At 60.8% G+C, this 57,426-nt stretch carries 49 protein-coding genes, 8 tRNA genes and 1 pseudogene (1 of these 58 only partly in view); 22 read left to right on the top strand and 36 right to left on the bottom strand.

Features of this window, described 5'->3' with window-relative positions; translation table 11 throughout:
• On the top strand, positions 1–545 hold the 3' portion of the coding sequence (locus OP494_RS00290) for a PAS domain-containing methyl-accepting chemotaxis protein (protein ID WP_280538751.1). 790 nt of this gene lie to the left of the window's left edge; 545 of the gene's 1,335 nt are visible here — the last part of the coding sequence; its start codon lies off the left edge, out of view; it ends in the stop codon at positions 543–545.
• A gap of 207 nt (positions 546–752) precedes the next feature.
• Positions 753–2,111, top strand: a complete 1,359-nt coding sequence (locus OP494_RS00285; protein WP_280538750.1) for a methyl-accepting chemotaxis protein — start codon at positions 753–755, stop codon at positions 2,109–2,111.
• 9 nt (positions 2,112–2,120) lie between these two features.
• Here the strand turns inward: OP494_RS00285 and OP494_RS00280 are convergent, their stop codons facing one another.
• Positions 2,121–3,413: a lytic murein transglycosylase gene (locus tag OP494_RS00280; RefSeq protein WP_280538749.1), complete on the bottom strand. Its 1,293-nt coding sequence runs from the start codon at positions 3,411–3,413 to the stop codon at positions 2,121–2,123.
• Between the two features lie 310 nt (positions 3,414–3,723).
• Between OP494_RS00280 and OP494_RS00275 the strand changes: the two genes are divergently transcribed.
• From OP494_RS00275 to OP494_RS00245, 7 genes are all read left to right on the top strand, one after another.
• A complete protein-coding gene (locus tag OP494_RS00275; protein WP_175575915.1) occupies positions 3,724–3,900 on the top strand; it encodes a hypothetical protein in 177 nt (58 codons plus the stop codon).
• A gap of 91 nt (positions 3,901–3,991) precedes the next feature.
• Complete coding sequence (locus tag OP494_RS00270; RefSeq protein ID WP_280538748.1) at positions 3,992–6,793, top strand: monovalent cation/H+ antiporter subunit A; 2,802 nt, start codon at positions 3,992–3,994, stop codon at positions 6,791–6,793.
• A complete protein-coding gene (locus tag OP494_RS00265) occupies positions 6,793–7,143 on the top strand; it encodes a Na+/H+ antiporter subunit C (RefSeq protein WP_178997732.1) in 351 nt (116 codons plus the stop codon). Before OP494_RS00270 ends, OP494_RS00265 begins: the two co-directional genes overlap by 1 nt.
• Positions 7,140–8,654, top strand: a complete 1,515-nt coding sequence (locus OP494_RS00260) for a monovalent cation/H+ antiporter subunit D (protein ID WP_280539170.1) — start codon at positions 7,140–7,142, stop codon at positions 8,652–8,654. The genes OP494_RS00265 and OP494_RS00260 overlap by 4 nt, the downstream gene beginning before the upstream one ends.
• Positions 8,651–9,148: a Na+/H+ antiporter subunit E gene (locus OP494_RS00255; RefSeq protein ID WP_280538747.1), complete on the top strand. Its 498-nt coding sequence runs from the start codon at positions 8,651–8,653 to the stop codon at positions 9,146–9,148. The genes OP494_RS00260 and OP494_RS00255 overlap by 4 nt, the downstream gene beginning before the upstream one ends.
• Entirely contained in the window at positions 9,142–9,411 is a 270-nt protein-coding gene (locus tag OP494_RS00250) for a K+/H+ antiporter subunit F (protein WP_280538746.1), read from the top strand. Before OP494_RS00255 ends, OP494_RS00250 begins: the two co-directional genes overlap by 7 nt.
• A gap of 10 nt (positions 9,412–9,421) precedes the next feature.
• Positions 9,422–9,823, top strand: coding sequence for a Na+/H+ antiporter subunit G (locus tag OP494_RS00245; protein ID WP_280538745.1), 402 nt, complete (start codon positions 9,422–9,424; stop codon positions 9,821–9,823).
• 90 nt (positions 9,824–9,913) lie between these two features.
• Here OP494_RS00245 and hemH read toward each other — a convergent pair whose 3' ends face one another.
• The 10 genes from hemH to rnr form a co-directional block, all read right to left on the bottom strand.
• A complete protein-coding gene (hemH, locus tag OP494_RS00240; protein WP_280538744.1) occupies positions 9,914–10,900 on the bottom strand; it encodes a ferrochelatase in 987 nt (328 codons plus the stop codon).
• Positions 10,901–11,214: 314 nt separating this feature from the next.
• Positions 11,215–11,517 (bottom strand): DUF6482 family protein, encoded by a 303-nt coding sequence (locus OP494_RS00235; RefSeq protein WP_280538742.1) that lies wholly within the window; start codon positions 11,515–11,517, stop codon positions 11,215–11,217.
• A gap of 342 nt (positions 11,518–11,859) precedes the next feature.
• Complete coding sequence (locus OP494_RS00230) at positions 11,860–12,159, bottom strand: hypothetical protein (RefSeq protein WP_040244516.1); 300 nt, start codon at positions 12,157–12,159, stop codon at positions 11,860–11,862.
• 65 nt (positions 12,160–12,224) lie between these two features.
• Positions 12,225–13,613 carry a replicative DNA helicase gene (dnaB, locus tag OP494_RS00225; RefSeq protein WP_280538740.1) on the bottom strand — a complete coding sequence of 463 codons (1,389 nt, stop codon included), beginning with the start codon at positions 13,611–13,613 and terminating at the stop codon, positions 12,225–12,227.
• Positions 13,614–13,817: 204 nt separating this feature from the next.
• Complete coding sequence (rplI, locus tag OP494_RS00220; RefSeq protein ID WP_040244521.1) at positions 13,818–14,264, bottom strand: 50S ribosomal protein L9; 447 nt, start codon at positions 14,262–14,264, stop codon at positions 13,818–13,820.
• Between the two features lie 15 nt (positions 14,265–14,279).
• Entirely contained in the window at positions 14,280–15,131 is an 852-nt protein-coding gene (locus OP494_RS00215; protein ID WP_280539169.1) for a hypothetical protein, read from the bottom strand.
• Positions 15,132–15,149: 18 nt separating this feature from the next.
• The gene (rpsR, locus tag OP494_RS00210) at positions 15,150–15,377 is read right to left on the bottom strand and encodes a 30S ribosomal protein S18 (RefSeq protein WP_040244525.1); all 228 of its coding nucleotides are present in this window, start codon (positions 15,375–15,377) and stop codon (positions 15,150–15,152) included.
• Between the two features lie 23 nt (positions 15,378–15,400).
• Complete coding sequence (gene rpsF / locus OP494_RS00205) at positions 15,401–15,823, bottom strand: 30S ribosomal protein S6 (RefSeq protein WP_280538739.1); 423 nt, start codon at positions 15,821–15,823, stop codon at positions 15,401–15,403.
• 175 nt (positions 15,824–15,998) lie between these two features.
• Positions 15,999–16,784, bottom strand: a complete 786-nt coding sequence (gene rlmB, locus OP494_RS00200; protein ID WP_280538737.1) for a 23S rRNA (guanosine(2251)-2'-O)-methyltransferase RlmB — start codon at positions 16,782–16,784, stop codon at positions 15,999–16,001.
• Between the two features lie 31 nt (positions 16,785–16,815).
• Positions 16,816–19,230: a ribonuclease R gene (rnr, locus tag OP494_RS00195; protein ID WP_280538736.1), complete on the bottom strand. Its 2,415-nt coding sequence runs from the start codon at positions 19,228–19,230 to the stop codon at positions 16,816–16,818.
• Between the two features lie 203 nt (positions 19,231–19,433).
• Between rnr and OP494_RS00190 the strand changes: the two genes are divergently transcribed.
• The 3 genes from OP494_RS00190 to OP494_RS00180 all read left to right on the top strand — a co-directional run bounded on the left by OP494_RS00190 (position 19,434) and on the right by OP494_RS00180 (position 19,755).
• Positions 19,434–19,520 (top strand) — tRNA-Leu (locus OP494_RS00190).
• A gap of 31 nt (positions 19,521–19,551) precedes the next feature.
• Positions 19,552–19,638, top strand: a tRNA-Leu gene (locus tag OP494_RS00185).
• 30 nt (positions 19,639–19,668) lie between these two features.
• Positions 19,669–19,755: transfer RNA gene (locus OP494_RS00180), tRNA-Leu, on the top strand.
• Between the two features lie 58 nt (positions 19,756–19,813).
• Here OP494_RS00180 and OP494_RS00175 read toward each other — a convergent pair.
• The 7 genes from OP494_RS00175 to OP494_RS00145 all read right to left on the bottom strand — a co-directional run bounded on the left by OP494_RS00175 (position 19,814) and on the right by OP494_RS00145 (position 29,474).
• Positions 19,814–20,665, bottom strand: coding sequence for a DNA/RNA non-specific endonuclease (locus OP494_RS00175; RefSeq protein WP_280538735.1), 852 nt, complete (start codon positions 20,663–20,665; stop codon positions 19,814–19,816).
• A 72-nt stretch (positions 20,666–20,737) separates the two neighbouring features.
• Entirely contained in the window at positions 20,738–21,013 is a 276-nt protein-coding gene (locus OP494_RS00170) for an Lrp/AsnC ligand binding domain-containing protein (protein WP_280538734.1), read from the bottom strand.
• A gap of 142 nt (positions 21,014–21,155) precedes the next feature.
• A complete protein-coding gene (locus OP494_RS00165) occupies positions 21,156–22,715 on the bottom strand; it encodes a SpoVR family protein (protein ID WP_280538733.1) in 1,560 nt (519 codons plus the stop codon).
• Between the two features lie 22 nt (positions 22,716–22,737).
• Positions 22,738–24,018, bottom strand: a complete 1,281-nt coding sequence (locus tag OP494_RS00160) for a YeaH/YhbH family protein (protein ID WP_280538732.1) — start codon at positions 24,016–24,018, stop codon at positions 22,738–22,740.
• A gap of 77 nt (positions 24,019–24,095) precedes the next feature.
• Positions 24,096–26,018: a PrkA family serine protein kinase gene (locus OP494_RS00155; RefSeq protein ID WP_280538730.1), complete on the bottom strand. Its 1,923-nt coding sequence runs from the start codon at positions 26,016–26,018 to the stop codon at positions 24,096–24,098.
• 222 nt (positions 26,019–26,240) lie between these two features.
• The gene (locus OP494_RS00150; protein WP_040244544.1) at positions 26,241–27,290 is read right to left on the bottom strand and encodes a low specificity L-threonine aldolase; all 1,050 of its coding nucleotides are present in this window, start codon (positions 27,288–27,290) and stop codon (positions 26,241–26,243) included.
• A gap of 171 nt (positions 27,291–27,461) precedes the next feature.
• Positions 27,462–29,474 carry an NADPH-dependent 2,4-dienoyl-CoA reductase gene (locus tag OP494_RS00145; protein WP_280538729.1) on the bottom strand — a complete coding sequence of 671 codons (2,013 nt, stop codon included), beginning with the start codon at positions 29,472–29,474 and terminating at the stop codon, positions 27,462–27,464.
• 145 nt (positions 29,475–29,619) lie between these two features.
• Here OP494_RS00145 and OP494_RS00140 point away from each other — a divergent pair, with 145 nt between their 5' ends.
• Positions 29,620–30,621, top strand: a complete 1,002-nt coding sequence (locus OP494_RS00140; protein WP_280538728.1) for an alpha/beta fold hydrolase — start codon at positions 29,620–29,622, stop codon at positions 30,619–30,621.
• A 24-nt stretch (positions 30,622–30,645) separates the two neighbouring features.
• Here OP494_RS00140 and OP494_RS00135 read toward each other — a convergent pair.
• From OP494_RS00135 to OP494_RS00110, 6 genes are all read right to left on the bottom strand, one after another.
• Positions 30,646–30,722 (bottom strand) — tRNA-Asp (locus tag OP494_RS00135).
• 23 nt (positions 30,723–30,745) lie between these two features.
• Positions 30,746–30,822: transfer RNA gene (locus OP494_RS00130), tRNA-Val, on the bottom strand.
• A 74-nt stretch (positions 30,823–30,896) separates the two neighbouring features.
• Positions 30,897–30,973: transfer RNA gene (locus OP494_RS00125), tRNA-Asp, on the bottom strand.
• A 47-nt stretch (positions 30,974–31,020) separates the two neighbouring features.
• Positions 31,021–31,097 (bottom strand) — tRNA-Asp (locus tag OP494_RS00120).
• Positions 31,098–31,147: 50 nt separating this feature from the next.
• A tRNA-Val gene (locus tag OP494_RS00115) sits at positions 31,148–31,223 on the bottom strand.
• A 65-nt stretch (positions 31,224–31,288) separates the two neighbouring features.
• Complete coding sequence (locus tag OP494_RS00110) at positions 31,289–32,026, bottom strand: alpha/beta family hydrolase (RefSeq protein ID WP_280538727.1); 738 nt, start codon at positions 32,024–32,026, stop codon at positions 31,289–31,291.
• A gap of 98 nt (positions 32,027–32,124) precedes the next feature.
• Here OP494_RS00110 and fnr point away from each other — a divergent pair, with 98 nt between their 5' ends.
• Positions 32,125–32,868, top strand: coding sequence for a fumarate/nitrate reduction transcriptional regulator Fnr (fnr, locus tag OP494_RS00105; RefSeq protein WP_280538726.1), 744 nt, complete (start codon positions 32,125–32,127; stop codon positions 32,866–32,868).
• 3 nt (positions 32,869–32,871) lie between these two features.
• On the opposite strand, the gene ttcA is transcribed toward fnr, so the two are convergent.
• From ttcA to OP494_RS00090, 3 genes are all read right to left on the bottom strand, one after another.
• The gene (gene ttcA / locus OP494_RS00100; protein WP_280538725.1) at positions 32,872–33,726 is read right to left on the bottom strand and encodes a tRNA 2-thiocytidine(32) synthetase TtcA; all 855 of its coding nucleotides are present in this window, start codon (positions 33,724–33,726) and stop codon (positions 32,872–32,874) included.
• A gap of 87 nt (positions 33,727–33,813) precedes the next feature.
• A complete protein-coding gene (locus OP494_RS00095) occupies positions 33,814–34,431 on the bottom strand; it encodes a 3'-5' exonuclease (protein ID WP_280538724.1) in 618 nt (205 codons plus the stop codon).
• 77 nt (positions 34,432–34,508) lie between these two features.
• Positions 34,509–36,326 (bottom strand): DUF294 nucleotidyltransferase-like domain-containing protein, encoded by a 1,818-nt coding sequence (locus OP494_RS00090; protein ID WP_280538722.1) that lies wholly within the window; start codon positions 36,324–36,326, stop codon positions 34,509–34,511.
• A 556-nt stretch (positions 36,327–36,882) separates the two neighbouring features.
• Between OP494_RS00090 and OP494_RS00085 the strand changes: the two genes are divergently transcribed.
• The 6 genes and pseudogenes from OP494_RS00085 to mntR form a co-directional block, all read left to right on the top strand.
• A complete protein-coding gene (locus tag OP494_RS00085; RefSeq protein ID WP_178997694.1) occupies positions 36,883–37,143 on the top strand; it encodes a DUF4212 domain-containing protein in 261 nt (86 codons plus the stop codon).
• A 6-nt stretch (positions 37,144–37,149) separates the two neighbouring features.
• The gene (locus tag OP494_RS00080) at positions 37,150–38,931 is read left to right on the top strand and encodes a cation acetate symporter (RefSeq protein WP_280538721.1); all 1,782 of its coding nucleotides are present in this window, start codon (positions 37,150–37,152) and stop codon (positions 38,929–38,931) included.
• A 93-nt stretch (positions 38,932–39,024) separates the two neighbouring features.
• A complete protein-coding gene (locus tag OP494_RS00075; protein ID WP_280538720.1) occupies positions 39,025–39,540 on the top strand; it encodes a hypothetical protein in 516 nt (171 codons plus the stop codon).
• Positions 39,541–39,606: 66 nt separating this feature from the next.
• Positions 39,607–43,557: a NahK/ErcS family hybrid sensor histidine kinase/response regulator gene (locus tag OP494_RS00070; RefSeq protein ID WP_280538719.1), complete on the top strand. Its 3,951-nt coding sequence runs from the start codon at positions 39,607–39,609 to the stop codon at positions 43,555–43,557.
• 136 nt (positions 43,558–43,693) lie between these two features.
• Entirely contained in the window at positions 43,694–44,974 is a 1,281-nt protein-coding gene (locus OP494_RS00065; protein WP_280538718.1) for an Nramp family divalent metal transporter, read from the top strand.
• 10 nt (positions 44,975–44,984) lie between these two features.
• Positions 44,985–45,407, top strand: a pseudogene (gene mntR, locus OP494_RS00060) (manganese-binding transcriptional regulator MntR); the annotation flags it as partial.
• A 127-nt stretch (positions 45,408–45,534) separates the two neighbouring features.
• Here mntR and OP494_RS00055 read toward each other — a convergent pair.
• The 3 genes from OP494_RS00055 to OP494_RS00045 form a co-directional block, all read right to left on the bottom strand.
• Positions 45,535–46,197 (bottom strand): response regulator transcription factor, encoded by a 663-nt coding sequence (locus OP494_RS00055; RefSeq protein WP_040244569.1) that lies wholly within the window; start codon positions 46,195–46,197, stop codon positions 45,535–45,537.
• Between the two features lie 259 nt (positions 46,198–46,456).
• Complete coding sequence (acs, locus tag OP494_RS00050; protein ID WP_280539168.1) at positions 46,457–48,406, bottom strand: acetate--CoA ligase; 1,950 nt, start codon at positions 48,404–48,406, stop codon at positions 46,457–46,459.
• Positions 48,407–48,559: 153 nt separating this feature from the next.
• A complete protein-coding gene (locus tag OP494_RS00045) occupies positions 48,560–49,102 on the bottom strand; it encodes a SprT-like domain-containing protein (protein ID WP_280538716.1) in 543 nt (180 codons plus the stop codon).
• 72 nt (positions 49,103–49,174) lie between these two features.
• On the opposite strand from OP494_RS00045, the gene OP494_RS00040 reads away from it, so the two are divergent.
• Entirely contained in the window at positions 49,175–49,825 is a 651-nt protein-coding gene (locus OP494_RS00040; RefSeq protein ID WP_247619539.1) for a UPF0149 family protein, read from the top strand.
• Positions 49,826–49,833: 8 nt separating this feature from the next.
• Here the strand turns inward: OP494_RS00040 and OP494_RS00035 are convergent, their stop codons facing one another.
• Complete coding sequence (locus tag OP494_RS00035) at positions 49,834–50,946, bottom strand: phospholipase D-like domain-containing protein (RefSeq protein ID WP_280538715.1); 1,113 nt, start codon at positions 50,944–50,946, stop codon at positions 49,834–49,836.
• A gap of 145 nt (positions 50,947–51,091) precedes the next feature.
• Here OP494_RS00035 and plsB point away from each other — a divergent pair, with 145 nt between their 5' ends.
• Entirely contained in the window at positions 51,092–53,527 is a 2,436-nt protein-coding gene (gene plsB, locus OP494_RS00030) for a glycerol-3-phosphate 1-O-acyltransferase PlsB (protein WP_280538714.1), read from the top strand.
• A gap of 14 nt (positions 53,528–53,541) precedes the next feature.
• Here plsB and OP494_RS00025 read toward each other — a convergent pair whose 3' ends face one another.
• The 5 genes from OP494_RS00025 to OP494_RS00005 form a co-directional block, all read right to left on the bottom strand.
• Positions 53,542–54,312, bottom strand: coding sequence for a class I SAM-dependent methyltransferase (locus OP494_RS00025; RefSeq protein ID WP_280538713.1), 771 nt, complete (start codon positions 54,310–54,312; stop codon positions 53,542–53,544).
• Positions 54,309–55,106 (bottom strand): undecaprenyl-diphosphate phosphatase, encoded by a 798-nt coding sequence (locus OP494_RS00020; RefSeq protein WP_280538712.1) that lies wholly within the window; start codon positions 55,104–55,106, stop codon positions 54,309–54,311. Before OP494_RS00020 ends, OP494_RS00025 begins: the two co-directional genes overlap by 4 nt.
• A gap of 86 nt (positions 55,107–55,192) precedes the next feature.
• Positions 55,193–55,879, bottom strand: a complete 687-nt coding sequence (gene tsaB, locus OP494_RS00015) for a tRNA (adenosine(37)-N6)-threonylcarbamoyltransferase complex dimerization subunit type 1 TsaB (RefSeq protein ID WP_280538711.1) — start codon at positions 55,877–55,879, stop codon at positions 55,193–55,195.
• 312 nt (positions 55,880–56,191) lie between these two features.
• A complete protein-coding gene (gene adk / locus OP494_RS00010; RefSeq protein ID WP_280538709.1) occupies positions 56,192–56,848 on the bottom strand; it encodes an adenylate kinase in 657 nt (218 codons plus the stop codon).
• 289 nt (positions 56,849–57,137) lie between these two features.
• Positions 57,138–57,426 (bottom strand): 2-oxo acid dehydrogenase subunit E2 (locus OP494_RS00005; protein ID WP_280538708.1); only part of this gene is annotated, 289 nt, incomplete at its 5' end.

Here is a 57,426-nt window from a genome sequence, read left to right as displayed (position 1 = left end):
CGACCGAAGCGTCGGCGAACGACGGCTCACGCATCATCAACGACACCGTCGAGGAAATCCGTCGTATTGCCGAGCAGGTCGCCAGCACCTCACAACAACTCGCCACGCTGGAACAACGCTCTACCGACATCAACAAAGTGGTCGAGAGCATCCACGACATCGCCGAACAAACCAACCTATTGGCACTCAATGCCGCTATCGAAGCGGCACGCGCCGGCGAACACGGTCGCGGCTTCGCGGTCGTGTCTCATGAGGTCCGCCAGCTCTCGCTACGCACCTCGCAAGCCACTCAGGATATCACCGCGACCATCGCCAGCCTGCGCGACCTTACCCAGGAAGTGAGCAGCGGCATGCAGGCCTGCATAGGCAGTGTCGACAACGGCGTACGCATGGCTGGCGAGGCCGGGCAAGCCATCGACAAGATTCGCTCCGGCGCCAACGACGTAGTCAGTGCCATTCAGCACGTCGCCTCGTCTCTCCCGCAGCTCGAAGCCGACAACGACCTCCCGACTGCCTTGCGTGGCATGAGTACCGCTCACGCCTGACAACCGGCTGTTCATATTCTGTGATCCCCTTCCCGCCTGGCCGCGTCTTGTAACGCCGGCCGGGCGATTGCCGTCGCAATTACTTCAAACGCTCAGCATATTTGTACAATTATTGTATATATTTTGCGCGAGAGCTACTCTGTGTCCTGGCATCGTTCACAAAAAGAAACATTTTCCAGCCCATCTTCCTCAGGACACGGAGTCACCATGGCCCATTTCCGCCAGCATCGCCGCGACGTCGCCACGCTCAAAGCACTCGATCGCGCCACCGCCATCATTCACTTTCATCCGGACGGGACGGTGCTCGATGCCAACGCGAATTTCCTGAAAATAACGGGGTACCGTCTCGACGAGCTTCAAGGGCGACACCATCGTTTGTTGTGCGAGCCAACTCACGCACAAAGCCCCGCTTACCGCGACTTCTGGCGGCGTCTGGCGCATGGCGAATACATGACCGGACGCTACAAGCGCCTCGGCAAAGGCGGACGAACCCTCTGGCTTGAAGCGTCTTATACGCCGATTATCGGGCGCTCGGGACAGGTCAAGCGCGTGGTCAAGACAGCCAGCGACATCACCGACAAGGTGCGTGCCGAGAGCGACATGCGTAGCCGCCTCGACGCCCTGGATCGCTCGACGGCCATCATCGAATTCACGCCTGCTGGCGATATCCTGACCGCCAACGCCAACTTCCTGGCAACCGTGGGATATCGTCTCGAAGAGGTCGTGGGGGCCCACCACCGTCTTTTCTGCGAGGCCGAATACGCCAGCAGCCAGGAATACGATGACTTCTGGACGCGTCTCAATGCCGGAGAATTCATCGCTGGCGAGTTCAAGCGTCTCGATAGCCGGGGACGGACACTGTGGCTCGAGGCCACCTACAACCCTGTTTTCGATGATGATGGAAACTTGTACAAGATCATCAAGTTCGCCACCGACATCACACAGCGTGTTGAGCGCCATCAGGCGGAAGCGAACAGCGCCCACATGGCGTATCGCATTTCCAGCGACACTGACGTCAGCGCCACCGACGGTACACGCATCATCGGCGAGGTCGTCGAAAACATCCGCCACATCGAGGCACGAATCCGCCAGACATCCACCGTCATTGCCGAACTCACGCGCCACTCGCAAGACATCAATGCCGTCATCGAGAATATTCAGAAAATCACCGAGCAGACCAACCTACTGGCACTCAATGCCGCCATCGAAGCGGCACGCGCCGGAGAACATGGCCGCGGATTCGCTGTGGTTGCCCGCGAGGTGCGCGAACTCTCGACCCGCACGGCGCACGCCACCCGCGATATCATCTCGACGATCGATACCCTGCGCGGGCTGACCCAACATGCTGATGCGGGGATGCGCGACTGCCTGAGCGGTGTGGAAAGAGGGGTACGGCGCGCGGAAGACGCCGGCGAGACGATTCAACGCATACGCCAAGGGGCCAATGAAGTGGTGGCCGCCATTGAGCGCTTCTCCGCAACGCTGGACGACGATCGACGCGATGAACCGAGACCGGCCCATCCATCACCGCAGGCGATCGCGGCGCCTATGCCTGCGACCGCCTGAGCGACACACTTACCGTACGGATGCGTCGCGAAGCCTGTCGAGCAAGGCATGCGTAGGGAAGCCGTCCGGTGTCATGTCTTGGCTACGCTGGAATTCGCGCAGGCCACGACGCGTGTTGGGGCCCACGATGCCATCCGGCGCCCCGCCGGTAGAAAAGCCCAGCGCGTTGAGTCGACGCTGCATCTCCTTGACTTGGGTGCGCGAAAGCGGTTCGAGATCGCGTGGCCAGTCGCCTTGGATGCCATCACCACCCGCGATGCGTTCGGCCAGCGCCGCGACAGCCAAGGCGTAACTGGTGGAGGCGTTATAGCGCATGATGACCCGAAAGTTAGGGCCCACCATAAACGCAGGACCGCGTACACCCGCCGGGGCAATCACCGAGGCCTCGTCGAACGACGGCCACGTATCTCCTCGTGCACGTACGCCTTGCGAGCGCCATTCATCGCTAGAATGACGCACCGCGAGCTCGCTCTGAGCGTAATCGAAGTCATCGGGCAGCGTGACTTCCACGCCCCAAGGTTGCCCGGCCCGCCAACCGGCTTGCTCAAGGTAATATGCGGTCGAGGCCATCACGTCGTCCACGCTGCCCCAGATATCACGCCGGCCATCGCCGTCAGCGTCGACGGCATAGGAAAGGAAACTCGACGGCAAGAATTGCGTGTGCCCCATGGCGCCCGCCCACGAGCCACGCATGTGCTCGCGATCGATATCGCCGCTTTGCAGGATCTCCAAGGCCGCGAGCAGTTCGCGGCGGGCGAAGTCTTGACGCCGTCCCTCGAATCCTAGCGTGGCTAGCGCATCGATGGTCGAAAAGTGGCCAAAATAGCTGCCGTAGTTGCTTTCCACGCCCCAAATCGCCGTCAATATCTCGGCCGGCACCGCGTAGCGATTCTCCGCCCGCATCGCGGCATCGCGGTGGTCATCGAGTTTTGCACGCCCCTGGCGGACGCGCTGATCGGAGACCGCCGTGTCCAGATACGCCCACACCGGGCGAGAGAACTCCGGTTGCGAGCGGTCGAGCTCAATGATGCGCGGCTGAAAGCGGACATCGTCGAAGGCTGCCGCCAGCGTGACGGCATCAATGCCTTCCGCCGCCGCATGCTCCCGGTAGCCCTCCACCCAAGCGGCAAACCCCCGAGACGACGCTTGTTCGTCGTCCGAGGCCGTAGCGGTGTCGGCACTTGGCGCCTTCGCCGATGTGTTATCGACCTGGGCCGAAGAAGTCGCAGTATCGCTAGCCGCCATGCCTTGGCATCCCGCCAGGCAAAGCCCCAATGCGAGGCTGCAAATGGGTCGTTTCATGTGTCGTTCCTTGTCAATGACGACGATGAGGGCCAAGCGCCGAGCGACGCGGGCCGAATCAGGCCGACAGGCACAGCTGCCGCGCAGGGGCCATGCTACCTAGGCGGCGACGCCGCCACCAGAGCCCTTATGCTCTGAAAAACATGCACCGCTGCATCTTTCGCCACCCAGGCTATGGCGAGGCCAGGAAAGGACATGGTACATTCGATCAACCATCCCGTTTTGGCGCCCGACGCAACAAATCATCAATCAATACAAGCCGCTGTACGCATAGCTTCGCGCCGAAGCGTTCCGAAGGAGGAGAGACACCATGACAGGACACTCCCTGCCCGGCTGCCTGCCGCTGCGCATGCCCTGCCATTACGGTGCCCACCGTCTGTCACTCATGCCAGCCGGCGATGCAACCGACCGCACCCCTGCCTGGATGCTGGCACCCCGAGGTATCAGACGCCCTTATCTGACGGACCCTCCCGTCGTTCGCGACTGACGTTCGCGCTGCCGCCGTCCATACTCGTATCCGAACCTCCGCCCGGACGGTCGCGGGTACCCTCAAACGTTAAACGACAAGAGCAAGTTGCATGTCATTGCTACTGATCGTGCTGTTGCCGCTGCTCGGCAGTCTTTTGCCATTGCTGAGTTCGAACCAGCGACGCCATCAATGCGCGCTGTTGACCGCCGCGATGCCACTCATCGCACTATTGGTCACATTACGCGAGACGCCCGGCGTGCTCGCCGGCGAGGTGCCGCGCCTGGCCTTCTCGTGGGTGCCAGCCCTGGGCCTTGACCTTGCCTTGCGCCTCGATGGTCTCTCGCTATTGTTCGTGCTGCTGATCCTGGGGATTGGGCTGCTGATCATCCTCTATGCGCGCCACTACTTGGCCGAAGCGGACAACATGCCGCGCTTCTATGCGTATTTGATGCTCTTCATGACCTCGATGCTGGGCATCGTGATGGCCGACAACCTGATCCTGCTATGGATGTTCTGGGAGTTGACCAGCCTGTCGTCATTCTTGCTGATCGGCTTCTGGAGCCATCAATCAGCCGCACGCAAAGGCGCTCGCATGGCGCTGGCCGTCACCGGCATGGGAGGGCTAGCACTGCTGGCTGGCTTTATTCTGATCGGCCAGATCGTGGGCAGCTTCGACATGCAGACAGTGCTCGATAGCCGCGATGTCATCCTTGCAGATCCGCGTTATCTGCCAGCGCTGCTACTGGTTCTGCTCGGCGCATTCACCAAGTCGGCGCAGTTTCCGTTCCAGTTCTGGCTTCCCCAAGCCATGGCGGCACCGACACCGGTATCGGCCTTTCTGCACTCGGCGACCATGGTCAAGGCCGGGGTCTTCCTGCTGGCCCGCCTGCATCCAGCACTGGCCGGATCGCAAGAGTGGCTTTACCTGGTCAGCCTGACCGGGCTGGTGACCATGCTTTTCGGCGCCTATTTCGCGCTGATCAAGCTCGACCTCAAAACGATTCTGGCATATTCGACGGTCAGCCATCTGGGACTGATCACCATGCTGTTCGGCCTCAACAGCCAGATGGCGGTGGTCGCCGGCCTTTTCCATATTCTCAACCACGCGACCTTCAAGGCAGCGCTGTTCATGACCGCCGGCATCGTCGACCACGAGTGCGGCACGCGAGATATTCGCAAGCTCAAGGGACTATGGCGCTACATGCCGATGACTACCGCGCTGGCCACCATCACCGCCGCCTCAATGGCCGGTTTTCCCTTGCTCAATGGCTTTCTCTCCAAGGAGATGATGCTCGCCGAAACGCTTGAGACGCCGCTTCTCGGCGGCTTGGCGTGGTTGATCCCGGCTTTGGCTACCATCGGGAGCATCCTCGCCGCCGCGTACTCGCTACGCTACGTGCGCAATACTTTCTTCGACGGTAACAGGCCGCGCGAGCTGGAAAAGACCCCACACGAAGCGCCGTTTCCCTTGCGCCTGCCCGTCCTGGTGCTAGCGATCGTGTGCATCGTCATCGGGCTTTTCCCCGCCTTCACCGCCACGGGGCTACTGACGGCCGCCGCCGACGCGGCCTTGACGATGCCCGCCCCCGAACTTCACCTCAGCATCTGGCACGGTTTCAATCTGCCCTTGCTGATGAGCGCGATCGCGCTGATCGGTGGCCTCCTGGTGTACGCGCTTCGCCAGCATCTTTTCACCTTCCACCGCCAGTTCCCGTCGCGCGACTCGCTGGCCATCTTCGAGGGCGCCGTTCAGCGACTGATACGCTTCACTCAGTGGGCCATCGATACTCTCGAAAACGGTTCACTGCAACGCTACATGTTGTGGGTCGTCATCAGCGCCCTGGTCGTGTCTGGCATGAGTTTGATGGGAATCGAGACCTTGAAAGGCGAGCTGGCCATTCAGAAGGCCGACCCCTTGCTCATCGTCGGTGCCGCGATCACCTGTTTCGCTGGTTTGGCGACGGCTTTCCTGCATCGCCGCCGCCTGATTTCGCTGATCATGCTCTCGGTGGTCGGCCTGATGGCGTCGCTGGCTTTCGCGCGCTTCTCGGCGCCTGACCTGGCACTGACTCAGCTAGCAGTCGAGGTGGTCACGGTCATTCTCTTGATGTTGGCGCTATTCTTCCTGCCACAGAAGACGCCCAAAGAGTCGAGTGCGTCGCGCATCGTGCGCGATGTCCTGATGGCCGCGGGCTTCGGCGGCGTGGTGGCAAGCCTTAACTATGCTCTGCTGACACGCCCCTTGAACTCGATTTCCGACTATTTCCTCGAGCACAGTGTGCCCGGCGGCGGCGGGCATAACGTGGTCAATGTGATTCTGGTCGATTTCCGTGGCTTCGATACTCTGGGCGAGATCACGGTGCTATGTATCGCGGGGATCGGCATCTACAAGCTACTCAATCGCTTGCGCCTGTTCATGCCCTCCAGCGATAGCGAAGGACGCCCCTGGTCACCGGATCGCTACCCCATGATTCTGGCCTCGGTTTCCCAATCGCTATTGCCCATGGCCTTGCTGGTCTCGGTCTTCATTTTCCTGCGCGGCCACAACGCCCCGGGCGGTGGCTTCATCGCGGGGCTGGTGACGGCGGTGGCGTTGATCCTTATGTACATCGCCCATGGAGTCGAATGGGCCCAGCAACGCTTGTCGTTCCAGTATCAGCCGATCGCCGTCGCTGGCGTCGCCATTGCCGCTCTGACCGGGGTTGGCAGTTGGGTCTTCGGGTATCCGTTCTTGACCTCGGCTTTCGGCCATTTCCACATCCCGCTGATCGGTGATGTGGAGCTGGCGACGGCCATGCTGTTCGATCTCGGTGTCTACCTTACCGTGGTCGGTGCCACGCTGATGATCCTTGCCAACCTGGGCAAGGTAACCACATCGCACCGCCCCTCCAAGCAGAAGGAGAAAGCGTGATGGAAGCGCTATTCGCGACCACCACGGGGATCCTGGCCGCCAGTGGGTTGTATCTGGCGCTACGCGGGCGAACCTTTCCCGTGGTGGTCGGCCTGACGTTATTGTCCTATGCCGTCAACCTGTTCTTGTTCTCAACCGGGGGGCTCACCACCGACGGTGCGGCCGTGATCAGCGATGGCGCCGGCAAGTATGCCGACCCGCTACCGCAGGCATTGGTGCTTACTGCCATCGTCATCGGCTTCGCCATGACCGCCTTCTCGGTGATCCTCGCCATGCGCGTACGCGGTGACGTGGGCAGCGACCACGTCAACGGCAACCGTGTCGACGAGCCGCGGGAGGACAAGTCCTGATGCAGCATTTGATCATTCTGCCGGTTCTTTTGCCGCTGCTCACTGGAGTGGCATTGCTGATCCATCGTGGCGGCGCGCTAACCTTACGCCGCACAGCCAACGTCCTCTCTACCGTCGCGCTGGTAGTGGTGGGAATCTTGCTGGTCGCCGAAAGCACCGACGACACCATCCGCTATTACGCTCTGGGCGACTGGCAGCCGCCATTCGGCATCATTCTAGTACTCGACCGTCTGTCCGCTCTGATGGTGCTGCTTACGTCGCTGCTGGCTCTGGGCAGCTTGCTCTATGCTTGCGCAGGGGACGACGAGCAAGGCTCCAACTTTCACGGCTTGTTCCAGCTGCAACTGATGGGCATCAACGGCGCCTTTCTGACCGGCGATCTCTTCAACCTATTCGTCTTCTTCGAAGTACTGCTCATCGCCTCCTATGCGTTGTTGATGCACGGCGGTGGCAAGGCACGCACGCATGCTGGCTTTCATTACGTGGCGCTCAACTTGCTAGGGTCGATGCTGTTTCTGATCGCGCTGGGCATCCTCTATGGCACCATGGGCACGCTCAACATGGCCGACATGTCAGCAGTCGTGACCACGCTGGATACCGCCGATCTGGGATTGGTAAAGGCCGGCGCCCTGTTGCTGCTGATCGTCTTCGGGCTCAAGGCAGCCATGTTGCCGCTATACTTCTGGTTACCGCGCGCCTATGCCGCCGCGCCGGCACCTATAGCAGCCCTTTTCGCGATCATGACCAAGGTCGGGATCTATTCGATCATCCGTGTGTATACGCTGATCTTCGGCGAGCAGGCCGGCCCACTGGCCAATCTCGCTCAGCCGTGGATATGGTGGCTAGGTTTGGCCACGCTCGCGCTCGGTGCCGTAGGCGTGTTATCGGCACGCGACATGCGCACCCAGGTGGCGTATCTGATTCTGGTCTCGGCGGGCACCCTGCTGGCGGGTATCGGCATGCACAGCGAAGTCGCGCTGGGCGCACTGCTGTATTACTTGATCCACACCACCTTGGTCAGTGGCGGCATGTTCCTGCTGGTCGATGCCATTGCACAGCAACGCGGCAAGGCCGGGGCGCGCATCGTACAGTCCCGTACGCTGACGCAGCCCGCCACGCTGGGTCTGCTGTTCTTCGCCGGCGCCATCGCCATGGCCGGCTTACCGCCTCTGTCCGGTGCCTTCGGCAAGGCCCTGCTGCTGCAGGCCGCAACGACGGCACAGCAGCATTGGTTGTGGCCGATTCTTCTAGGTAGCGGGCTAGCTTCCTTGATAGCACTATCACGCACCGGCTCGACCATCTTCTGGCGGGCGTCTGGCGAGAAGACCGGTATCACGCTCGGACCACTGCGCGTCACTGGCACGCTCATGCTGATCGGCTGTGCGCCGCTAATGGTGGCCTTCGCCGGCCCCCTTACAGCGTTCACCCAGGCGACCGCCGCCCAATTGCTCGACCGTGATGCGTATGTAGAATCCATTATCGCCCGCGGCGACACTGGAGGTGATACATGATTCGTCCTCGCAAGTGGCTACCAATGCCGCTGTTGTCCGTCTTGCTACTGATCGTGTGGCTGCTGTTGATGAACGGCGTTGCCTTGGGGCACTGGTTGCTCGGCGGCTTTCTGGCCATCGTCATCCCGCTGATTACCAAGCCCTTCTGGGAGGCACAGCCTAGGATCAAGAAGCCTTGGCTCATGGTGCGTTACTTCTTCCGGGTGCTGCTCGATATCGTGGTCGCCAACCTGGAGGCCTCCAAGGTCATACTCGACCCACGAGGACGGGCGCGCCCCGCCTTCATCGAGTATCCGCTCGAGCTTCAGGAGAATTTCGCGATCACCATGCTAGCCAGCACCATTACCTTGACGCCGGGAACGGTCTCGGCGCATCTGCGCATGGATGGTAAGACGCTGCTGATCCATGCCTTGGATGTGGGCGATATCGACGATATGAAGTGTCATATCCATGAGCGCTACGAGCGTCCGCTCAAGGAGATCTTCGAATGCTAGATTTTGCCCTCAAGGTCAGCGTGGCGTTGTTATCGGTCGCGATCGTGCTCAACCTTTACCGTGTCGCAGTCGGCCCCAGCCTGCCCGACCGCATCCTGGCGCTGGACACCATGTATGTAAATTCCATCGCCTTGATCGTGCTGTTCGGTCTCTGGCTGGGCCATCGCACCTATTTCGAGGCGGCGTTGCTCATCGCCATGCTCGGTTTCGTGAGCACCGTGGCGGTTTGCAAGTACTTGCTACGTGGCGACATCATCGAATAGCGGAGGGACTATGATTGCCTTATATACGTTGATGGAAGGCGTCATTGCCTTCTTCTTGATCGCCGGCAGCATCTTCGCCTTGATTGGTTCACTGGGGCTGGCACGCATGAAGGATTTCTACATGCGCCTGCACGGTCCCTCGAAGATTTCTACGCTCGGCGTTGGCTGTGTACTGCTGGCCTCGATCGCCTATTTCAGCCTGCTCGAAAGCGGTCCCAGCCTGCAGGAACTCCTGATCACCATCTTTTTGTTCATTACCGCTCCCGTCTCCGCGCACCTGCTGAGCAAGAGCGCATTGCATCAGAAGCTCGAACGCGACCCCAGGACCCGCGGCAACCCCGAGGAGCTTCAGGAAGACGACGACGAGCGCACCCTCGAGGAAGCGCCCCAAGGTAATTCCAAACTGCCCTGAACTGCGCCTGACGCATAACAGACGACGCCCGATGGCTCTATGCCCTCGGGCGTCTGACGTATAGACGCCTCGTCGAAGTGATCAGCGGCGTTACCAACCCTGGGTATGCTGCTCGACGAGCGAGGCCAGAAGATCGATATGATCCTGACGATCGTTGAGCGCGGGAATGTACTGGTAGGCACCGCCGCCCGCTTCCTCGAAATAGCCACGATTCTCGACTTCAAGCTCTTCCAGCGTTTCCAGACAGTCGGCGGCAAAAGCGGGGCTGATCACGTTGACGCCCTCAAGACCCTCGGCGCCCCATGCCTTCAAGGTTTCGTCGGTATACGGCTTGAGCCATTCTTCGCGCCCGAAACGCGACTGGTAAGTCTGTCGCCACTCATCCGCCTCGAGCCCCAACGCCTCGGCCACGAGACGGCTGGTCTCTTCGCAATGCCGTGGGTAAGGATCGCCGGCATCGGCGTAGCGCTTGGGAATGCCGTGATAGGAAAACAGCAGTCGCGATTGCCGGCCATGCGCCGCCCAATGCTCGCGAACGCTTTCTGCCAGCGCCCCGATATAGGCCGGATGGTTATGGTAGTCGCGCACGAAACGTAACTCCGGCAAATGCGGACACGGTGCCAGGGCGCGCGCCAAGCGGTCGAATACCGCCCCCGTCGTCGTGGCGGAAAACTGCGGGTACAAAGGCAGCACCAGGATGCGCTCGACCCCGGCGTCACGTAACGCCAGGCCGGCTTCCTCCATACTGGGCTTGCCATAGGTCATCGCCAGCTCGACGGGGATTTCGGTGCCCATACGCGTCGCCAGCCGTTCCTTCAGCGCGCGTTGCTGGCGGCGCCCGATGGCGAGCAACGGTGAGCCATCCTCCCGCCACACGGAGGCATAGGCCTTGGCGACCCGCGGAGGCCGAATGCGCAGGATGATGCCATGCAGAATCGGCAACCACTTGGCGCGCGGCAGATCGATCACCCGCCGGTCGCCGAGGAATTCCGCCAGATAACGACGCACCGCTGACGCCGTCGGGGCCTCGGGCGTGCCAAGATTGACGAGCATGACGCCGAAGGGAGCTGACCCCATTGAAACCTCTCCTGTAAAAGACCTTAGTCGGTCAGTGTAACAAGCCAAGGGCACGTTGGGCTTATCGCGTTATACTATGAACACGATTTGTACAACATTTGGAGAACATACGTCCAAGGCTTTAACACGGTGTAGGACTGCCTAAGCGACATGCCCTGAAAAAGCGCGCGTAAATATTTGAAGAGAACGTCGTGAGGAGGGAGATGCCCGGTGCCTTCGCACCCAGGCCCCGGCTGCTCGCCGGGCGATAAATTCAGTATTACGGTTGGAGAATGGGGCGCTGAACGCGCGTTGGGCAGGTTATGTGTAGGACGTCAAAACACTAACGGCATGCGCGAAGTCAGCGGGGACTGATAATGCGTGTCACGGCCGATCACTTCGTCATGCGCAACCCACTGTACGAGATAGGCACGATGGATGCCTGCCTGTTTGAGCTCGGCATAGACATCGTCCAGGGCACGAAACAGCATCGGTTTGCCACGCCGCATCAGCGGGTAGCACTGACCTTCGATGTCCTCCACCTCGACGCGGTACAGGCGACTGCCCGCATGACTGATGACGCGAATCTCGAAGTTATGCTCCGCACCCACGAAGTGTTTGAGTTCGTTGATTTCCATAATGTTCTCCTTGAGAAAATAAAATTCGACAAGACATACGCCACCTACCGCAGCGCACGTCCAGCTTGCCTTATTCAGATGACAGACATGTTGCAACAAGTATGACGGGGAGCAGCGATCAACGTCTTGTCGAGGGGCGTACTATTCGTCTAAACATTGACTGAAAAGAGGAAAATACACTCATTGAGACGCATCGCCGCGCAAGAAGTTCCACCACTTGCGCGCTTGGCGAGGGAAATACGTAAAGGAAGGAGAAGATATGAAACGTTCAAACAGCGAGACGTCGAACAACGCTCGCCAGGAGCCGGCGTACCGGCCCCTGCATTGCCCCAACGCGATGTATCAAGAATCGCGCTGGTACGTGGATGGATCGATCGCCACCCCGAGCGAGTTCCGATCGACCCAGTTGCCCGCACGGGTTTCCTTGTAACGAAACACCACCCGATCACCGACCGAGACGGGAAGTTCGGCGTCTTCGGTCTGATAGCTGTAGGTTTCACCATCGACGACCAGGGAATAACGGTAGAGGTCGGGCATCCCCAACCATTCCTTGAACGGCCCTTCACGCTCGACGCTTTCCAGTTGGCCGCGCCCCTCGAGCTTGGGGGTACGTTTCTTGCCACGTTGAAATCCGCTCGCCATCTCCCCTCCTGTTCACTTGCGAGCCGGCATTATAAGGCAACACCGGCATGTTTGCCTTGCCATCATCACTCGCCCATGTGCTGACCGTAGCTGTCGGGGGCGAGATCCTCAAAGCGTGTGTACTTGCCGATAAAGGCCATATGAACGGTCCCGATCGGCCCGTTACGCTGCTTTCCGATAATCAGTTCAGCCAAGCCATGATTGTCGGGGTTGTCAGGATTATAGACCTCATCGCGATAGACGAAGGCGATGACGTCGGCATCCTGCTCGATGGCCCCCGACTCGCGAAGATCCGACATCACCGGGCGCTTGTTGGGCCGCTGCTCGAGCGAGCGATTGAGCTGCGACAACGCGACGACCGGACAGTTGAACTCCTTGGCCAAGGCCTTGAGCGAGCGCGAGATTTCAGAAATCTCACCGGTACGGTTCTCGGAAAAACCAGGGATCTGCATGAGCTGCAGATAGTCGATCATGATCATGCCGATGTTACCGTGCTCGCGCGCCAGACGCCGAGTGCGTGAGCGCATCTCGTTGGGTGAAAGCCCTGCCGTATCGTCGATGAAGAGTTGCTTGTCCTTGAGCAAATTGACCGCCGAGGTCAAACGCGGCCAGTCTTCGTCTTCCAACTGCCCGGTCCGCACGCGCGTCTGATCGATACGTCCCAACGAGGACAGCATGCGCAGCATCAAAGCATCGGCGGGCATCTCCATGGAAAACACCATGACCGGCTTGTCACTGGAGATGACCGCATGTTCGACCACATTCATGGCGAATGTCGTCTTACCCATGGAAGGACGTCCGGCAATGATCACCAGATCCGACGGCTGCAGCCCCGACGTCATCTCGTCCAGATCTCGGAAACCGGAGGAAAGCCCCGTCATCTCGCCCTGCATGTTGAAAAGCTCGTCGATACGATCGACGGCCTTGCTGAGCAGGTCGCTCATGCCGATCGCCCCACCGGTCTTGGGGCGATCCTCGCTGATCTGAAACACCAGGCGCTCGGCCTCGTTGACCAACTCGTCGGAGGGGCGGCCTTGTGGGGCAAAGGCACCCTCGGCGATCTGATTGGCTGCCTGGATCAACTTGCGCAAGGTGGCACGTTCGCGCACGATATCGGTATAAGCGCGAATGTTACTCGCCGATGGCGTGTTGCGCGCCAGTTCGGCCAAGTAAGCCAGTCCGCCCACACCCTCCAACTGATCGCGGTTTTCCAGCGCCTCCGAGAGCGTGACCACATCGAGCGGATGCCCCGATTCGGCGAGCTGGGCCATCGCATTGAAGGTCAGACGATGTTCGTAGCGATAGAAGTCGTCGGCGGTCAGGCGCTCGGAGACCGTATCCCAGGCGCTGTTGTCCAGCATCAGCCCGCCGAGCACTGATTGCTCCGCTTCCAGCGAGTGCGGCGGCACCTTGAGCGCCGCGGTTTCCTGGTCGTGCTCGACGTATTCGCTCATGCTCGTTTCCTGACCGGTCGATATCGAAGGTCGGCGAAGTGCACACGTTCACCGTGTCGGCCATCACCATGATGCCGTGATGACTCTACCGTTGCACTTCATGGACCCTATCTCACGTACCCCAAGACCTTGGCTCATGGCACAAAAAGGGCGCGAAGGTTACCCTTCGCGCCCCATGCCAGCATGTCGCCTGGCGGTGACCGCTTACTCGGCCACGATCACGATGCGAACGCTGGTAGCGACTTCCGCGTGCAGTTGCAGCGTAATGTCATACTCACCGGTCCGGCGAATCGGACCTTCCGGCATGCGCACTTCGCTCTTGACCACATCGAGACCCGCCTGCGTCAGTGCATCGGCCAGATCGCGCGGGCCGATAGAGCCGAACAGCTTGCCTTCATCACCGGCCTTGGCGACCAACGACAGCTCGATTTCAGCCAGCTGTTCAGCGCGCGCCTCGGCTTCTGACTTACGCTCTGCGGCTTGCGCTTCGAGCTCGGCACGTTGCGCTTCAAAAGCGGCAACGTTTTCCTTGGTGGCCGGCACGGCCAAGCCGTAAGGCACCAAGTAGTTGCGGCCGTAACCGGCCTTGACAGCGACTTGGTCACCCAAGTTACCCAGCTTGCCAATCTTATCGAGCAGAATGACGTCCATCTCGTTAACCTCTCATCAGTGGTTGCCGGCCAAGCGTGCGCGGAAATCCGCGAAAGTATCGACAGCGGCCAGCAACAGCACAACCAGAATCGTGGGCCAGGTCGTCAGCAGCAATGCGTAAAAGCCGACCAACCAAAACCCGCTCATCCCCTTCAATCCAATCCAACCATGCACCAGCGCAATGCCTGCCACGAGCAAGGGTATCCACGCCAGCATCGTTGCCATCGGCATGGATACCAGCACGCCCAATATTCCAACACCGACCAGCAGCAAAAGCTCCTTGGTGTTCAAACGCAGCGCATGGAACTCGTCGCGAAAGCCACCGGGATTATACAATCCGGCTTGCCAACTACGCGCTAGTGCCAAACAAGCGACTGCCGCAAGCAGTACCACTAACCCTGTAACGCCGCCGATCAACATGCCCGCCAGCTGTTCGCTGGAGACACCTTGGGCACTCAACTCGGTGAGCATGGCATCGACGTCCGCCGAGTTCTGGCGTACCTGATCGAGCAGTGGGCCCGCCCCTCCCGGAGGCAGGAAGATGCCGAACTGCACCAGCACCACACACACCAGCATGCCCGCAATCAGGGTCTCGCCCCAACGCATCCGGGCGCGCAGTATGGTCGCCATCAGCGTCACCAGCAAAACGCTGGCAAGCGGAACGGCGTCCCCCTGCACCCACCACCAGCCAGCTGGCAGCGCGGCGGCAATCAACACGGGCAGGCCAGGGCCCAGGCCGCGGCGTAACGTTACCAGCGCGGCGACGGCGGCACTCAGCCAAAACAACCAGGGAATCAACGCCGCAATCAGCGCGACCATTGCCGCCTGCGGCGTACCGCGCATCACCCAACGGGCCAGTGCCTGCATCACGCCAGTCGCCTTGTTTTACTGGTGGCTGTCGGTATAGGGCAGCAGCGCCAGATAACGAGCGCGCTTGATGGCCGTGGACAGCTGACGCTGATAACGAGCCTTGGTGCCGGTAATGCGGCTGGGTACGATCTTACCGGTTTCAGTGATATAGGACTTGAGAGTATCAAGGTCCTTGTAATCGATGTACTTCACGCCTTCGGCGGTGAAGCGGCAAAACTTACGGCGACGGAAAAAGCGTGCCATGGTTTATCCTCCAGAGGTACGAATCAGTTGGCTTCAGCTTCGGCGTCGGCATCAGCGTCGGCGTTCGTTTCGGAACGCTCAACGTTCGGACGCTCGCTTTTCTCTTCACGACGACGCGGCTTTTCTTCGGCCGGCTTCATCATCGGAGACGCTTCGGTGACCGCCTCTTTACAACGCACCACCAAGCTACGAATGATGGCATCGTTGAAGCGGAAGATATTCTCGATTTCGTCGAGAGTTTCGCCGCTGCACTCGATGTTCATCAGTACATAGTGGGCCTTGTGGATCTTGTTGATCGGGTAGGCCAGGTGACGACGCCCCCAATCTTCCAGACGATGCACAGTGCCGCCGTTTTCGGTAACGAGCCCGGTATAGCGCTCGACCATGGCCGGCACCTGCTCGCTCTGATCCGGGTGGACCATGAACACGATTTCGTAATGACGCATGATAGCTCCTTACGGTTTGACAGCTTCCACGAGGCCCGTCAGTACCAGGTACAGGGCCGCGAGAAGCAAGGAGAGAAAGTCTCTATGTTTCCAGACACGCGAAACGATGCCCGGAAAGCCGATCAATTGTAGTGATCACCCCGCGCGCTTGCAACTTGTCTCGCCCGACCGGACATCAAGAGACATGACGTTGGCGCACGGCTTCGAATAGGCACACGCCCGTGGCAACCGAGACATTGAGGCTCGACACACTGCCCGTCATGGGAAGCTTGGCGAGTAGATCGCAGCCTTCGCGCGTCAGCCGGCGCATACCTTTGCCTTCGGCGCCCATGACAATGGCCACAGGCCCCATCAAGTCGACCTCGTAAAGGCTCTGCGCCGACTCGCCCGCTGTCCCGACGATCCATACCCCATGCGTCTTGAGCCGCGCCATCGCCCTCGACAAGTTGGTGACCTGATAGACGGGCGTGACATCGGCAGCGCCGCAGGCAACCTTGCGCACCGTGGCGTTGAGGGGCGCGGCCTTATCCTTGGGCACGATGACACCGTGCGCACCTGCCGCGTCGGCGCTGCGCAGGCAGGCACCGAAGTTATGCGGATCGGTCACCCCATCGAGGATCAATAGCAACGGCGGAGACGCCTGCTGCCAGGCGCCGAGACGAAACCAGAGCGCTTCCTCGCTCTCGGCTTGCAGCGGTGGCGCGAAAGCGATCACGCCTTGATGCACTGCACCTTTGGCCACGCCATCCAGCGTTTCGCGGGCGACGCCCACGCATTTGATGCCAGCCTGACGGGCGCTCTCCGAGAGGCTGTCCAGGCGTGCCTCGGCACGCCCTTCCTGTAACCAAAGCTCGCGTGGCGGCTGGCCACGCTCGAACAAGGCCCGTACGGCGTGCACGCCATACACGGCGTCCAAGCCTTCGGGCGTCGCGATACGCGCCCGGGAAGGTTTAGCTTTCATGATGCTCCACTGCCCGTTCCATGGCGCCTATTCAACGCTTGTCACCTTTGCCGCCGCCCTTGCCGCCTCGCGAACGTCGACGCGGCTTGTTGCCGTCACGCTCCTTCTTCGTTGCGTTGCCGGCTTGCCCTGCGCCTTGCTTGCCGCGTCCCGATGCACCATCGGTCGCGGATTTCTTGCGCCGAGCGGGGTTCTGCGGACGCGGTTTCTCGTCGGCCAGCTCGAAGTCGATCTTGCGATCGTCCAGATCGACGCGCGCCACCTGCACCGTGACGCCATCGCCCAGCCGATAGGACATACCGCTACGCTCACCCTTGAGGCGGTGTTTCTCGGCCTCGTAGTGATAATAATCGGACGGCAGCGAGGTCACGTGGACCAGGCCCTCGACATAGACGTCGTCCAGACGCACGAAAACGCCAAACTGCGTCACCGAGGCGATGGTGCCCTCGAAGATCTCACCGAGCTTGTCCGACATGAACTCGCACTTCAGCCAGTCCTCCACGTCACGCGTGGCATCGTCGGCACGACGCTCGGTCATCGAGCAATGCTCACCGAGCTCGAGCATTTGCTCGAAACTATACGGCGCCCATTGGCTGGGCGGCTCTACCGGCGCGCCTTCGGCACGCAGCACCGTATTGGTTTGCCGCGGCCCGCGAATCACCGAGCGAATGGCGCGATGCACGAGCAGGTCCGGGTAGCGCCGAATCGGCGAAGTGAAGTGCGCATAGGCAGGATACGCCAGACCGAAGTGGCCATCGTTCTGTGGCGAATAAACCGCACGACTCATCGAGCGCAGCATCACCGTCTGGATGACGTCGGCGTCGGGACGACCCTTGATCGTCTCGGCAAGGTCACGGTAGTCCTGCGGCGTGGGATCGTCGCCCCCGCCCAGAGACAGCCCCAGCTCGTTGAGGAACAGACGCAACTTGTCCAGGCGTTCCGGCGAGGGCTTCTCATGAATGCGATACAGCGCCGGCAGGTCATGCTTGTCGAGGAAGCGCGCCGTCGCCACATTGGCGGCCAACATGCACTCTTCGATGATCTTGTGTGCATCGTTGCGCGAGCGCGGCACGATCTTCTCGATCTTGCGCTCGTCGTTGAAGACGATGGCCGTCTCGGTCGTCTCGAAATCGATGGCGCCGCGTGCCTCGCGGGCTTCCCTCAGGATCGTGTAGAGGCTCTTGAGGTTCTTGAGCGACGGCACGAGGTCGCGATACTGCTCGCGCAGTGCATCGCCTTCGGGGCCTTCGTCATCGAGGATCGAGGCGACCTTGTTGTAGGTCAGGCGCGCGTGGGACTGGAAGACCGCTTCGTAGAAACGATAGCGGCTGATCGCCCCATTCGGCGAAATGTTCATCTCGCAGACCAGCGCCAGACGGTCGACCTCGGGATTGAGCGAGCACAGACCGTTCGAGAGCAACTCCGGCAGCATCGGCACGACCTGGCCGGGGAAGTAGACCGAAGTGCCGCGCGTGATCGCTTCCTGATCCAGGGCGGTGCCTGGGCGCACATAGTGCGATACGTCGGCGATCGCTACCAGCAGCTTCCAACTACCGGACTTGGTCTTCCAGGCACAGACGGCATCGTCGAAGTCCTTGGCGGACTCATCGTCGATGGTCACCAGCGGCACATCACGCAAGTCGATGCGATGCGCCTTGTCGGCCTCGTCCACGGAGGCGGACATGTCGGCGATCTGTTCATGCACTTCGGGGGGGAACTCAGCGGGGATCTCGTAACTGCGGATGGCGATGTCGATTTCCATCCCCGGGTCCATGCGTTCGCCGAGTACTTCCGTGACTTCGCCCACCGGCTGTACACGCGTCGCCGGCTGCTGGGTGATACGGGCCGAGACGATCTGCCCATCACGCGCGCCGCCGCTGACGCTATGCGGGATGATGACTTCCTGGGCGATGCGCGATTTCTCGGGAATCAGTACGCCGAATTCGGCGGTATTCTGGCGGTAGATACCCACCAGTGACTGCGTATTGCGAGCAATGACCTCGACGATGGTCGCTTCATCGCGCCCGCGCCGGTCGCGACCACTGACTCGCACCAGCACCTGGTCGCCGTCGAAGACACGCCGCATTTGACGTGGCGGCATGACCAGGTCGGGTTTCTTGCCGTCTTCTCGGATCAAGAAGCCCATGCCGTCACGATGGCCTTGTACCCGCCCCTTGATGAGGTCGAGCTTGTCGATCAGAGCGAAGGCCCCGCGCCGATTGCGCAGTATCTGACCTTCACGCTCCATCGCGGCAAGTCGCCGACGCACGCCTTCCAGGCGCTCTTCGTCGTCCACCGCCAGCATGCGACTGAGGTCTTCGGGTGTGATGGGCTTACCGTATTCTTCCAGCCGGGCGAACAAGTATTCGCGGCTAGGGACCGGATTATCGTATTTACTCGCTTCACGTTCCGCATGCGGATCGTCACTGAGTTTCCAATGATTCATGGTAATGACTTCCTTACAGGCGAGGTGGCAAGTAAACGTCGTGCGCCGATGGCGTTGTTATGAAATTCAATCATGCCGCCAGTATAGCGGGCACAGCCAGTCGACCCAACCATGGCGGCTACCTGCCTTCCACGAAACAAGGCATGAAGCATGGCTTCGTGGCTTGCAATCACGCTCAAAATGGGTATTATACACCGCGCCTTGCCCAGGTGGCGGAATTGGTAGACGCGCTAGCTTCAGGTGCTAGTGTCCGTATGGACGTGGAGGTTCAAGTCCTCTCCTGGGCACCATCGATCTTCCGCTAGATCGATACAAGGCAACGCCCGGATGGCGGAATTGGTAGACGCGCTAGCTTCAGGTGCTAGTGTCCGTATGGACGTGGAGGTTCAAGTCCTCTTCCGGGCACCATCAAAAAAACATCAGTAAAGTGCATGACGCGCCCAGGTGGCGGAATTGGTAGACGCGCTAGCTTCAGGTGCTAGTGTCCGTATGGACGTGGAGGTTCAAGTCCTCTCCTGGGCACCACCGTGCATGCTACTTTACGAAGTGTCGAAGCCCCCTCTATGTAACTCCCCCTATTATTCTATTGGTAACGCCCGGGCCGCCGCGCGACGCGCTGTAATGCCCACCCTTTTGTCTCGATATTGGCTTCCAAGGGCGTTTCGACGTCTTCCGGCAGGCGCGGAAAGAAATCGAGCCGGGTTCTCGCTTCGAGCTCGTCGATACTGACCAGAAAGCGGTCGAGCGGCTCGTCGCCACGCACTGTCTGTGGAATCAGAAACGCTAGCGCCCGCGGATGCTCGCCAGGCACCACGATGATCTTGTAAAACGCCGACGGCACCTGAGTGAATCCCACTCGATGCATGAAGCGCTCATCGAAGACCGGCCCGGTGACCACTCGGAGTTGCTCGAAGCGCGGCAGGAAATCATCCATCACGACCTCTTCGAGACGTTGCCACACGCGCCGGTTCAAATCGGGGCGCTGCGGCGTGATATTGGTCATCTGGAAGGTATCGAGCTGGGCCGCACGCCCGTGTACGCGTGCGATGGCATAGTTGGGGGCCAGGTGGCCGCGGTCATACCCGCTGTGCGTGTATTGATCCGAGATGACCGGCCACAACGAGCGCCAGTCCTGCGCAAAGCCATGCGGGCGATCACCGATCGGCGCATCAGGTGTTTCATGGAGCGCATAACTGACCCATAAAGGGCTGACCCGGATATCCGACCACCCCACCAGGAAGGCGTGACTGCGCAGCACCCGATTGAATCCCTGCCAGCTGGTGGTTTGCCACTCGGGCACCCCCATCCAGCTAAGCCGGTCGCGGACCTCGCGCTCCTGCCAATACCACAAGCCGGACCCCACCACGGCGAAGATTAAGGAAATGCCCGCGCCACGCACTAAGCGCCGAAACTGATAGGAAATAACGGCGATCATGCCGGCGACGTATCCTTGTCCTGCGAAAACGAAACGTGAAGTGAGCGATTACCCTAGACGATGAGGGCGCCGCTACCAACCTAACGAGAACATGGTCTCGAGATCGTGACGCGAATGCACCTGCATGGCGTTGAGTGTCTCCGTTTCACGAATGCCTTGGACCTCCATCAGGCGTTCGGTCACGAGCTGCGCCAGCGACTCGAAGTCGCGCGTGCGGGCGATGGCCACCAGGTCATAACGACCACAGGTGGAAAATACCTCGCTGATCCCCTCCAGCTCGGCCAACCGCTGGGCGACCGCATTGATCTGGCCCTTTTCCACGTCGATCAAAATCACCGCGCTTTGCATGACACTCTCCTACACTGCCTACTGCACTCGGGGCGTCGCGCCAGCCTACGGCCAGCACGCTCAAAGACGCACCGTCACGACACTTCGCCGACGGTGCGAGAGCCAGTATATCAGCCCTGCGCGCCGCGGCTAGCGACGCGTTTCAGCCACCATCTCGCGCATCGCCGGGGAGCGGCCACTGATAGCGGCGCACGACCTCATCGTCCTCCACCGACTCCAACTTGACCGCAAACCCCCACAATTGATGCAGGTGGCGCAATACCGGATACAGCGTCTTGCCCAATGGCCGGCGTGCATCCTGGACATGGCGCAAGGTCAGCGAACGATCGCCTCGAATATCGGCCTCCCAGACCTGGATATTGGGCTCGCGCAGCGACAAGGCATATTGCGTGGAAAGCGCCTCGCGTACGCGCCGATAGCCACGCTCATCGTGAATGGCGCTGATGGTGAGCATCTCATCGCGATCATCGTCGACGAGGCTGAACAGTTTGAGATCGCGAATCACCTTGGGTGACAGGAACTGCTGAATGAACGACTCGTCCTTGAAGTTGCGCATCGCGAAATGCACCGTCTCCAGCCAGTCGCTGCCGGCGATCTCCGGAAACCACTCGCGATCTTCCTCGTTGGGTGTCTCGCAGATCCGACGGATGTCTGAAAACATCGCAAATCCCAAGGCATAGGGATTGATACCGTTGAAATGCGGACTATCGAACCCCGGCTGCTGCACGACGGCGGTATGCGAATGCAGAAACTCGAGGATCGTCCCCTCGTCGATCAGCCCCTCATCGTAGAGCCGATTCATCAGCGTATAGTGCCAGAAGGTCGCCCATCCCTCGTTCATCACTTGGGTCTGGCGCTGTGGATAAAAATACTGCGCCAGCTTACGCACAATACGTACGATCTCCCGCTGCCACGACTCGAGAAGCGGCGCGTTCTTCTCCAGAAAATACAACAGGTTTTCCTGCGGCTCGGGGGGATAATGCCCGTACTGATGGAGCCCCAGCGGATCGTCGCCATCCTCCGCGAACGCCTCCGACTCATCGCGTGGCGCTTTTCCCGGAATCGTGCGCCACAGGGCGTTCACTTGCGCCTGGAGATAGGCTTCACGTTCCTGCTGGCGACGCGCCTCTTCCTCCGAGGAGATCGGCGAGGGGCGCTTGTAGCGATCGACCCCATAGTTCTGGAGCGCATGACAGGCATCCAGAAGCTGTTCCACCGCCGTGACACCGTGGCGCTGTTCGCATTCGGCGATGTACTTGCGTGCAAACACCAGGTAATCGACGATCGCCGAGGCATCGGTCCAGGCGCGAAACAGGTAATTGCCCTTGAAGAACGAGTTGTGGCCGTAGCAAGCATGCGCCATGACCAGGATCTGCATCATCAAGGTGTTCTCTTCCATGAGATAGGCGATACAGGGATCGGAGTTGATGACCAGCTCGTAGGCCAGCCCCATCTGACCGCGCCGATAAGCCTGCTCGACGGACAAGAACTGTTTGCCGAAGGACCAGTGATGATAGCCCACCGGCATGCCCACGCTGGCGTAGGCATCCATCATCTGCTCGGAGGTAATGATCTCGATCTGATTGGGGTAAATATCCAGGCGGTATTCCTTGGCGAACCGCGCGATCTCGCGTTCATACGCCGTTAGAATCTCGAAATTCCAATCCGAACCGGTGGCGATGGGGGTCGATACGGTACTCATGTCACCTCCTCGGCGCGGTGCCTCATTGCGCTATACGCTTGCGGAACAGCTTGCGAAAGACCGGATAGATGTCACTTGGCTCGACGATCTGCTGCATTGCGAAGCGCTCAGAATGGCGCGCCTGCACGCGCTCGTATTCCTCCCACAGCGCCTGATGCGAATGCGGCGTGATTTCCACATAGGTGTAGTACTGCAGCTTGGCCATCAACGACGACATGAGCAGGTCTCGGCAGGTCGTCGAGTCATCGTCCCAATTGTCGCCGTCGGAGGCTTGAGCGACGTAGAGATTCCACTGCGCGGGCGAATAACGCTTGGTAATGATCTCGTCGACGAGGGTCAACGCACTGGAGACGATGGTCCCCCCGGTTTCCCGGGAATAGAAGAACTCCTCCTCGTCGACTTCCTTGGCCGCGGTGTGATGACGAATGAACACCAGCTCGACCTTCTCGTAGTTGCGCTCCAGAAAGAGATACAGCAGCAAAAAGAAACGCTTGGCGATGTCCTTGTGGCCCTGCGTCATGGAGCCGGAGACATCCATGACACAGAACATCACCGCCTTGTTGGAGGGCTGTGGCTGGTCGACGAGGTTGTTGTAGCGCAAGTCGTAGGTATCGATGAACGGTACCGCCTCCAGGCGCTTTTCAAGACGCTCGATTTCGGCTTTGAGCTCGTGAATACGCGTCGGATTGCGTAGCACCGGATCCTTGCGCTCCTCTTCTTGAAGCGCTTCCTCGGCTTCACGCAGGGCACGCTTGATAGGCGCGCGCATGCCGATACGCCGCGCCTGCGCCTCGCGCATCGAACGCACGATATTGATTCGCGACGGCACGCCATCGCGGGTCACCCCGGCACGTACCGGCCGCACCTCGTCGAGGTCCCGCAGTTGCTTGCGTTCCAGGTGCGGAAGCGCCAGACCGTCGAAGACGAAATCGAGAAATTCCTCGCGGCTCAGGGAAAACGCGAATTCGTCCATGCCCTCGCCTTGATTGGACGCGCCGCCTTCCCCCGCACCGCCCTCCCCGGCGCCCCCCGGACGCCGCAGCCGATCCCCTTCGACGAACTCCTTGTTGCCGGGACTGACGATAGTCCGTGAGCCACCGGGGCCGTGCTGAAACACTGGCTCGGAAATGTCCTTGGAGGGAATCGAAACCTTCTCGCCGCGCTCCATGTCGGTGATCGAGCGCCGGTTGACCGCCTCCTCCACCGAGCGCTTGATATGACTACGATAGCGCTGCAGGAAACGCTGCCGGTTCACGGCACTCTTGTGCTTGGCATTGGCGCGTCGATCAATGAAGTAGGTCATGGCGACCTCCTCTTGTCCAGTCGCCGGCGATGGCAAGACCGCGCCGCCGCCAGTGAATGCCCGACACCTCCGGGCGACTAATGCGACTTGCGAACCCGCAAATACCATTCCGACAGCAAGCGTACCTGCTTCTCGGTATATCCCCTGTCGACCATGCGCGCCACGAAGTCCTCGTGTTTCTTCTGATCCGAGGTAGAAGCCTTGGCATTGAAGGAGATGACCGGCAACAGCTCCTCGGTGTTGGCGAACATCTTCTTCTCGATCACGCCTTTAAGCTTCTCGTAGGACTGCCAACTGGGATTCATGCCGTTGTTCTGGGCACGTGCGCGCAATACGAAGTTGACTACCTCGTGGCGAAAATCCTTGGGATTGGAGATACCCGCCGGCTTCTCGATCTTCTCCAGGTCTTCGTTGAGCGCTTGACGGTCGAACAGCTCACCGGTCTCGGGATCGCGATATTCCTGGTCCTGAATCCAGAAGTCGGCATAGGTCACGTAACGATCGAAGATGTTCTGCCCATACTCGCTGTACGACTCGAGATAGGCGGTCTGGATTTCCTTGCCGATGAAGTCGACGTAACGCGGCGCCAGATACTCCTTGATGAACCGCAGATAGCGCTCGAAGGTTTCCTTGGGCAGTTGCTCTTGTTCAAGGCGCTGCTCCAGCACATACAACAAATGCACTGGATTGGCAGCGACCTCGTGAGTATCGAAATTGAAGACCTTGGAGAGAATCTTGAAGGCGAAACGCGTCGACAAACCTTCCATACCTTCGTCGACACCGGCCGCATCGCGATACTCCTGTAGCGACTTAGCCTTGGGGTCGGTGTCCTTCAAGTTCGCACCATCATAGACCCGCATCTTGGAATAGATGCTCGAATTCTCAGGCTCCTTGAGACGCGAAAGTACCGAGAACTGCGCCAGCATGCGCAACGTGTCCGGCGCACAGGGTGCGGCATTCAGCGACGAATGTTCGAGCAGCTTCTTGTAGATGTTGATCTCTTCAGAGACGCGCAGACAGTACGGCACCTTGACGATGTAGACACGATCCAGGAAAGCCTCATTGTTGCGGTTGTTGCGGAACGTCTGCCACTCGCTTTCGTTGGAATGCGCCAGGACAACGCCATCGAAAGGAATCGCCCCCATGCCCTCGGTGGGGTTGTAGTTACCCTCTTGCGTCGCCGTCAGCAACGGATGCAAGACCTTGATCGGCGCCTTGAACATTTCGACGAATTCCATCAACCCCTGATTGGCCTTGCACAAGCCACCGGAGAAGCTATAGGCATCCGGGTCGTCTTGGGAATAGAGCTCGAGTTGGCGAATGTCGACCTTGCCCACCAGCGAGGAAATATCCTGATTATTCTCGTCGCCGGGCTCGGTCTTGGAGACGGCAATCTGGTTGAGACGCGACGGATAGAGCCGCACAACGCGAAACTGCGAGATATCGCCGCCGTATTCCTGCAAGCGCTTGGCGGCCCATGGCGACATCACCGCCCGCAGGTGGCGCGGTGCGATGCCATATTCCTTCTCCAGCAATTCGCCGTCCTCCTCCGGCGAGAACAGCCCCAGCGGCGACTCGAAAACCGGCGAGCCCTTGATGGCATAGAACGGCACATGCTCCATCAACAGCTTGAGCCGTTCGGCCAGCGAGGATTTACCGCCGCCGACAGGCCCCAGTAAATACAGAATCTGTTTCTTCTCTTCCAGCCCCTGCGCGGCGTGTCGGAAATACGCCACGATCTGCTCGATGGCCTCTTCCATGCCGTAAAATTCGGAAAACGCCGGATAACGACGGATGACCTTGTTACTGAAGATACGTGACAGCCGCGAATCCTTGGCGGTGTCGATGACCTCCGGCTCGCCGATCGCCTCGAGCATGCGCTCCGGCGCGCTCGCATAGACACTGGGCTCCCGGCGACAGAGTTCCAGATACTCCTGAAGACTCATCTCCTCGTGCTGAACGCGCTCGTAACGGTTCTGAACATGATCGAAGATACTCATTAAACGCCTCCTTTCACGACCCGGGGTCGCTCATCGGATTCTGGGCTGTCTATGTATCAGCGTAGACGGATGGAGAAGAAAGGGGCGATGCGAAACGCATTTCCTTTCAACGAAGCGGCACGGCCCTGGACATGAGAGCCCACAAACGGCCATTGGTTCGTTGAAATCCGAAAAAGGCGGGGAAGGCGAGAGCACATCAATGCCCTCGCCCTGGCGTGTCGATTAGGCGGCCGATAATGCATCGCGCGCATCGTCGAGCAGCCGATCGAGCAATGCTTGAGTGGTATTCCAAGCGCAGACGAAACGCGCGCCGCCCGCGCCAATGAAGGTGTAGAACGTCCAACCGCGCTGGCGCAGAGTCTCGAGGACAGCCACGGGCAACGTCACGAAGACACTGTTGGCCTGGGCGGGAAACATCAACTCGGCCCCCGGCAAAGCCGCGAAGCCCTCCGCAAGATAACGTGCCATGCCATTGGCATGCTCGGCATTACGCAGCCAGGCGCCGCTTTCCAGCAGCCCCAACCAAGGTGCAGTGATGAAGCGCATTTTGGAGGACAGTTGCCCCGCTTGCTTGCAGCGGTAGCCGAAATCCTCTGCCAGGGCGTGATTGAAAAACACCACCGCCTCGCCCATCGGCAAGCCATTCTTGGTCCCCGAGAAGCACAACGCATCGACGCCGGCCTGCCAGGTGAGCTCCGCCGGCGTGGCCTCGAGCGATGCACAGGCATTGGCGAAGCGCGCCCCGTCCATGTGCACGTGCAGGCCATGTTTATCCGCCATGGCACGAATCGCCATCAACTCATCGCGGGTATACACGGTGCCCACCTCGGTGGCCTGGGTCAGCGAGATCGTGCGCGGCTTGGGGTAGTGGATGTCGCTGCGCCGCGTGACCAGCGACTCGATGCCCTCGGGCGTCAACTTGCCATCCGCGCCGGAGCATGTCAGCAGCTTGGCACCGTTGGAGAAGAACTCCGGGCCGCCGCACTCGTCAGTTTCGATATGCGCCAGTTCATGGCAGATGACGCTGTGATAGCTCTGCCCCATCGAGGCAAGCGTCAGCGAGTTGGCGGCGGTGCCATTGAAGACGAAAAACACGTCGCAGTCATAGTCGAAGAAACGACGAAAGCGGTCAGCGGCCTTCTGGGTCCAGGCATCATTGCCATAGGCGAGATCATCGCTAGCGTTGGCGCGCAACAGGTAGTCGAGCGCCTCGGGGCAGATGCCGGACGTATTGTCGCTGGCCAGAAAACGCGGCGTACAGTCGGATTCCATGCCTTGTTGTCCTCATATGTGGCGAGAAGTAAAGACGCTTGAAACGCAACGCCAAGCGCCGGGTGCCAACGCCTGCCGTTATCCTGCAAAAAATTGCGTCTCGATCCAGTCTACTCATCGCCGCCTCTCATCGGAAGCCCGCCAACACGCGCCTTCTTATACACGCACCTCTTATAAGCGTGCCGCCAAGCGAGTTCCCTGATCGATGGCCCGCTTGGCATCGAGCTCCGACGCCTCCTGTGCCCCGCCGATGACATGCACCTCGCAACCGGCCACCGACAGCGGCGCCTCGAGATCCGTCACCGATACCTGGCCGGCACACACCACGACCGTCTCCACCTTGAGGCATTCCCGGTTACCATCACGCATGATATGAAGCCCCGCAGCGTCGATGCCGAGATATTCGCAGCCGCTAAACATGCGCACCCCACGCTGACGCAGTGCGGCGCGATGAACCCAGCCGGTGGTCGTGCCCAGCCCCTTGCCGGGCTTGCTAGTCTTGCGCTGGAGCAGCGTTACCTCGCGGGGCACCCTCGGCGCTTGCGGTGTCACGAGGCCGCCCCGCGCCGCCAACGACAAGTCGACGCCCCACTCGGCACACCACACCTCGCGGTCCAACGCGGGATGCTCGGCATGGGTCAAGAGTTCCGCGACATCGAAGCCGATCCCACCGGCGCCTATGATCGCCACGCGCGCGCCGACACGCTCGGGGTGCATGATCGCTGTGGGATAATCCACCACGCGCGGGTCCTCGCTACCGGGCAGCGACAACGCCCGCGGCGCGACCCCCGATGCCAGCACCACGACATCGAAGTCCCGCAAGCGTTCCACCTCAGCCGATGTATTCAGGCACACCGTCACATCCAGCGCCTCGAGCATGCTGCGGTAATAGCGCAGCGTCTCGCTGAACTCTTCCTTGCCGGGGATACGCTGCGCGTAGCGAAACTGGCCGCCGATGTCGGCCTCGCGTTCGAAGAGCGTGACACGATGGCCGCGCTGCGCCGCCGACACGGCGGTCGCCAATCCCGCCGGTCCGGCTCCAACCACTGCGATGTCACGCGGCGTTACCACGGGCGCAAGCGTCAATTCGGTCTCGTGGCAGGCACGCGGATTGACCAGACACGAGGTCAATTTGCCTTGGAAGGTGTGGTCCAGGCAGGCCTGATTGCAGGCAATGCAGGTATTGATGAACGCCTCGCGCCCCTCGCGCGCCTTGGCCACCCACTCGGGATCGGCAAGAAAGGGGCGCGCCATCGAGACCATGTCGGCATGCCCTTCGGCCAGCACACGTTCGGCCACCTCGGGCATGTTGATGCGATTGGTGGCAATCAACGGCACCTCGAGTACCTCCCGCAGGCGCCGCGTGACCTCAGTGAAAGCCGCCCGTGGCACGCTGGTGACGATGGTCGGGACTCGCGCCTCATGCCAGCCGATCCCGGTATTGATCAGATTGGCGCCCGCCATCTCGATTGCCCGCCCCAGTGTCACGACCTCGTCATGGCTACTACCGTCCTCGACCAGGTCAATCATCGACAAGCGAAAGATGATCAGGAAATCATCACCCAGCGCTCGACGAATTCGCTGCACGATCTCTACCGCGAAGCGCATGCGGTTCTCGAATTCCCCGCCCCACTCGTCGTCGCGGTGATTGGTGCGCCGACACAGGAACTGATTGATCAGATAGCCTTCCGACCCCATGACCTCGACGCCGTCGTAACCCGCCTCGCGAGCCAGTTTGGCGCAATTGACGTAGGCCTCGATCTGCTCCGTCACCTCGTCGCCGTTCAACGCCCGGGGCGTGTAAGGGTTGATCGGTGCCTTGAGCGCCGAGGGCGCCACCAGAGCGGGCGAATAGGCATAGCGCCCGGCGTGCAGGATCTGCATGCAGATATGGCCGCCCTCGGCATGTACCGCCTGAGTCACCTGCCGGTGCGCCTCGACTTCTTCCGGCTCGCTCAATTTGGCGGCGCCTTCGAACACCGCCCCCTCGGGCGTCGGTGCGATACCGCCGGTGACGATCAACGAAACGCCCGCTCGTGCCCGCTCGGCATAGAACGCCGCCAGGCGCGCGAAGCCATCGGGGGCTTCCTCCAGGTTGGTATGCATCGAGCCCATCAGGATGCGGTTATCGAGCGTCACGGGCCCCACGGTCAACGGGCGGAAGAGATGCGGATACTGAGTCACGGCGCGTCCTCGCTTGCACTCGGTTTTAAACCACCATACATTTTCAAACAACTGTATGAACAGTGTAGCGAAGGCGTCACGGGAGACAATCCCGACCAAGGGCGCAGGCATTACTGCCTTCTCACGCTAGACAAGCGAGCCTCACATGGATTACCAAACCTCTCGACATCGCATTCCCATCGCCACTGGCGGCGAGCTGGATCTCATCCGCTTTCAGCCGGAACGCATACACGGCCTACCCATCCTGTGCTGGCATGGCGCCATCGAGTCGGGGCGCATCTTCCACAGCCGTAGCGGCAAGGGGCTGGCCCCCTGGCTCGCCCGGCAGGGCCACGAGGTCATGGTGATCGATCAACGCGGTCGCGGCAGCGCCTCGCCGCATCCGGCACGCGGCGTATCGTTCTCGCAGCGCGAAGTCGTCATCGATGAAGTCGCCGCCGCACTGGCCACCTGCCTGAACCTGAGCGGGCAATCGCGCTGCCATATCATGGCGCATTCCTGGGGTGGCGTCTTGATCGCCGCGCACCTGGCGCGCGTCTCCGGCAGTTGCGAGCGTATCGCCAGCCAGGTCTATTTCGGCACCAAGCGTCGGGTACGGGTTCAGAACCCCAGCAAGTGGCTCTATATCGACCTGATCTGGAAAGGGCTCGCGCCGCTGGCACGTCGTGTGTGCGGTTATCTGCCGGCACGCTCGCTACGCTGGGGCAGTGACGACGAATACGCCGCCAGCCACGCGGACAGCGTCGCTTGGGTGCGCGAGACGGCGTGGCAGGACCCCGAGGATGGCTTCGATTACGCCGCCGCCCTGGCCCAGGGAGGGTTGCCACCCACGCTGCATCTGGCCGGGCATCGCGACCGGGCGTTGGGGCACCCGCGAGACGTGGCACGCTTCGTCGAGGAATGCGGCCCACATCGGCATGCAGTACGCGTACTGGGCCGCGCGAACGGGCAGGGGCGAGATTACGGGCATCTGGACATGCTGACGCACCCCGACGCCGTGGACGACGTCTACCCGCAGGCACTCGCCTGGTGCCAGGCACATCAGGGCGACACCGTCTCGGGCGAGGAAGATACTGAGGAAGCAGCGCGACAGGAGCCTCTGCGCATGAAAAAGGAAGGCCCAAACGACAAAACCCCAAGTCAATGACTCAGGGTTGGCCGATGGCGATCGTGGCGGACCGGACGGGACTCGAACCCGCGACCTCCGGCGTGACAGGCCGGCATTCTAACCAACTGAACTACCGGTCCGCATTGTCCGATTTGAATCGGATTGGTGGGTGGTACAGGACTCGAACCTGTGACCCCCAGCATGTGAGGCTGGTGCTCTAACCAGCTGAGCTAACCACCCGGATCGCATACTGCTTGGTACTGTATGTTGCTGCTGCATGCCTTATCGTCAATGACGCTTCGGCGAGGAAATCGTGGCGGACCGGACGGGACTCGAACCCGCGACCTCCGGCGTGACAGGCCGGCATTCTAACCAACTGAACTACCGGTCCGCTGAATACAACGCTAACCACACATTGTCGGATTTCCGATGAAGAACTGGCGGACCGGACGGGACTCGAACCCGCGACCTCCGGCGTGACAGGCCGGCATTCTAACCAACTGAACTACCGGTCCGCTACATTCTTCTTTACGTGTCCCCATCACTTGAAACGCATTTCACGTAATGGTGGGTGGTACTGGGCTCGAACCAGTGACCCCCAGCTTGTAAGGCTGGTGCTCTTCCAACTGAGCTAACCACCCCTGGTCACGTGGCGCTGCATTCTACAGAGAGGCTGTGGAAAGTCAACCGATTACATTCATCTGATTCATTCATTTGCCTGCATGGCGGCGGCCACGACACGCGCCGCTTCCTCGATCAGCGCCGCCTGATCATGTCCGACCCGCCGTCGCGGCTGCCAATCATGATCGCCATCGTCGAGAAAATGCACGCGCGCCGTCGCCGGCAAGGCATATTCACGCACTTCATCCTCCCTTCCGAACGGATCGCGCGTGCCCTGCAAAACCCAGGTGGGGCAGGCCAGATTCGGCCAATGCGCCAACCGTGTACGTTCAGGCTTGCCGGGCGGATGAAACGGATAGCCGAAGAGCGCCAGGCCTGCCGCCTCATCACGCGCCGCTAACAGGCTCGCCACGCGCCCACCCATTGACTTGCCCCCTAGCCACAACGGCGATCGCGCTTCGTCGGCAAGCGGTGTCAACGCGTCTCGCCATGCGGCCAGTTCGTCGACCAGGCTCTCGACACGCGGCGGCGGACGCCGACGCCCTTCATGCCATACCCGCTGCATGTAGGCGAAATCGATAGCCCAAACCTGCACGCCATGCAGCGCCAGCGACTCGCGCAAGCGTTGCATGAAGCGCGACGTCTGCCCTGCCCCGGCGCCATGAGTCAGCAACAAGCGCCCCACACGCGGCTTCCCACGCACCTCCAGAGGGCCCAGACCATCCAGATAATAATGCTGCGCCGCGACGGTGGGCGAAACGCCGCTCGCGTGCAGCGACGTCAGCGAGCGGGGCGTCTCTGCATAGGCATGTTCGAAGCTCATATCAGCCGTGTCTCATTGGGTGGCAGGGTGCGTCACTATGCGACTTTGACGGTGTTCACGCGCTACCCTAAGGTAGGTTCGCCCTAGGAGAAAACGCCATGACCGACGACAACGCCATTCCGGCCTCGCCGATGCATGCCCATTGTCAGACATGCCGGCTCAACTCGTTGTGTCTTCCGCTGGCGCTGGGGCTTGACGATCTTGACGACTTCGACGCCATCATCCGACGGCGCGCGCCCCTCAAGCGCGGTGACACGCTTTTCGACGCGACGACGCCTTTCACGCACCTCTTCGCGGTGCGCTGTGGGAGCCTCAAGCAAAGCGTCGCGCAAGCCCACGGCGAGGAGCGCATCACGCACTTTTACCTGCCCGGAGAACTCGTGGGTCTGGATGGCCTCGCCAGCGGTGGTCATCCGGGGCTCGTCGAAGCGCTCGAAACCACTGCCGTATGCGCGATTCCCTTCGATCAACTGGACCGCCTCTCCGTTGATCTGCCCGAGCTGCGCCATGCGCTCTACCGCAGCATGAGCCGCGAGCTTCACGACGACCGACACTGGCTTTGCCGGCTCGCCGGCCACACGGCCGAGGCACGCCTCGCCAGCTTCATCATCGACGTGTCACACCGCTTTAAGCGCTGCGGTTTCTCCCCCACGCGCTTTCGCCTGCCCATGGCACGTGCCGATATCGGCAATCATCTCGGCCTGGCGGTGGAAACCATCAGCCGTCTGATGAGTCGTTTTCAGCAGGCCGGATTGCTCCAAGTAGCACGCCGCGAGATTACGCTGCTCGAAGGCGAGCTCCTCGCTGCCGTAGCGCGCGGCGAGACGTCGCTTCGCGAGTGAGCATCACGCTTCGCGGGTCAGCACGTCGAGTGCCTCGATGCGCTTGCTCTGGAACTCGCGTTGCTTGTCTTCCAGCCCCACGAAATCGAAGAGGTTGCGATCGGCCAACTGCGACGGCGCCACATTGGTGATCGACTTGAACATCGCTTCCAGGCGCCCGGGGTGTTTCTCTTCCCACTCCGCGAGCATCTCCTTGACCACTTGGCGCTGAAGATTGGGCTGCGAACCGCACAAGTTGCAGGGAATGATCGGGAACTCCCGCCACTCGGCATATTCAGCGATATCGGCCTCACGGCAATACGCCAAGGGTCTAATGACGACATTCTTATTGTCGTCGGAGAGTAGCTTGGGGGGCATCGACTTGAGCGTGCCGCCGAAGAACATGTTGAGGAACAACGTCTCCAGCATGTCTTCGCGGTGATGGCCCAGCGCGATCTTGTTGGCACCAATCTCTTCGGCGAAGCCATAGAGCGTGCCACGCCGCAACCGCGAGCAAAGCGCGCAGGTAGTCTTGCCTTCCGGGGTTTTTTCCTTGACCACCGAATAGGTATCGCGCTCGACGATGTGATAAGGCACGCCGACGCCGTCCAGGTATTCGGGCAAAACGTGCTCGGGGAACCCTGGCTGTTTCTGGTCGAGGTTGACGGCCACCAGCTCGAACGAGACGGGTGCGTTACGCTGCAGGTTCATGAGGATATCCAACATGGTGTAGGAATCCTTGCCGCCGGAGAGGCATACCATGACCTTGTCACCGTCACGGATCATCCCGTAGTCGACGATGGCGTTCCCCACCTGGCGCCGCAGGCGTTTTTGCAACTTATTGAATGCCAGTTTGTCTTGGCCGTTGAGTGCATGCATGACGATAGCGCTTTGGCCTGCCGTGGTAAGTGAATCCTTCCATGTTATCACCGCAGGCTACTACGACGAAGTATCGAGCCCAGCCGCTCAGGCGCTGATCGCGCGCCCGTGACACAGGCGCAGATACATCAGTGCCGTGGTCACGGCATCACCCAATGCCGTATGACGCCCCATGATGGGTACGCCCAAGGCCTCGCTCATGGCCTCGAAACGCACATCCGGCTCGATATCCGGCTGCACGCGCCGGCGTTCACGCGCATACAACCGGCAGACATCCAGCGTCCGATTGGGCAGGTCAAACCCCGTACGCGGGCGCAAGTGACGATTGATGACCGCCACGTCGTAATCGATGCACCAGCCGACCAACGGACGATTGCCAATGAAATCGAGCAAACGGTCGAGTGCATCGCCCAACGCCTCGCCGCCCCATAGATCGACGCCGCGCAAGCCATGGATACGGATGGAGTCGCCCGACAGGCTCTCCGGACGCTGCAGGCGCAGGTCCAACGACTCGCTGGTCAGCACGCGTCCATCGCGCACCTTGACCGCCGCCAGCGCCACTAACTCCGCACGCCGCGGGTCAAGATCGGTCGTCTCGCAGTCCAGAGCGATGACTTCACTGCCGCAATACGGCTCGAAACGCCAAGCGTGATGCCCGCCCAGTTGGCGGCGCCGATCACCGGCACGACGCAATGCTTTTATCATCGCAACCTCCCGTATGCCTCTGACGATAGCTCGCGGGGTTTGACTCGACCACTCGCGGCCCTTGCCTGACGAGCACCTCAATATTCAAGATGAAAACGCTGTGACAAGCGTTGTTTGAATTCCTTGACCGTATGCAACGCCTCGCGCAGCAAGTCACGCTCGAAGCCACTGAGACGCTGCACGACCACGCGATTGGGCTCCTGCGACGCGTCGTTGCCTTCCAGGTTTTCCAACTGCTGACGTAGGCGCAGCTCGGAAAACAGCGCCATGGCTTCGCCCAGGTCGTCGGCGAAAGGCCGGTCGAGGCGACCGTCATCGACCAATGCATCGAGACGCGCAAACGTCGAGGTGGCGGCGACTCGGCGTTCCAGCGCCAGCGTGCGCACGCCATGCACGATGGGAAAAATCCCACCTTTCTTGATGTCGATGCCATGCTCCGGGCGCTTGAGCGTGCCGAACAGGGTCAGCGGCGTGGAGTAACGCAACACCCCCCGAGCGAAGTACGACAGCAGCAACTCATCGTGGGAGCCGCGCGCGAATAAGTGCTCACGGAGACCTTCGAGCAAGCTCGCGTTACCGGCGATGGCATGGGCGTCGAGCATGATGGCGAGATTCATCAAGGCATCCGGGTCACGGCTAGACGCCCAGCGGGCGATTTTGCCGCGCCACGCCGACTCGCTCGCTACCCACTGCGGATTGGAGACCATGATGTTGCCCGGGCAAGGCGGATAGCCAAGCCTGCCCAGCGTATCGGTCAAGGCCCTCATGGCGTCCTCGATACCCGGCCAATCGCTGCCATCGGCCAGGATCAAAGCGTTGTCCTGATCGGTCTTGAGAATCTGCTCGCCGCGCCCCTCGCTGCCCATGACAAGCAGACATGACTGAGACTGACGATCCTCGGGCATCAAGAACCGGAACGCCTTGTGGATGATCCGACCGTTGAGCGCCGCCAGAAGCTCCATGGCGAAGCGCAACTTCACGCCTTGCGCCGTCAATGTCTGAATCAACTGAGGCAGACGCGCGCTGGCACGCGCTAACGCCTCGATATCCTCCGCCTGCTCGATCTGCAGGCTGACGGTATGGGCGCGGCTCGAAAAATACCCCAGCACATCGGTCAACTCGACGACGCCCACCGCCTGCGCGCCCTCCATGACCACGACACGCGCCACTTCATGGCGCGTCATGCTGACCAGCGCGGTAAAGAGATAGTCGTCGGCATGCGAGGTGATCAGCGTGAAATGCGCGATGCCGCCCACTTCGGCGGAATGCGGCAAGCCTTGCTGAACCAGCGCATCGAGAAGATCGGTCTTGGTGACCATACCGCAGCGCCCCGCATGGCTGACCAGCAAGCTATCGGCATGACGCTCGCGCAAGTGCGTGACGGCCTCGGCAATCGTGGTATGCCCTTCGACCACGACGGGTTCGCGCATGCACTCCGCCACCCGTGCCAGCATGAAGCGTGCCATGCTCATCCCCCCTTCCGCCCGCCGCTCGAGCACATTGCGCGCCTTTTCGGCCAGGTGCTGGCGGAAGTAATTATCGAAGGCGGGGTATGCGCTGCAAATGTCCTCGAAAAGCCGGCGGGGAAGCAAATAGCACAGACTTTCTTGCTCGGCCTGAAATCTATAACGGCTCGTACCGTTGAGGATGCTGATAGCCCCGAACAGATCGCCCGCCGTGTAGTGGCCGATACGCCGCTCTCCCTCGCTAGCGTTGAGATCGAGCTCCGCCACTTCGCCTTTGTGAATCAGGAACACATGCTCACCGGGTTGACCGGCATCGAGTACAACCTCGCTCTCATTGAAATAGGCGAGATCGACTCCGTCCCGTACACGCTGACGACCTTTTTCATCGAGCAAGCTGAAAGGTGGTTGCGAGAGGTTGATATCGACCATGGTAGTACCCTCGTCCTGTGCCGACCCTGGCACGACTTGGTGTCATCATTACCGCTTCATGTTCCTTATACTTTTCGGTAACACGGCCGAAAGATGCTTACCATATTACGCGATCAAGAGTAGCAAAACTGACTTTTATTACGACACATAGACTATCGTTCTACGCTGAAATCGCATCCAAAGAACGGCCATTGACTTATGTACCTAAAGACTCGCTGATGCCTTTTTTATAAGCCTGCTATAAATTCTTGACTCCCGCACAACCTCATGAAAAACATGATAATTCAAAAAATTACTCTTTAAACTAATGGCTCGATACCAAAGTATGGGGTTCTTTTTTTCCCGTCATTGGCCACTATCATCAGTATGGCAATTCAAGGCAATCCCAGGTAGTTAACACAGGACGGATAGCATCGTCATGGTCGATAAAAGTCTAGCGCCACTATCGTATCAATGACGTTACCCTACAGAGTGTTCTATACCTGCGATTGCTTTGAAGCGTCTCGCACACTCTCATCACAACACCAACATATCCCTACCAGTGGAGAGCGACACCATGGCAGATGAAAAATCCAATGCCGAAGCTTACTGGAAAGCCAACGTGCGACTTATCACCGGCTGCCTGATCGTCTGGGCGCTGGTGTCTTACGGCTGCGCGATCCTGCTGCGCCCCCTGCTATCCAGCATTCCCGTCGGTGGTACTGACCTGGGCTTCTGGTTTGCTCAACAGGGCTCCATTCTGACGTTCATTGGCCTGATCTTCTTCTATGCCTGGAAGATGAACCGGCTGGACAAGCAATACGGACTCGAGGAGTAAACCAGCATGAGTCAATTTGCCATCAATATCCTGTTCGTCGGCGCTTCTTTCGCTATATACATTGGCATCGCTATCTGGGCCAAGGCGGGCTCCACCAAAGATTTCTATGTGGCCGGTGGCGGCGTACACCCGATTACCAACGGCATGGCGATTGGGGCTGACTGGATGTCCGCCGCCTCCTTCATTTCCATGGCGGGCCTCATCGCCGCTGGCGGCTATGCCAACTCCACCTTTCTAATGGGCTGGACCGGCGGTTATGTGCTGTTGGCCTTGCTATTGGCGCCTTACCTGAGGAAATTCGGCAAGTTCACGGTGCCAGAGTTCATTGGCGACCGCTTCTACAGCCGCACGGCTCGCATGGTTGCCGTCGTCTGTCTGATCGTGGCTTCCCTGACCTACGTAATAGGTCAGATGGCCGGTGCTGGTGTCGCTTTTTCACGCTTTCTGGAAGTCGACGCAACCACCGGCCTGATCATCGCCGCCGTCGTGGTGTTCTTCTATTCCGTGCTGGGTGGCATGAAGGGCATCACGTACACGCAGGTGGCTCAGTACATCGTACTGATCATTGCCTATACCATCCCAGCGGTATTCATTTCGCTAGAACTTACCGGCAATCCGCTTCCTCCGCTGGGCCTGTTCTCCGAGCACAGCGCCTCCGGCGAACCGCTACTGTCCAAGCTCAATGAAGTAGTGAGTGCGCTGGGCTTCGATGCCTATACGGCGATGGTCGACAACAAGCTCAACATGGTGCTGTTCACCCTGTCGCTGATGATCGGGACCGCCGGTCTTCCCCACGTCATCATGCGTTTTTTCACCGTGCCCAAGGTGGCAGATGCTCGCTGGTCCGCCGGCTGGGCGCTGGTATTCATCGGTCTGCTCTATCTGACCGCGCCGGCCGTAGCGTCCATGGCACGCTTGAACCTGATGACGACCATCTATCCCGACATGGCAGGTCAAGTCGAGAATTACGACGCCGCCGCCGCCAATCCCATCGCTTACGAAAACCGGCCGGAGTGGATACGGACCTGGGAAGAAACAGGGCTGATCACCTTCGACGACAAAAACAGCGACGGCGACATTCAGTTCTACAACGACAGCACCGATTTCTCGGATCGCGGCTGGTCCGGAAACGAGTTGACCGTCAACAACGATATACTGGTACTGGCAAACCCAGAGATCGCCAACCTCCCCTCCTGGGTCATAGGACTGATCGCCGCCGGGGGTCTGGCCGCGGCTCTCTCCACTGCTGCCGGGCTGCTATTGGCCATCTCCTCGGCGATCAGTCATGACTTGATCAAAGGCGCCATAAACCCAGGCATAACGGAACGAGGGGAATTGCGAGCGGCACGCATCTCGATGTCGATTGCCATCGTTGTCGCCACCTACCTCGGCGCCAATCCTCCAGGATTCGCAGCTCAGGTCGTGGCATTAGCCTTCGGTATCGCCGCTGCATCGCTATTCCCGGTGCTGATGATGGGGATCTTCTCCAAACGGGTGAATAACAAAGGGGCCATCGCGGGGATGTTGTCAGGGCTGACCTTCACCTTGGTCTACATCTTCATCTACAAAGGCTGGTTCTTCATCCCCGGCACCAATAACCTGGCGGATACGCCTGAAAATTGGGTACTCGGCATTTCGCCGCTCTCCATCGGCGCGGTGGGTGCGATCGTCAACTTCGCGGTCGCCTACCTCGTTTCCAAATCATCCGAGGAACCGCCTCGGGAGATTCAGGAACTGGTGGAAAGCGTGCGCTATCCCAAAGGTGCTGGTGGTGCCGTTAGCCACTAAGCCATAATACCCATCGGCTCGGCTGGCCCGGGCCACGGGATCACACTATCGGGCTTCCCTGGGGGAGGCCCGATTTCGTTGCAGGGAGAGATTATGATTTGGCAATTGATCGCGGTGATATTTGCCGGCCTCGGCGCTGCAGGGATCGGGTTGATCCTGCGACAGCTTAGCGGCAAGCGCTTGCCCCGCTGGATCGTGCCGGCACTAGCAGGCGTAGGAATGCTCAGTTATCAGATCTACTATGAATACAACTGGTTGGCGTCCAAGCAGCAGCAACTGCCCGACTCCGCCGAGGTCGTCGATGTCGAATATGATTCGATGTTCTGGCGGCCCTGGACGTATCTATACCCCTTACCCGTCGCCTTCGAGGTGATCGATCACGATCATTTACGCACCACCGAGGCCAACGGCCAACGCATGATGGAATTTATCCTCTATCGTTTCGAGAAACAGGTCACGGACCGTGTGACCCATCAGGCCTATCTGATGAACTGCGACGAACGGGAATGGGCGCCGCTGGTTGGCGATGAGCGCCAGCCAGACGCCTCCGCACTGCACGACATTGGCGCCGACACCCCGCTTTACCAGACTCTATGTAAAACGTCCTGAGAGGATGGACGACTGACGCGCACCAGCGGATTACCCTAGAATGGCCGCAAACATAGGGGAGAGAGCATGTTTGCTGGCTGGCTACTGATCGTCATATCGCTGATCTACATTGCCGTATTATTTGCCATCGCTTGGCGTGGCGATAGCCAGGCCAAGCGCCATGGACCGGGCAGACGGCGACCCATCGTCTACAGCCTCGCGCTGGCGGTCTACTGTACCTCGTGGACGTTCTATGGCGCCGTCGGCGAGGCCGCCACGTCGGGCTGGTCGTTCGCCAGCATCTTTGTCGGCCCGATTCTGACCTTCCTGCTATTCTGGCCCGTATTGGCCAAGATGATCCGCGTCGCCAAACGCCAGAACGTGACCTCGATCGCCGACTTCATCGCCTCGCGCTATGGCAAGACCCAGTCGTTGGCGGCATTCGCCAGCCTGGTGGCTTTGATCGGCACGCTGCCCTACATCGCCTTGCAACTGAAGGCCGTGGCCTCGGCATTCACCGTGCTGACCGACAGCGCCGATCTGACCCGCGCCCCTGTGTTCGGCGATACGGCCTTCTATATCGCGGCCGTCATGGCGCTGTTCGCCATTCTCTTCGGCACGCGACATACCGATGCCACCGAGCATCACGAGGGCCTGATTCACGCCATCGCCTTCGAATCGCTGGTCAAACTGGTCGCCTTCCTGGTGCTCGGCGCCTACGTCACCTGGGGCATGTTCGACGGCCTCGGCGACCTGTTCGGCCGCGCCGATACGCATCTGGAATTGCAGCGTCAACTGACCGAGCAGGATTTCGGCCACGGCTTCTGGGCACAGACGCTACTCGCGATGCTGGCCATCTTCTGCCTGCCCCGCCAGTTTCACCTCGCCGTGGTCGAAAACACCCACGCAGACGACGCCAAGCGCGCCCGCTGGCTATTCCCGCTGTATCTAGCCGCCATCGGTTTCTTCGTGCTGCCTATCGCAGCGGCGGGCCTGACGATATTCCCCGATGGTGAGGTCAACCCCGATACCTTCATGCTGGCGCTGCCCATGGCCGGCGGCAGCGAATGGCTGGGGCTGCTCACCTTTATCGGCGGGCTCTCGGCAGCGACCGGCATGGTCATCATGGCCGCCGTGGCGGTGTCGATCATGATCTCCAACGAGATCATCATCCCGCTGCTGTTCCGCCTACGCTGGTTCGTCACCGAAGGCGACTACGCCAAGCTGGTGCTACGTGCGCGACGCGCGACCATCGTCCTCATTCTGCTGCTGGCCTACATCTTTTATCGCCTGATCGCCGAATACAGCACCTTGGCCTCGACAGGCATGTTGTCGTTCGCCGCAGCCGCCCAGTTCGCGCCTGCCTTGCTGGGCGGACTTTACTGGAAGCGTGGCAACCGCCTCGGCGTCATTGCCGGCATGAACGTCGGTTTCGCGGTGTGGGCCTACACGCTGCTGCTCCCGGCGCTGGTGCAGGCCGAATTGCTGCCCATGACCTGGCTGACCAGCGGTCCCTTGGGGCTCGACTGGCTGGCGCCGACACACCTGTTCGGGCTCAACGTCGGGGACAGCTTCACCCACGGCGTCATGCTGTCCTTGGGGCTCAACCTGTTCTGCTACATCTTTGTCTCGCAGATCACCCCGCAGCGCGTCGTCGAGCGTATCCAGGCATCATTATTCGTCGATAGCGTCGAGACTCGCCAGACCTCGGTCAACCGCCCCTGGACCGGCGCCACCACGGTGGGCGATCTCAAGGTCCTCTGCGAGCGTTTCCTGGGCACCAGCCAGGTACAGCGCGCCTTCGAGGACTATTCACGCCGTGGCGGCCAGTCCGTGGACGACAACACCCGCGCCTCGATCGACGTCATCCAGTTCACCGAGCGCTTGTTATCCTCAGTACTCGGAGCGTCGTCGGCACGCATCGTGGTCAATTCGGCGCTGCAAGGGCGCGGCATCGGTATCTCCGATGTCATCTCGATCGTCGACGAAGCCTCGCAGGTGCTGGAGTTCAACCGCGCCCTGCTGCAAGCGACCATCGAGAATATCAACCAGGGCATCAGCGTGATCGATCAGAACGCGCGCCTGGTGGTATGGAACCAGCGTTATCTGGAGCTGTTTCGCTTCCCCGACAGTTTGATCCGGGTCAACGCGCCGTTCGACAAGATCCTGCGCTACAACGCGCATAACGGCGAATACGGTCCCGGCGACCCCGAGGAGCACGTCGAGCTCTTGATGGACAACATCCGCCAGGGGCAACCACACCGCTACGTACGTTACCGCCAGGATGGCACGGTGCTCGAGGTTCAGGGCAACCCCATGCCAGGCGGCGGCTTCGTCTATACCTATCAGGACATTACCCAGCAAAAGCGCACCGAAGAGGCGCTGATCCGCTCCGAAAACAACATCCGCATCTACACCGACAATGTGCCGGCGCTGATCGCCTATTTCGACAAGGAATGCCGTTACCTCTTCACCAACCGTGCCTATGAAGCGGCAATGGGCATCGACCGCAACGAAGCGATCGGCGAACGCTTCGACCACGTCATGCCCGCCCAGGTCATCCGCGAGCGCTCGCCGTGGATGCATCGTGTGCTGGCCGGCGAGCGGGTGAGCTTCGAAATCTCACAGGACGACGGCGACGGTGGCGTGCGTTACATGCTGGTGACCTACACGCCCCACTTCGGCGAAGGCGAGAGCGTGCTCGGGTTCTTCGCCCTCTATCAGGACATTACCGAGCGCCGCCTGGCCGAAATTGCCCTGCGCGAGACCAACGAAAACCTCGAGGAACGCGTCCGCGAGCGGACCCAGGCGCTGTCGGAAGCCAACGCGGCCCTGCGCCAGGAAAACCGTGTGCGCGCCGAGGCCGAGTCGGCGCTGCGCCAAGCCAAGCAGGTCGCCGAGGAGGCCAACGCCTCAAAAACACGTTTTCTGGCCGCCGCCAGCCATGACCTGCTCCAACCGCTCAACGCCGCACGTCTCTTCACCTCGGCACTGGGACAGCAGGTCGAAGCCGACGAGCTGCGCCATACCATCGGCCACATCGACAATTCGCTACAGGCCGCCGAGGAGCTTTTGAGCACGCTGCTCGACATCTCCAAACTCGATGCCGGCGCCCTGACACCCCGCCGGACACAGTTCCCGCTCACCGACATTCTGCGCCCGCTGCGCGCCGAGTTCGAGGTCATGGCCACGGATCGCGGGCTCGACCTGGATGTCGTTGCCACCGGCACCTGGGTGGACAGCGACGCCCAGATGTTACGACGCATCGTGCAGAATTTCCTCTCCAACGCGCTGCGCTATACACAGCAAGGGCGTGTGCTGCTGGGGTGCCGGCGCAAGGGCGAGCAACTGACCATCGAAGTTTGGGATACCGGTCCGGGCATTCCCGAGGCCAAGCAGGCGGAAATCTTCCAGGAATTTCGTCGCCTCGATCAGGCCTCGCGTCACAAGGAAAGCGAGAAGGGCCTGGGGCTCGGGCTCTCCATTGCCGACCGTATGAGCCGAGTGCTCGAACATCCCATCAAGATTCGCTCGTGGGAAAACGTCGGCACCGTGTTCTCGGTGTCGGTGCCTCGGGTCGAGGGACGCCAACAGGAAAAAAGCGCCGAGGATACGCCCACGCGGCGTCCCGGCAACAAACTCGCAGGCGCCAGAATCCTGTGTATCGACAACGAAACACTGATCCTCGAGGGCATGAAGGCGATGCTCGATGGCTGGGAGTGCGAAGTCTTCACCGCCACGTCCATCGGCGGCGCCAAGTCGGTGTTACGCCATCTGGACAGCGATCCCGAAGCCATTCTCGCCGACTACCATCTGGACAACGAGGTTACCGGATTGATGGCGCTGGAAGCGCTCGAGGAGCTCTGCGAAGGCCCCGTTCCGGGTATCGTGATCACCGCCGACCGTACCGACGAGGTCGCCGAGGAGATTCGTCGCAATGGCTATCAATTGCTGCTCAAACCGGTGCGCCCCGCCGCCTTGCGGGCGCTTTTGACACGCACCTTGCAAGCCAACCGCGCCGTTCGACAGGATACCTAAACGTGCGCGGACAACTTCGGATGCGACTAATAGTCAAACTCAATCGACTCTCGGGACAACGGCTATTGGTCAATCCAAGGCCTCTAAGTTAACCTTCATACATTCGATTAACCATGGTTAACATTGAGTCGCTACCATGCTGAGTACGATTTCCGACAGCGCGATCCGCGAGCAGGCGGCGTCGACGCTCAATGGCAAGGCCCGACGCTGGGGATGGACAGCCTTTTTCGGCCCCGCGCTGATCGCCGCGGTGGCCTATATCGATCCCGGCAACTTCGCCACCAATATCGAAGCGGGCTCGCGCTACGGCTATACCCTGCTGTGGGTGGTGCTCGTCGCCAACCTGATGGCCATGCTGATCCAGACTCTCTCGGCACGTTTGGGTCTTGCCACCGGACGCAACCTGCCTCAGGTGATCCGCGCACGCTATCCACGCCCCGTGGTCTGGGGCTATTGGATACAAGCAGAGGTCGTGGCCATCGCCACCGATCTCGCCGAATTCCTTGGGGCGGCGTTAGCCTTCAATCTGTTGTTCGGGCTATCGTTGATGGAAGGCGCGTTGCTCACCGGGGCGATCACCTATCTGGCGCTGCATCTCTACCGCTACGGTTTCCGACTCATGGAAATCGTCATCGGCGCCATGATCCTGGCCGTGGCGGGCGGCTTCATCCTCGAGCTGGTGCTCAGCCGGCCGGAAGCAACCCCTTTGCTCGAAGGACTGCTGATCCCTGGCTTCCCGGATAGCTATTCACTCTATCTAGCGGCGGGCATACTCGGCGCCACGGTCATGCCGCATGTCATCTATCTGCACTCGGCACTATCGCAGAAGCGGATCCAGGTGAAGGACGATGCCCATCGGCTACGCTTGATGCGTTACTACCGTCTGGATGTCATCATCGGCATGGCCATCGCTGGCGTGGTCAACCTCAGCATGCTGGCCATGGCAGCGGCGGCCTTCCATGCCAACGGCCGTCTGGATGTCGCCACCATCAGTGACAGCTATAAATTGCTGGCGCCGATGCTCGGCCAGGTCACGGCCAGTCATGTCTTCGGTGCTGCCTTGCTACTCGCTGGTCTGTCGTCGTCCATCGTCGGCACACTCTCGGGACAGGTGATCATGCAAGGCTTCATGGCCTTCACGATCCCCCTGTGGGTGCGCCGTCTAGTCACCATGGTGCCGGCGCTGGTGATCATCATGCTCGGCGTGTCCGAGCAGAAGGCCTTGGTCGCCAGTCAGGTGATTCTTAGCTTCGGAATACCGTTCGCACTCATACCACTGCTTTTTTTCACCGCCAATCGCCGTATCATGGGCAATCTAGTCAATCACAAATCGGTAACCGTGGTGGGCGGTATTGTGTGCACGTTGATCGTCGCCCTCAACGCGTACGTGCTATTTTCTACGTTCACGGGACACTGAAAGCAGGGGTTGCATGAAGTCTCAGCCCAAGCACGAATATTTCAAACGCGTCCGGCAGGATCATCAGACCGAACTGGTCGAGGATTATGTCGAGGAAATCGCGCACCTGCATACGCAGTTGGGCGAAGCACGTGCCAGCGATCTGGCCGAATGTTTCGGCGTCAGCGCAGCGGCGGTGTCGAAAGTCATTGCACGCTTGAAACGCGACGGACTTGCCGTCGCTCGTCCCTACCGCGGGATCTTCCTGACCGACGAGGGAGATGCGCTCGCCAAGCGCGTCATGGCACGCCACCGGGTAGTACTCGATGCCTTGCGGGCGCTCGGTGTGCCCGAGGAAGTCGCACGTGCCGACTCCGAGGGCATCGAGCATCACTGCAGTGAGGAAACCGTGAACGCCATGCGCGATTTCCTGCGCCGCCAGTCGCCTTCTTAGGCCGCCCTGGAGGGCCCCAGGAGCGCGCTCTGACACGCAGATACGAAGAAGCCGCTCCCATTAAACGACGGGAACGGCTTCTTGTCTCTCACATGGCCTCGTCTCGTATGCTGTCGCCAAGGACAGCCTAGGACTCGACCTTGGGCGGTTCGACCTCGAGCTTCTGTGCGGCGATGACCGCCTGTGTACGCGAATGCACACCCAGTTTGCGGAGAATCGCCGTGACATGCGCCTTGATGGTCGCCTCCGACACGTTGAGCTCATAGGCGATCTGTTTGTTGAGCAGACCTTCGTTCAACATGTTGAGTACGCGGAACTGCTGAGGTGTCAGCGAGGCGATGGCTTCGGCGAAGCGCGCTTCATCTTCGTTCGACTCCCCGAGCACATCAGCCATCTCCTCGGGCAACCAAACCTCCCCTTCGAGCACTTGTCGGATCGCCTCGGCGATAACATCCAGCGACGAGGACTTGGGAATGAACCCCGAGGCACCGTAGTCGATGGCACGACGCACTACGGGCGGCTCCTCGCTGCCCGAAATGACGACCACGGGCACCTCGGGCGACTGACCGCGCAGTTGGATCAGTCCCGAAAAGCCATGCGCACCCGGCATGTGCAAGTCGAGCAAGATAAGGTCGGCATCGGGATGGCGCATTACCATGTCGGACGTCGCCTCCATGGTATCGGCTTCGACGATCTCCGCCTGTGGCGCTACTTGGCGCAACGCCTGGTTGAGCGCGGCACGAAATAGCGGGTGGTCATCGGCGACGATGAATTTCTGGGCAAAAGCCATTGTGTCTCCTCCGGATCCCCCTGGAGCGAACGGTCGTGCCGCGATTGTCATCGGCAAGCATCAGGTTCACTTCTTGTTTTCAGCATGTTACCCCATGCTGTAGACAATACCCAAGCCTTGCGTCGACGCACCCCCGAACGTTCCTGGTGGCACGAAAAAGCCGGCCATCGGCCGGCGAAAGTCGGGCGGGTACCCGAGGCGAGCTGGCGTGCTGCCCCGTGTCGAACGAACCGACGCTGGATACCCACCCCAACACGTGTCAACGATTGGCGCGGTGCTCGATCAACTCATCGACCACGCTCGGGTCAGCCAGCGTACTGGTGTCGCCCAAGCCCTCGCACTCGTTGGCGGCGATCTTACGCAAGATACGCCGCATAATCTTGCCGGAACGGGTCTTCGGCAGCCCCGGCGCCCACTGAATGACATCCGGCGTCGCGATCGGCCCGATATCCTTGCGCACCCATTGCGTCAACTCCTTGCGTAGCTCCTCACTAGGTTCGACGTCGTCACCCAGGGTCACGTAAATGTAGATGCCCTGTCCCTTGATGTCGTGGGGATATCCCACTACAGCGGCTTCGGCCACAGCGCTGTGTGCCACCAACGAGGATTCGATCTCGGCGGTGCCCATGCGGTGCCCGGAAACGTTGAGCACGTCGTCTATGCGACCGGTGATCCAGTAGTAGCCATCCTCGTCGCGACGGCAGCCATCGCCGGTGAAGTAAACACCTTCGTAAGGAGAGAAGTACGTCTGCACGAAGCGTTCGTGATCGTTCCAGATGGTGCGCGCCTGACCGGGCCAAGAATCGAGGAGCACCAGGTTGCCCGAGGTGGCGCCTTCGAGCACATTACCCTCGTTGTCGAGCAGCGCCGGGCGCACACCGAAGAACGGCCGCGTGGCGGAGCCCGGCTTGAGATCGGTGGCCCCCGGCAACGGCGTGATCATGATGCCGCCGGTCTCGGTTTGCCACCAGGTGTCGACGATCGGGCAGCGCGAGTTGCCGATCACACGGTGGAACCAACTCCACGCCTCGGGGTTGATCGGCTCACCCACCGACCCCAGCACACGCAGGCTATCACGCTGGCTCGAGTCCATGATGTTCTCGCCATGCGCCATCAACGCGCGGATGGCGGTCGGCGAGGTGTAGAGAATCGATACCTGGTGCTTATCGATGATCTCGCCGAGGCGCCCGTGCGTGGGATAGCTTGGCACGCCTTCGAACATCAGCGTGGTCGCGCCGTTGGCCAGCGGGCCATAGACGATGTAGCTATGCCCGGTGACCCAGCCCACATCGGCACTGCACCAGTACACTTCACCTTCGTGGTAGTCGAATACATAGCGATGCGTCAGCGCCGCATAGAGCAGATAGCCCCCGGTGGTGTGCTTGAGTCCCTTGGGACGCCCAGTGGAGCCGGAGGTATAGAGGATGAACAGCGCATCCTCGGCGTTCATCTTCTCCGCCGGGCATTCGCTGGACTGGCGATCGACCCACTCGTGGTACCAGACGTCGCGGTCGTCGTGCCATTCGATCTCGCCGCCGGTGCGGCGCACGACCAACACCTTGTCGACGATATCGGTGCCGTCACGGGTCATCGCGGCGTCGACGTTATCCTTGAGCGGTACGTGCTTGCCACCGCGCACCGACTCGTCGGCGGTGATCACCACGCGTGACTGAGCATCGACCACGCGTTGTGCCAGCGCATCCGGCGAGAAGCCACCGAACACCACCGAGTGGATCGCCCCGATACGCGCGCACGCCAGCATCGCCACCGACGCCTCGGGAATCATCGGCATGTAGAGCGTGACGGTGTCGCCCTTGGTGACACCCATTTCCTTGAGTGCGTTGCTCAAGCGGCACACCTCGGCATGCAGCTCGCGGTAGGTAATGGTCTTGTCCTGCCCCGGATCGTCGCCTTCCCAGATGATCGCCGGCTGATCGCCACGGGTCTCGAGATGGCGATCAAGGCAGTTGTAGGCGGCGTTGAGTTCGCCATCCTCGAACCAGCGAATATCCACGTTGGAGGCGGCGAATGAAGTGTTCTTGATCTTGGTCGGCGCCTTGAACCAATCCAGAGACTCGGCCTGTTCCGCCCAGAAGCCTTCGGGATCGTCGACGGAGCGCTGATAAAGGCTCAGATACGTCTCGTTATCCGCCCAGGCATTGGCGGCGAAGTCCTCCGCCACCGGGTAGACTTTCTGCTGTTCGGTCATGGCTTCCTCGCAAAGGTCGAGAAATGGATGATCGGCCACACGATTGACCACGTGACCGTCCAAGAATACCCATCCAGCATATACCCGTAGACCCCCTGGCTCCCTATTAGACCTTGGTATTACCATTTTTTCTTTTTAATTCATTGAGTTACATCACTTTTTCGCAACGAAGCGCAAGCGCTGTCGACAATATCGACAATGATAGTTCGTGCCTCGCTGTGCCCGCGAATGACGCCGCGCGGAAAATTGATGCTCGGTGGCACAACCACAACGGTAGCAATACGGTGCGGGACTGGCACGCGTGACATCGAAACGGTGCGTGGTACGTGGCGGCAAACCGTAGAGCTTCTGCATGACGGTACGCCATTCGTGGCCGTGCGGACGCGCTGGCGGCCCCTCGAGGTGAAAGACCAGCCAATGCGCCATCTCATGCGGAACCACATCCACCATGAACGCCTGGCGGTTCTCGCGCAGTAGGACGGGATTGAAACGTAGGCCGCCGCGCGAGAAGTGCGCCTGACCGGCCCCCTTGCCACGCAGGTCCAACCACACGTCGGGGCGCGGCAGGGCAGGATGAACATCGAGGGCGACGCGCCAAGCCGCCTCAACACGCGCATGTAGCGCCTCGTGGAGAGCCGGCTCGTCGAGCGACACTAACCAATCGTTATCGGGAGAGGGCAAGGTGACAGACATCATGGGATGCTAGAATGCCGCGCAACGCGACAGGCGTCCACCACTCACCGACCGCTCCCCTGCAAGAGGCCCATCATGTCCGAGACGTCGCCCCCCATGCCCCTGCTCGACGACGAAGCGCTCGAGACCCTCGACGATTTCCTTGAATCCGACCAAGTCGACCCTGAAGCGCTCGACTTGATCGGCACGCACGGTTTCCTCGTCGCGCTGGCGATCGCGCCGATCGAGACACCGGCCACGACCTGGGTCGCCGAGCTTTACCATGGCGAGCCGCAGTTCACCGACGCCGCGCAGCGCGAACAGATTCTCGGCCTCTGCGAGACGCTCAAGCAAAACGCCATCGAAGCCCTCGAGCACGGTCATCTACCCGAACTGCCGTTCGATCTCGAGCTCGGCGACATCGCCCCCGAGGAAACGCCCATCGGCGATTGGTGCGCGGGCTTCATGGAAGGTGTGTTTCTCAATGAAGTCGCCTGGTTCGAGCACGACGAAGCCCGGGTCGCCGAGCTGCTGCTGCCCTTCATGGCTTTGTCGGGGCTATTCGACGACGAACCCGACATGCACGAACTGATTGCTGACGGCCCCCGAGCCGAGGCGCTCGTCAAGCAGCTACCCGAGCTGATCCTGGATCTCTATCTGCACTACCGGGTCCCCGAGGAAAAACCCAAGCCCACACCGCGCAAGAAGAAACCCGCCGGACGCCCAGGAGGCAAGGGTCGCCGCTAGACACGCATTCAGCGCAGCCGTGTCATCCACCCGTTGAGGGTGCCGAAAACCCACTCACGGCAGCGCTGAGTCCAGGGGCGATAGCGCCACTGCTCCCAATGGATTTCCTCGCTGGCGGCGAAGTTACGCTCGAACAGAGCCGCCACGTCGCGGGCGAATCTCGTATCCTCGACTTCCTGGTTAGCCTCGAGATTCCACTGCAGGCTCCAGTGATCGAAGTTGCACGAGCCGATCGACGCCCAATCGTCGACCAGCACGAACTTGGCGTGAATGAAGGTCGGCTGAAACTCGTAGATGCGTACCCCGGCCCGCAAAAGTCGCGCGTAGAAACGTTGCCCGGCATAGCGAATGCTCGGATGGTCGTGGCGCGAGCCCGGCAGCAATAGCCGCACGTCAAGGCCCAGGCGCGCGGCGCGGATCAGGCGTCGGCGCAGGCTGAAAGTCGGCACGAAGTAGGGCGTACACAGCCACAACCGCCGCTCGGCAGTAGCGATACGCTGATGCAGCGAATGCCGAATCGCCTGGTAACGATGCCCACGCCCACTGATCATACGTCCGCGCATGTCCTCCGTGAGCGGTGCGATGGAGCGCGGGGACGGCCAGTGACGCGGCGCCGCCTTGCGGCGCGTCAAGGGCGATTCCCAGAGTTGCGCGAACAGGCCGATCCAATCCGCGACGACCGGCCCCTCGATACGTACGGCGACTTCATACCACGCCTCGACGAAGGAATCGACGGCGCCGAAACCACCGGTGAATGCCAGTTTCTCGTCGACGATCAGCAGCTTGCGATGATCGCGCGACAGATTCTTGCCCAGTTGATGCCAGGCCAGCGGATTGAAGAAGCGCAGCGCCACGCCGGCCTCACGCAAGCGCTCACGGTCAGAATGCGCGAGCTTCATCGAACCATAGCCATCGAGCAGTACCAGCACCGTGACACCCCGCCCGGCCGCCGCGCACAAGGCATCGATCACGCGTGTGGCGAGCGTTCCCGACTCCATCAAATACAGTTCGAGATAAAGCGTGGTGCGCGCTTCATCGATGGCTGTAAACAAGGCGGGAAGAAAGCGTTTGCCTTCCGGCAACAAGGTGAAACGATTGCCTACCTGCCAGCGTCCGCGCATGGTGTCTCCTTGAATTCGCCGCCTGCGCGGCGGCTGGGTCGTGCGCCATTGACGCACGTTTTCAACGTCGCTGAAAAGCGCCAGCCTTGGGCCTACCCGGCCGGACTGGCTATACTGCTGCATTGCGTTCCTTCAAGGCTAATGGATGGCTGTTCTACGCACGTTCCTCGCTCCCTTGCGCGCCCTGTGCCGCACGCTGCTCGACCACTGGCTCGACTACCATCATGTCGAAGCGCAGCAGCCCGCGCTCGATGCCACGCGGCCCACCCTCTACGTGCTGCCGCATCCCGCCTTCTCGGACAGACTGGCACTCGAACTGATGACACGCCGCGAGGGGCTGCCCAGCGCCCGAGGCAGCATCGCGCTCGGCGAGGCGCGCCTTCCCGCTTGTATCGCCCTACCCCGGCTCAGTCGCGGGTTGACGCAGGTACACGGACGACGCTCGCTGCATCTCGACACCTTGCTGGCAGAACTAGCCGACGCGCCCGATCGAGATGTCCAGCTAGTACCGGTCAGCGTGTTCTGGGGACGTGCCCCGGGCAAGGACTTCGGCTTCTGGAAACTGCTCGCGGCGGATAGCTGGCAGTGGAGCGGACGCCTGCGCCGACTCTTGTCGATGGCGGTCAATGGCAAGCACGTGCAGGTGCATATCGGCGCCCCGTTGCAACTACGCACGTTGATCGAGACACGTCCGCTACCGGCCGTCCAGCGCAAGACGGCGCGCGTGCTGCGCGTTCACTTTCGTCGGGTACGCGCCCGTGTGCTGGGTCCCGACCTCTCGCACCGCAATACGTTGATCCGCGGCGTGGTCGACAGCCCACAAGTGCGCCAGGCGATCTCCGACGCGGCCACCGCCCGTGGCACCAGCCCCGAACGTGAAACACGCCGGGCACTGCGTTATGGCCGCGAAATCGCTTCCAACACCTCCTACCCGGTACTGCGTTTCCTCTACCAACTGCTGCGCCGGCTCTGGAATCGTCTCTACGACGGCGTCACCGTCAACGGGCTCGATGACGTCAAGGCGCTGGCCGGCGATCACGAATTGATCTACGTGCCCTGTCATCGCAGCCATATCGACTATCTTTTGTTGTCCTACGCACTATTTCGCGAGGGATTGATGCCGCCGCACATCGCGGCAGGCCGCAACCTCGACATGCCGGTGATCGGCGCGCTGCTACGTCGAGGAGGGGCGTTCTTCCTGCGCCGCAGCTTTCGTGACAATCGCCTCTACGCGGCGGTATTCAACGAATACGTGCATCGTCTGATTTCGCGCGGGCACCCACTGGAATACTTCATCGAGGGCGGACGCTCGCGCACCGGCCGCATGCTGGCGCCGCGCCCAGGCATGCTCGCCATGACCCTTCGCTCATTCGCCCGCGACCCCCGCCGCGAGGTCGCCTTCGTGCCGGTCTATGTCGGCTACGAGAAGGTGCTGGAAAGCGGTAGCTACCTCAAGGAATTGCGTGGCGGGCACAAGAAGAAGGAATCGCCCTTCGATCTATTGCGCATCGTGCGTCGCCTGCGACCGTCATACGGGCATGTCACGGTCAATGTCGGCGAACCGCTCATGCTCAGCGGCTTTCTCGACCGCCAGGTGCCCGAGTGGCGAGACAATCGCCGTCAAACACGCCCCGACTGGCTGAACCAGGCCGTGCCCGCGCTGGGCGCCACCCTGGCCCAGCGCATCAACGCGGCAGCGGCCATCACGCCGGTCTCGCTGGTCGCCCTGGGGCTTCTGGCCAATTCGCACCATGCCATCGAGGCCGACTTGCTCGAGCGTCACATGCGCTTGCTAGTGGACCTAAGGCGGCACCTCCCGGGCGGCGAGCGACTCACTCTGCCCGAGGGCGAGCCTCGGGACTGGATCGCCCATACCGCTCAGTTGGAATTCATCGAGCGCCGCCAACAGGCACTCGGCGAACTCGTCCTCGCCACGCCAGAACAGGCCACTTTATTGACCTGGTATCGCAACAACGTCTTGCATCTGTTCATCGACATGGCACTGGTCGCCTTCGCATACCGGCATAACGCCCGCTTTAATACGGAGGAGTTGCTCACGCTGCTGGGCCCCGCCTGGCCAGTGCTCGCGCATGAATTTCACCTGCCCGCTGATGCCTTTGCGCCGCGTCTGGAACGCGCTCTGGCGGCACTCGTGTCGGAAGACTTGCTGATCGAGACCGATCACGGCTGGGAGCGCCCAGCGGGGCACCTGGCCAGTAGCGAACATCTGCGCCTGCTGGGCCGGCTGGTGCAACCGACTCTGGAGCGCGGTTATCTGCTATTGGCCGTACTGCTGCGCGAAGGAAGCGGCACCCTGAACCGCGAGGCGTTGGAGGAACAAAGCCGTCAGTTGGCTGAACGTCTCACCCTGCTCTCCGGGCTTAACGCGCCGGAGTTCTTCGACAAACGCCTCTTCAGCGGCTTGCTCGACACTCTCGAGGCACAGGGCTGGTTATGGCAGGAAAACGACACGCTATGCTATGACAGCTCGCTCGAAAGCGCTCAGCGGCGTGGGCAGGCGCTCTTCGATCCCAGCCTGCGCCACCGCCTGACCCAACTGGTGCATCGCCAGGCGTCTTGAGCCATGAGGCCACGTTACGCAGGCTTCAGGCTGCGATGCACATAGAGATCATAGCGACTGGTCTTGCCCTCGAGCACGTGATCGGGCGAGGGGCCCTCAAGCGGTGGCGCACGGCGGGGGCGCTTGACCACCACCCGGTGCGTAGCGACCTCCAGAGCGGCTTCCAGCAGGCGCGGCGCGTCGTCATCGTCACCGGCCAGTTCGCGGAAGACGCGCATCTCCTTCTTGACCAACGCGCTCTTGTCACGGTGAGGAAACATGGGGTCGAGATGCACCACCTGCGGCGCAACGTCGTGACGCGCCACCAGCGTCGCCAGCTCATGCGCGGCATCACCATTCGCCACCCGCATGCGCGCCACGATCTCGGCGGCCTCTGCATCCGCTCGGGCACGCCGCACGCCATCTTCGAGCAGGGCGTAAATCGCCGCCACGCGCTCGATCAGCAACACCTGGGCGCCGAGGCTCGCCAGCACGAAGGCATCACGCCCCAGCCCCGCCGTGGCATCGACAATGCTCGGCGTCACGCCATGCGCCAGTCCGCATGCCTTGGCGATCAGTTGCCCACGCCCGCCGCCGAAGCGGCGCCGGTGCGCGACTTTACCAGCGGCGAAATCGACCCGAATCGGCGCGCCATAGCGACGCGCATCGCCCGACAGCGCCAGGCCCTCATCGCGCATGGCCAAGCACAAGGTGGTGTCGGCATCCGCCTCGGGTTGCCAGGGCAACCCGAGGCGCGCTGCCAGCGCGCGTACCGGCTCGCCGATGGCCGTAACCCGTTCGCTCATGCCACCCATACCAACAGCACGACGCCCAGGATCAGGCGATAGATGACGAACGGCAGCATACCGATGCGATCCAACGCGGCCAGGAACAACTTGATACACAGCCATGCCGCGACAAACGACATCAGCGTCCCCGCGACGATCGTGCCCCAGGCCACACCCTCGCCGGCTTCGACAAGTTCGATACCCTTGAGCGAACCGGCGGCAAGAATCAGCGGGATCGACAGCAAGAACGAGAAACGTGCGGCGGCCTGGCGGGTGAAGCCCAGCAGCAAGGCCGCCGTGATCGTGATGCCCGAGCGCGACGTCCCGGGAATCAACGCCAAGGCCTGGGCGAGCCCGATGATCAGCGCATTGCGCAGCGACATCGCGGTCAACGCATGCCGGCGGCTACCGCGTACATCCGCCCACCACAGCAGCAACCCGAAAACCAAGGTGGTGATGGCGATCACCAGCGAGGCGCGAAGATATGACTCGATGACACTTTCCAGCAGAAAACCGATGATGACGGCAGGCAGGGTGCCAATGATCACCGCCCAGCCCAGGCGGCTTTCCGGCGTCGCTGGCGCGCCGCGACACTGCGCCACCCAATCACGCACGATGTGAGTCACTTCACGGTGAAAGACCAGCATCACTGCGGCCAACGAGCCGACATGTACAGCAACATCGAAGGCCAAGCCCTGATCGGGCCAGCCCAGCAACTGCGACGGGAGAATCAGGTGAGCGGATGACGAAATGGGCAGGAATTCGGTAAGGCCTTGAATGATGGCCAGCGCAACGACGTGCAACCAATCCATGAAATGTCCTTGAAGCAACGAAAAACATGACGCTGCGTACGAGCGTGCGAGCACGCCATTATTATTCTCGAGGGCTTAAGAAACGCTTAAGCGCGCTGCCATGCCACCTCATTGCGCAGATACACAGGAACCGCCACGTCGGGCGACGGGCGTTCACCCGACTGCCAGGCCTGCACTGCCAAATGGACCATATCCTCGGCAGTTGGCTGCGGTTCACTCAGGCACTGGCCGAGCGCCGACTGCACTTCCACCGGCATACGCTCGCGTAAGGTCCAGCCCGAGCCGATGCCGACCCAGTCGACATCGTGGGAGGCCACAGGCAGACGCAACCGCTCCGGGGCCAACACGGTCTCCTCCATGAGCGACTCGAGCACGCCATCGTGGCAGCGATAGGCAGCGGCATAGATCTCGTTCATGCGCGCGTCCATTGCCGCCACCACATAGCGCGCATGGAGACGCCGATGTGCAGCCAGCGCCAGGGCTTCCAAGGTGGATACGCCGATCAAGGGACATTCGAGCGCGAAAGCCAGCCCCTGCGCCGTCCCGGCAGCGATGCGCAAACCGGTGAACGAGCCCGGCCCACGACCGTATGCCAACGCATCGAGATCGGAGAGCCCTACGCCCGCCTCGGCCAGCACGTCATCGACCATCGGCATCAGGAGCTGGGTGTGTTGACGCGGGGCGTCACGATAACGGGAGATGACATGGCCATCGCGCCACAAGGCGCAGGAACAGGCGCTAGTAGAGGCATCCAGGGCCAACAGAGTGGGCATCGGCGATCATCGAGCAACGGGTGAGCCCGCACTATAAACGTGCCATCGGTCATTGGCAAAACGCCCGGCGCACCGCCCGATGCAATCTTGACGCAGGTCGTCAACGAAACGGTAAAGGGCCAGGGTCTGGCCCAGAGCGTGGCTCTATGATGCCCGCGGGCATGTCGAAACGCCTTGGCGTAATGGCCAGCTTCTTTCAGATTCTAGCCAGGGCATGACGTAGTGGGAGTGAATTTATTCACGAGGGAAGCTGGCAGCCCCCTATCGGGAACAAGTTCCCCCCCACTGAAAAGCCGCGCGGGAGGGAGAAGGTTACCCTTCGAGCGCCGTCAGCACCTGCTGGCGGATCGATTCGACGCTGCCGGTGCCTTCCACACGGTGATAGGCTGGCGCGCTTTGCGGGTCTTGCTGGGCCCATTCGCGGTAATACTTCACCAGCGGCTCGGTCTGTTCATGATACACGGACAAGCGGTTGCGCACGGTCGACTCCTGATCGTCGTCGCGCAGCACGATCGCTTCACCCGTCACGTCATCCTTGCCCTCTTCTTGGGGCGGCTGGTAGTCGATGTGATAGACACGCCCCGAGCCCGGATGCACCCGGCGACCGGCCAGGCGCTTGACGATTTCCTCATCATCCACGGCGACTTCCAGCACATGGTCGAGTTTGACGTTGGCGTCTTTCATGGCATCGGCCTGGGGGATCGTGCGCGGGAAACCATCGAACAGGAAACCGTTGGCGCAATCAGGCTGGGCGATACGCTCCTTGACCAGCGAGATGATGATATCGTCGGACACCAGACCGCCGCTGTTCATGATCTCCTTGACCTTGAGCCCCAGTTCACTTTCCTCCTTGACCGCCGTACGCAACATATCGCCGGTGGAGATCTGCGGAATGTCGAAATGCTCGCAGATGAATTGGGCCTGGGTGCCCTTGCCTGCGCCCGGGGCGCCCAACAAGATCAAACGCATCGATAGTGCTCCTTGAACGAGTCATCACATGTTCGTTATTAGCCATGGCATGCTCCATGAAGCACACGCCATCGCAGTGGGAATGGCCCATGACGATACCTGCACGGCTCAAGCGGCACAAGCACACCCGCCCCGGTCTCGGCTTGCTCTAAGCGCCATAATTCGCCTTTTTTCATGGAGTTGCCTGAAGCGTTGTACTTTCGTCGCGCGTGACACTCGGTTCCATTTGTCGCGACAAAAAAGCGGCCCCCGAGGAGGCCGCTTCTATCTCGTCACCTATGTGCCTGGATTACATCAGCAGGCGACGAATATCACTCAACGCCTGGGCCAAAAAGGCCGTGAAGCGGGCCGCGTCGGCGCCGTTGACCGCCCGGTGATCGTAGGACAGCGACAGCGGCATCATCAGCCTTGGGGCAAACTCGGCGCCGTCCCACACCGGCTTCGTCTGCGCCTTGGAAACGCCGAGAATGGCGACTTCCGGGGCGTTGACGATGGGCGTGAAGGCGGTGCCACCGATGGAGCCCAGGCTGGAGATGGTGAAGCAGCCACCGCTCATCTCCTCGCGCTTGAGCTTCTTC

The sequence above is a fragment of the Chromohalobacter sp. 11-W genome, from assembly GCF_029889905.1.
In the GTDB taxonomy this organism is placed as follows: Bacteria; Pseudomonadota; Gammaproteobacteria; order Pseudomonadales; family Halomonadaceae; genus Chromohalobacter.
Note: the sequence above shows the minus strand (reverse complement) of the source record. Positions and strands in the feature narration are given on the sequence as shown.

Excerpts from the sequence above, each read along its gene's own strand:
- OP494_RS00215 (WP_280539169.1), bottom strand. The coding sequence starts at position 15,131 with ATGCAGGCACTGGCCCGTTGGGTGATGCGCGGTACGCCGCAGGCGGCA.
- OP494_RS00175 (WP_280538735.1), bottom strand. The coding sequence starts at position 20,665 with ATGATCGCCGTTATTTCCTATCAGTTTCGGCGCTTAGTGCGTGGCGCG.
- rplI (WP_040244521.1), bottom strand. The coding sequence starts at position 14,264 with ATGGACGTCATTCTGCTCGATAAGATTGGCAAGCTGGGTAACTTGGGT.
- OP494_RS00020 (WP_280538712.1), bottom strand. The coding sequence starts at position 55,106 with ATGGATTGGTTGCACGTCGTTGCGCTGGCCATCATTCAAGGCCTTACC.
- rlmB (WP_280538737.1), bottom strand. The coding sequence starts at position 16,784 with ATGAAAGCTAAACCTTCCCGGGCGCGTATCGCGACGCCCGAAGGCTTG.
- OP494_RS00230 (WP_040244516.1), bottom strand. The coding sequence starts at position 12,159 with ATGGCGAGCGGATTTCAACGTGGCAAGAAACGTACCCCCAAGCTCGAG.
- adk (WP_280538709.1), bottom strand. The coding sequence starts at position 56,848 with ATGCGTTTGATCTTGTTGGGCGCCCCGGGCGCAGGCAAGGGCACCCAG.
- OP494_RS00245 (WP_280538745.1), top strand. The coding sequence starts at position 9,422 with ATGATTGCCTTATATACGTTGATGGAAGGCGTCATTGCCTTCTTCTTG.
- OP494_RS00165 (WP_280538733.1), bottom strand. The coding sequence starts at position 22,715 with ATGAGTACCGTATCGACCCCCATCGCCACCGGTTCGGATTGGAATTTC.
- OP494_RS00090 (WP_280538722.1), bottom strand. The coding sequence starts at position 36,326 with ATGGTCGATATCAACCTCTCGCAACCACCTTTCAGCTTGCTCGATGAA.
- OP494_RS00150 (WP_040244544.1), bottom strand. The coding sequence starts at position 27,290 with ATGGAATCCGACTGTACGCCGCGTTTTCTGGCCAGCGACAATACGTCC.
- OP494_RS00270 (WP_280538748.1), top strand. The coding sequence starts at position 3,992 with ATGTCATTGCTACTGATCGTGCTGTTGCCGCTGCTCGGCAGTCTTTTG.
- OP494_RS00265 (WP_178997732.1), top strand. The coding sequence starts at position 6,793 with ATGGAAGCGCTATTCGCGACCACCACGGGGATCCTGGCCGCCAGTGGG.
- OP494_RS00285 (WP_280538750.1), top strand. The coding sequence starts at position 753 with ATGGCCCATTTCCGCCAGCATCGCCGCGACGTCGCCACGCTCAAAGCA.
- rpsF (WP_280538739.1), bottom strand. The coding sequence starts at position 15,823 with ATGCGTCATTACGAAATCGTGTTCATGGTCCACCCGGATCAGAGCGAG.
- OP494_RS00080 (WP_280538721.1), top strand. The coding sequence starts at position 37,150 with ATGAGTCAATTTGCCATCAATATCCTGTTCGTCGGCGCTTCTTTCGCT.
- fnr (WP_280538726.1), top strand. The coding sequence starts at position 32,125 with ATGACCGACGACAACGCCATTCCGGCCTCGCCGATGCATGCCCATTGT.
- OP494_RS00250 (WP_280538746.1), top strand. The coding sequence starts at position 9,142 with ATGCTAGATTTTGCCCTCAAGGTCAGCGTGGCGTTGTTATCGGTCGCG.
- OP494_RS00065 (WP_280538718.1), top strand. The coding sequence starts at position 43,694 with ATGCTGAGTACGATTTCCGACAGCGCGATCCGCGAGCAGGCGGCGTCG.
- dnaB (WP_280538740.1), bottom strand. The coding sequence starts at position 13,613 with ATGAGCGAATACGTCGAGCACGACCAGGAAACCGCGGCGCTCAAGGTG.
- OP494_RS00085 (WP_178997694.1), top strand. The coding sequence starts at position 36,883 with ATGGCAGATGAAAAATCCAATGCCGAAGCTTACTGGAAAGCCAACGTG.
- OP494_RS00110 (WP_280538727.1), bottom strand. The coding sequence starts at position 32,026 with ATGAGCTTCGAACATGCCTATGCAGAGACGCCCCGCTCGCTGACGTCG.
- OP494_RS00235 (WP_280538742.1), bottom strand. The coding sequence starts at position 11,517 with ATGGAAATCAACGAACTCAAACACTTCGTGGGTGCGGAGCATAACTTC.
- OP494_RS00045 (WP_280538716.1), bottom strand. The coding sequence starts at position 49,102 with ATGATGTCTGTCACCTTGCCCTCTCCCGATAACGATTGGTTAGTGTCG.
- OP494_RS00070 (WP_280538719.1), top strand. The coding sequence starts at position 39,607 with ATGTTTGCTGGCTGGCTACTGATCGTCATATCGCTGATCTACATTGCC.
- plsB (WP_280538714.1), top strand. The coding sequence starts at position 51,092 with ATGGCTGTTCTACGCACGTTCCTCGCTCCCTTGCGCGCCCTGTGCCGC.
- rpsR (WP_040244525.1), bottom strand. The coding sequence starts at position 15,377 with ATGGCACGCTTTTTCCGTCGCCGTAAGTTTTGCCGCTTCACCGCCGAA.
- acs (WP_280539168.1), bottom strand. The coding sequence starts at position 48,406 with ATGACCGAACAGCAGAAAGTCTACCCGGTGGCGGAGGACTTCGCCGCC.
- OP494_RS00155 (WP_280538730.1), bottom strand. The coding sequence starts at position 26,018 with ATGAGTATCTTCGATCATGTTCAGAACCGTTACGAGCGCGTTCAGCAC.
- OP494_RS00275 (WP_175575915.1), top strand. The coding sequence starts at position 3,724 with ATGACAGGACACTCCCTGCCCGGCTGCCTGCCGCTGCGCATGCCCTGC.
- OP494_RS00170 (WP_280538734.1), bottom strand. The coding sequence starts at position 21,013 with ATGCAAAGCGCGGTGATTTTGATCGACGTGGAAAAGGGCCAGATCAAT.
- tsaB (WP_280538711.1), bottom strand. The coding sequence starts at position 55,879 with ATGCCCACTCTGTTGGCCCTGGATGCCTCTACTAGCGCCTGTTCCTGC.
- OP494_RS00025 (WP_280538713.1), bottom strand. The coding sequence starts at position 54,312 with ATGAGCGAACGGGTTACGGCCATCGGCGAGCCGGTACGCGCGCTGGCA.
- hemH (WP_280538744.1), bottom strand. The coding sequence starts at position 10,900 with ATGGGGTCAGCTCCCTTCGGCGTCATGCTCGTCAATCTTGGCACGCCC.
- OP494_RS00055 (WP_040244569.1), bottom strand. The coding sequence starts at position 46,197 with ATGGCTTTTGCCCAGAAATTCATCGTCGCCGATGACCACCCGCTATTT.
- OP494_RS00160 (WP_280538732.1), bottom strand. The coding sequence starts at position 24,018 with ATGACCTACTTCATTGATCGACGCGCCAATGCCAAGCACAAGAGTGCC.
- OP494_RS00040 (WP_247619539.1), top strand. The coding sequence starts at position 49,175 with ATGTCCGAGACGTCGCCCCCCATGCCCCTGCTCGACGACGAAGCGCTC.
- OP494_RS00095 (WP_280538724.1), bottom strand. The coding sequence starts at position 34,431 with ATGATAAAAGCATTGCGTCGTGCCGGTGATCGGCGCCGCCAACTGGGC.
- OP494_RS00255 (WP_280538747.1), top strand. The coding sequence starts at position 8,651 with ATGATTCGTCCTCGCAAGTGGCTACCAATGCCGCTGTTGTCCGTCTTG.
- ttcA (WP_280538725.1), bottom strand. The coding sequence starts at position 33,726 with ATGCATGCACTCAACGGCCAAGACAAACTGGCATTCAATAAGTTGCAA.
- OP494_RS00075 (WP_280538720.1), top strand. The coding sequence starts at position 39,025 with ATGATTTGGCAATTGATCGCGGTGATATTTGCCGGCCTCGGCGCTGCA.
- OP494_RS00140 (WP_280538728.1), top strand. The coding sequence starts at position 29,620 with ATGGATTACCAAACCTCTCGACATCGCATTCCCATCGCCACTGGCGGC.
- rnr (WP_280538736.1), bottom strand. The coding sequence starts at position 19,230 with ATGAATCATTGGAAACTCAGTGACGATCCGCATGCGGAACGTGAAGCG.
- OP494_RS00035 (WP_280538715.1), bottom strand. The coding sequence starts at position 50,946 with ATGCGCGGACGCTGGCAGGTAGGCAATCGTTTCACCTTGTTGCCGGAA.
- OP494_RS00280 (WP_280538749.1), bottom strand. The coding sequence starts at position 3,413 with ATGAAACGACCCATTTGCAGCCTCGCATTGGGGCTTTGCCTGGCGGGA.